The sequence below is a fragment of the Variovorax sp. MHTC-1 genome (assembly GCF_003984645.1).
In the GTDB taxonomy this organism is placed as follows: domain Bacteria; phylum Pseudomonadota; class Gammaproteobacteria; order Burkholderiales; family Burkholderiaceae_C; genus Variovorax.
On sequence record NZ_RWKI01000005.1, the window covers coordinates 1 to 54,705 of the forward strand.

Annotated in this window: 54 protein-coding genes and 1 pseudogene (1 of these 55 only partly in view); 21 read left to right on the forward strand and 34 right to left on the reverse strand. The window is 68.7% G+C overall.

What is annotated here, in order from left to right; all coding sequences use genetic code 11:
- From EJI01_RS09910 to EJI01_RS09920, 3 genes are all read right to left on the reverse strand, one after another.
- A partial coding sequence (locus EJI01_RS09910) for a CHASE2 domain-containing protein (RefSeq protein WP_185878883.1) occupies positions 1-2,334 on the reverse strand: 2,334 nt, incomplete at its 3' end.
- 4 nt (positions 2,335-2,338) lie between these two features.
- Positions 2,339-4,078, reverse strand: a complete 1,740-nt coding sequence (locus EJI01_RS09915; protein WP_126836952.1) for a FecR domain-containing protein — start codon at positions 4,076-4,078, stop codon at positions 2,339-2,341.
- Positions 4,059-4,775: a response regulator transcription factor gene (locus tag EJI01_RS09920; protein WP_126836953.1), complete on the reverse strand. Its 717-nt coding sequence runs from the start codon at positions 4,773-4,775 to the stop codon at positions 4,059-4,061. The genes EJI01_RS09915 and EJI01_RS09920 overlap by 20 nt, the downstream gene beginning before the upstream one ends.
- A 314-nt stretch (positions 4,776-5,089) precedes the next feature.
- Here EJI01_RS09920 and EJI01_RS09925 point away from each other — a divergent pair, with 314 nt between their 5' ends.
- From EJI01_RS09925 to EJI01_RS09940, 5 genes are all read left to right on the forward strand, one after another.
- Complete coding sequence (locus tag EJI01_RS09925; protein ID WP_185878884.1) at positions 5,090-5,398, forward strand: hypothetical protein; 309 nt, start codon at positions 5,090-5,092, stop codon at positions 5,396-5,398.
- A 29-nt stretch (positions 5,399-5,427) separates the two neighbouring features.
- Positions 5,428-5,766, forward strand: a complete 339-nt coding sequence (locus EJI01_RS09930) for a hypothetical protein (RefSeq protein ID WP_260602396.1) — start codon at positions 5,428-5,430, stop codon at positions 5,764-5,766.
- 160 nt (positions 5,767-5,926) lie between these two features.
- The gene (locus tag EJI01_RS09935) at positions 5,927-6,298 is read left to right on the forward strand and encodes a DUF4148 domain-containing protein (RefSeq protein WP_185878885.1); all 372 of its coding nucleotides are present in this window, start codon (positions 5,927-5,929) and stop codon (positions 6,296-6,298) included.
- 66 nt (positions 6,299-6,364) lie between these two features.
- Positions 6,365-6,526, forward strand: a complete 162-nt coding sequence (locus EJI01_RS28740; RefSeq protein ID WP_185878886.1) for a hypothetical protein — start codon at positions 6,365-6,367, stop codon at positions 6,524-6,526.
- Between the two features lie 14 nt (positions 6,527-6,540).
- Entirely contained in the window at positions 6,541-6,840 is a 300-nt protein-coding gene (locus EJI01_RS09940) for an SDR family NAD(P)-dependent oxidoreductase (RefSeq protein ID WP_126836955.1), read from the forward strand.
- Positions 6,841-6,919: 79 nt separating this feature from the next.
- Here the strand turns inward: EJI01_RS09940 and aqpZ are convergent, their stop codons facing one another.
- The 7 genes from aqpZ to EJI01_RS09975 form a co-directional block, all read right to left on the reverse strand.
- Entirely contained in the window at positions 6,920-7,618 is a 699-nt protein-coding gene (aqpZ, locus tag EJI01_RS09945; RefSeq protein ID WP_126836956.1) for an aquaporin Z, read from the reverse strand.
- A 113-nt stretch (positions 7,619-7,731) separates the two neighbouring features.
- On the reverse strand, positions 7,732-8,019 hold the full coding sequence (locus tag EJI01_RS09950; RefSeq protein WP_126836957.1) for a hypothetical protein: 288 nt from the start codon (positions 8,017-8,019) through the stop codon (positions 7,732-7,734).
- Positions 8,020-8,258: 239 nt separating this feature from the next.
- Positions 8,259-10,376: an SdrD B-like domain-containing protein gene (locus tag EJI01_RS09955; RefSeq protein ID WP_126836958.1), complete on the reverse strand. Its 2,118-nt coding sequence runs from the start codon at positions 10,374-10,376 to the stop codon at positions 8,259-8,261.
- A complete protein-coding gene (locus EJI01_RS09960) occupies positions 10,373-11,200 on the reverse strand; it encodes a hypothetical protein (RefSeq protein ID WP_126836959.1) in 828 nt (275 codons plus the stop codon). The genes EJI01_RS09955 and EJI01_RS09960 overlap by 4 nt, the downstream gene beginning before the upstream one ends.
- The gene (locus EJI01_RS09965; protein ID WP_126836960.1) at positions 11,197-11,667 is read right to left on the reverse strand and encodes a hypothetical protein; all 471 of its coding nucleotides are present in this window, start codon (positions 11,665-11,667) and stop codon (positions 11,197-11,199) included. Before EJI01_RS09965 ends, EJI01_RS09960 begins: the two co-directional genes overlap by 4 nt.
- On the reverse strand, positions 11,664-12,323 hold the full coding sequence (locus tag EJI01_RS09970; protein WP_126836961.1) for a hypothetical protein: 660 nt from the start codon (positions 12,321-12,323) through the stop codon (positions 11,664-11,666). Before EJI01_RS09970 ends, EJI01_RS09965 begins: the two co-directional genes overlap by 4 nt.
- 92 nt (positions 12,324-12,415) lie before the next feature.
- Positions 12,416-13,057 carry a hypothetical protein gene (locus EJI01_RS09975; RefSeq protein ID WP_126836962.1) on the reverse strand — a complete coding sequence of 214 codons (642 nt, stop codon included), beginning with the start codon at positions 13,055-13,057 and terminating at the stop codon, positions 12,416-12,418.
- A 272-nt stretch (positions 13,058-13,329) separates the two neighbouring features.
- On the opposite strand from EJI01_RS09975, the gene htpG reads away from it, so the two are divergent.
- From htpG to EJI01_RS09990, 3 genes are all read left to right on the forward strand, one after another.
- On the forward strand, positions 13,330-15,396 hold the full coding sequence (gene htpG / locus EJI01_RS09980) for a molecular chaperone HtpG (RefSeq protein WP_126836963.1): 2,067 nt from the start codon (positions 13,330-13,332) through the stop codon (positions 15,394-15,396).
- An 81-nt stretch (positions 15,397-15,477) separates the two neighbouring features.
- Positions 15,478-16,740: a cytochrome P450 gene (locus EJI01_RS09985; protein WP_126836964.1), complete on the forward strand. Its 1,263-nt coding sequence runs from the start codon at positions 15,478-15,480 to the stop codon at positions 16,738-16,740.
- 31 nt (positions 16,741-16,771) lie between these two features.
- The gene (locus EJI01_RS09990; protein ID WP_126836965.1) at positions 16,772-17,746 is read left to right on the forward strand and encodes a Bug family tripartite tricarboxylate transporter substrate binding protein; all 975 of its coding nucleotides are present in this window, start codon (positions 16,772-16,774) and stop codon (positions 17,744-17,746) included.
- Between the two features lie 18 nt (positions 17,747-17,764).
- Here the strand turns inward: EJI01_RS09990 and EJI01_RS09995 are convergent, their stop codons facing one another.
- The 6 genes from EJI01_RS09995 to EJI01_RS10020 form a co-directional block, all read right to left on the reverse strand.
- A complete protein-coding gene (locus tag EJI01_RS09995; protein WP_126836966.1) occupies positions 17,765-18,787 on the reverse strand; it encodes a serine/threonine protein kinase in 1,023 nt (340 codons plus the stop codon).
- Positions 18,788-18,800: 13 nt separating this feature from the next.
- The gene (locus EJI01_RS10000; protein ID WP_126836967.1) at positions 18,801-19,916 is read right to left on the reverse strand and encodes a DUF2855 family protein; all 1,116 of its coding nucleotides are present in this window, start codon (positions 19,914-19,916) and stop codon (positions 18,801-18,803) included.
- 157 nt (positions 19,917-20,073) lie between these two features.
- Positions 20,074-20,502 (reverse strand): organic hydroperoxide resistance protein, encoded by a 429-nt coding sequence (locus EJI01_RS10005; protein WP_126836968.1) that lies wholly within the window; start codon positions 20,500-20,502, stop codon positions 20,074-20,076.
- Positions 20,503-20,566: 64 nt separating this feature from the next.
- A complete protein-coding gene (locus EJI01_RS10010; RefSeq protein ID WP_126836969.1) occupies positions 20,567-21,019 on the reverse strand; it encodes a MarR family winged helix-turn-helix transcriptional regulator in 453 nt (150 codons plus the stop codon).
- 87 nt (positions 21,020-21,106) lie between these two features.
- Positions 21,107-21,922: a crotonase/enoyl-CoA hydratase family protein gene (locus EJI01_RS10015; RefSeq protein ID WP_126836970.1), complete on the reverse strand. Its 816-nt coding sequence runs from the start codon at positions 21,920-21,922 to the stop codon at positions 21,107-21,109.
- A gap of 7 nt (positions 21,923-21,929) precedes the next feature.
- Positions 21,930-22,778, reverse strand: coding sequence for a 3-hydroxybutyryl-CoA dehydrogenase (locus EJI01_RS10020; protein WP_126836971.1), 849 nt, complete (start codon positions 22,776-22,778; stop codon positions 21,930-21,932).
- 59 nt (positions 22,779-22,837) lie between these two features.
- On the opposite strand from EJI01_RS10020, the gene purT reads away from it, so the two are divergent.
- From purT to EJI01_RS10065, 9 genes are all read left to right on the forward strand, one after another.
- Positions 22,838-24,052, forward strand: a complete 1,215-nt coding sequence (purT, locus tag EJI01_RS10025; protein WP_126836972.1) for a formate-dependent phosphoribosylglycinamide formyltransferase — start codon at positions 22,838-22,840, stop codon at positions 24,050-24,052.
- A 25-nt stretch (positions 24,053-24,077) separates the two neighbouring features.
- Positions 24,078-25,025: an alpha/beta hydrolase gene (locus tag EJI01_RS10030; protein WP_126836973.1), complete on the forward strand. Its 948-nt coding sequence runs from the start codon at positions 24,078-24,080 to the stop codon at positions 25,023-25,025.
- Between the two features lie 141 nt (positions 25,026-25,166).
- Positions 25,167-25,910, forward strand: a complete 744-nt coding sequence (locus EJI01_RS10035; RefSeq protein WP_126837284.1) for a helix-turn-helix transcriptional regulator — start codon at positions 25,167-25,169, stop codon at positions 25,908-25,910.
- Between the two features lie 11 nt (positions 25,911-25,921).
- On the forward strand, positions 25,922-26,797 hold the full coding sequence (locus tag EJI01_RS10040) for a branched-chain amino acid ABC transporter permease (RefSeq protein ID WP_126836974.1): 876 nt from the start codon (positions 25,922-25,924) through the stop codon (positions 26,795-26,797).
- 150 nt (positions 26,798-26,947) lie between these two features.
- Positions 26,948-28,024, forward strand: a complete 1,077-nt coding sequence (locus EJI01_RS10045; RefSeq protein WP_126836975.1) for a branched-chain amino acid ABC transporter permease — start codon at positions 26,948-26,950, stop codon at positions 28,022-28,024.
- Positions 28,021-28,836, forward strand: a complete 816-nt coding sequence (locus tag EJI01_RS10050) for an ABC transporter ATP-binding protein (protein ID WP_126836976.1) — start codon at positions 28,021-28,023, stop codon at positions 28,834-28,836. The genes EJI01_RS10045 and EJI01_RS10050 overlap by 4 nt, the downstream gene beginning before the upstream one ends.
- Before the next feature lie 868 nt (positions 28,837-29,704).
- Positions 29,705-30,478 carry an ABC transporter ATP-binding protein gene (locus EJI01_RS10055; RefSeq protein ID WP_126836977.1) on the forward strand — a complete coding sequence of 258 codons (774 nt, stop codon included), beginning with the start codon at positions 29,705-29,707 and terminating at the stop codon, positions 30,476-30,478.
- Between the two features lie 4 nt (positions 30,479-30,482).
- Positions 30,483-32,360 carry an AMP-dependent synthetase/ligase gene (locus EJI01_RS10060; RefSeq protein WP_126836978.1) on the forward strand — a complete coding sequence of 626 codons (1,878 nt, stop codon included), beginning with the start codon at positions 30,483-30,485 and terminating at the stop codon, positions 32,358-32,360.
- Between the two features lie 136 nt (positions 32,361-32,496).
- Positions 32,497-33,657: an ABC transporter substrate-binding protein gene (locus tag EJI01_RS10065; protein ID WP_126836979.1), complete on the forward strand. Its 1,161-nt coding sequence runs from the start codon at positions 32,497-32,499 to the stop codon at positions 33,655-33,657.
- A 12-nt stretch (positions 33,658-33,669) separates the two neighbouring features.
- Here EJI01_RS10065 and EJI01_RS10070 read toward each other — a convergent pair whose 3' ends face one another.
- From EJI01_RS10070 to EJI01_RS10080, 3 genes are read right to left on the reverse strand one after another with little or no spacing between them, the layout of a single operon-like run.
- Entirely contained in the window at positions 33,670-34,203 is a 534-nt protein-coding gene (locus EJI01_RS10070; RefSeq protein ID WP_185878887.1) for a DUF4124 domain-containing protein, read from the reverse strand.
- A gap of 7 nt (positions 34,204-34,210) precedes the next feature.
- Entirely contained in the window at positions 34,211-35,161 is a 951-nt protein-coding gene (locus tag EJI01_RS10075; protein ID WP_126837285.1) for a pseudouridine-5'-phosphate glycosidase, read from the reverse strand.
- A 35-nt stretch (positions 35,162-35,196) separates the two neighbouring features.
- On the reverse strand, positions 35,197-36,117 hold the full coding sequence (locus tag EJI01_RS10080; protein ID WP_126836981.1) for a LysR substrate-binding domain-containing protein: 921 nt from the start codon (positions 36,115-36,117) through the stop codon (positions 35,197-35,199).
- Positions 36,118-36,220: 103 nt separating this feature from the next.
- Here EJI01_RS10080 and EJI01_RS10085 point away from each other — a divergent pair, with 103 nt between their 5' ends.
- Positions 36,221-37,360 carry a pyridoxal-phosphate dependent enzyme gene (locus EJI01_RS10085; RefSeq protein ID WP_126836982.1) on the forward strand — a complete coding sequence of 380 codons (1,140 nt, stop codon included), beginning with the start codon at positions 36,221-36,223 and terminating at the stop codon, positions 37,358-37,360.
- A 22-nt stretch (positions 37,361-37,382) separates the two neighbouring features.
- Positions 37,383-38,357, forward strand: a complete 975-nt coding sequence (locus EJI01_RS10090; protein WP_126836983.1) for a Bug family tripartite tricarboxylate transporter substrate binding protein — start codon at positions 37,383-37,385, stop codon at positions 38,355-38,357.
- A 14-nt stretch (positions 38,358-38,371) separates the two neighbouring features.
- Here the strand turns inward: EJI01_RS10090 and EJI01_RS10095 are convergent, their stop codons facing one another.
- Positions 38,372-38,899 carry a hemerythrin domain-containing protein gene (locus EJI01_RS10095; protein ID WP_126836984.1) on the reverse strand — a complete coding sequence of 176 codons (528 nt, stop codon included), beginning with the start codon at positions 38,897-38,899 and terminating at the stop codon, positions 38,372-38,374.
- Positions 38,900-39,036: 137 nt separating this feature from the next.
- On the opposite strand from EJI01_RS10095, the gene EJI01_RS10100 reads away from it, so the two are divergent.
- Positions 39,037-39,285, forward strand: coding sequence for a DUF3297 family protein (locus EJI01_RS10100; protein WP_126837286.1), 249 nt, complete (start codon positions 39,037-39,039; stop codon positions 39,283-39,285).
- A 137-nt stretch (positions 39,286-39,422) separates the two neighbouring features.
- Complete coding sequence (locus tag EJI01_RS10105) at positions 39,423-39,677, forward strand: hypothetical protein (RefSeq protein WP_126836985.1); 255 nt, start codon at positions 39,423-39,425, stop codon at positions 39,675-39,677.
- 11 nt (positions 39,678-39,688) lie between these two features.
- On the opposite strand, the gene EJI01_RS10110 is transcribed toward EJI01_RS10105, so the two are convergent.
- The 14 genes and pseudogenes from EJI01_RS10110 to EJI01_RS10170 all read right to left on the reverse strand — a co-directional run.
- Positions 39,689-40,066: a VOC family protein gene (locus EJI01_RS10110; protein WP_126836986.1), complete on the reverse strand. Its 378-nt coding sequence runs from the start codon at positions 40,064-40,066 to the stop codon at positions 39,689-39,691.
- Between the two features lie 16 nt (positions 40,067-40,082).
- The gene (locus EJI01_RS10115) at positions 40,083-41,549 is read right to left on the reverse strand and encodes an SRPBCC family protein (protein WP_126836987.1); all 1,467 of its coding nucleotides are present in this window, start codon (positions 41,547-41,549) and stop codon (positions 40,083-40,085) included.
- A gap of 166 nt (positions 41,550-41,715) precedes the next feature.
- A complete protein-coding gene (locus tag EJI01_RS10120) occupies positions 41,716-42,156 on the reverse strand; it encodes an SRPBCC family protein (protein ID WP_126836988.1) in 441 nt (146 codons plus the stop codon).
- A 3-nt stretch (positions 42,157-42,159) separates the two neighbouring features.
- Positions 42,160-43,854 (reverse strand): flotillin family protein, encoded by a 1,695-nt coding sequence (locus EJI01_RS10125; protein ID WP_126836989.1) that lies wholly within the window; start codon positions 43,852-43,854, stop codon positions 42,160-42,162.
- Positions 43,855-43,859: 5 nt separating this feature from the next.
- Positions 43,860-44,693 carry a phosphoenolpyruvate hydrolase family protein gene (locus EJI01_RS10130; RefSeq protein ID WP_126836990.1) on the reverse strand — a complete coding sequence of 278 codons (834 nt, stop codon included), beginning with the start codon at positions 44,691-44,693 and terminating at the stop codon, positions 43,860-43,862.
- A gap of 20 nt (positions 44,694-44,713) precedes the next feature.
- The gene (locus EJI01_RS29265) at positions 44,714-45,952 is read right to left on the reverse strand and encodes a Tm-1-like ATP-binding domain-containing protein (RefSeq protein ID WP_260602419.1); all 1,239 of its coding nucleotides are present in this window, start codon (positions 45,950-45,952) and stop codon (positions 44,714-44,716) included.
- Positions 45,953-46,465: 513 nt separating this feature from the next.
- Positions 46,466-46,960 (reverse strand): annotated as a pseudogene (locus tag EJI01_RS29270) (ABC transporter ATP-binding protein); the annotation flags it as partial.
- A complete protein-coding gene (locus EJI01_RS10140) occupies positions 46,960-47,781 on the reverse strand; it encodes an ABC transporter ATP-binding protein (protein WP_221885659.1) in 822 nt (273 codons plus the stop codon). The gene EJI01_RS10140 and the pseudogene EJI01_RS29270, both read right to left, overlap by 1 nt.
- A 13-nt stretch (positions 47,782-47,794) precedes the next feature.
- Complete coding sequence (locus EJI01_RS10145; protein WP_221885660.1) at positions 47,795-49,051, reverse strand: ABC transporter substrate-binding protein; 1,257 nt, start codon at positions 49,049-49,051, stop codon at positions 47,795-47,797.
- On the reverse strand, positions 49,048-50,181 hold the full coding sequence (locus EJI01_RS10150; protein ID WP_221885661.1) for a branched-chain amino acid ABC transporter permease: 1,134 nt from the start codon (positions 50,179-50,181) through the stop codon (positions 49,048-49,050). The genes EJI01_RS10145 and EJI01_RS10150 overlap by 4 nt, the downstream gene beginning before the upstream one ends.
- Positions 50,178-51,125: a branched-chain amino acid ABC transporter permease gene (locus EJI01_RS10155; protein ID WP_126836992.1), complete on the reverse strand. Its 948-nt coding sequence runs from the start codon at positions 51,123-51,125 to the stop codon at positions 50,178-50,180. The genes EJI01_RS10150 and EJI01_RS10155 overlap by 4 nt, the downstream gene beginning before the upstream one ends.
- Positions 51,122-52,405 (reverse strand): metal-dependent hydrolase family protein, encoded by a 1,284-nt coding sequence (locus tag EJI01_RS10160; protein ID WP_126836993.1) that lies wholly within the window; start codon positions 52,403-52,405, stop codon positions 51,122-51,124. The genes EJI01_RS10155 and EJI01_RS10160 overlap by 4 nt, the downstream gene beginning before the upstream one ends.
- Positions 52,406-52,558: 153 nt before the next feature.
- Positions 52,559-53,848, reverse strand: coding sequence for a metal-dependent hydrolase family protein (locus EJI01_RS10165; protein WP_126836994.1), 1,290 nt, complete (start codon positions 53,846-53,848; stop codon positions 52,559-52,561).
- Between the two features lie 81 nt (positions 53,849-53,929).
- Positions 53,930-54,705 carry the 3' portion of an alpha/beta fold hydrolase gene (locus tag EJI01_RS10170; protein WP_126836995.1) on the reverse strand. Its footprint extends 22 nt past the window's final position, so only the last 776 of its 798 coding nucleotides appear in the window; its start codon lies beyond the right edge, outside the window; it ends in the stop codon at positions 53,930-53,932.

The window sequence follows — 54,705 nt, forward strand, 5'->3', positions numbered from 1 at the left end:
GCGCGGCAAGACCAGCCGAAACGCACTGCCTCGCCCCGGCGGCGTCTCGAGCAGCACCTTGCCCCCGTGCCGTTGAGCCACGGTCTTGACGAAGGCGAGCCCGAGCCCCGCTCCATCGATGTTCGCCGTGGCAGGGCCCCGGATGAACGGCTCGAACAACTGGGTCCGGAGTTCGTCGGCGATGCCGGGTCCTTCATCCTTCACCAGCACGGCCCATGCGCGCGGCAGCGATTCGACCGCGCAGGTGATCGACGAGCCCGCCGGCGAGAACTTGAGCGCGTTGCCCAGGAGGTTGTTGATCGCGCGGGCAACGAGCTCGCGGTTGATCAGGCTGTAGGCCTCCTCCGGCGACGGCGCCATCGTCACGCGTATCCGGTGCCGGCGGGTCGCTTCCCACGCGTCGTCCACGCATTCGAGCAGCACATCCACCAGGTTGTAGCGTTCGAAGTGGTAGCTGTACGACTGGGCACGCACCAGCTGCGTGAAGTCGTCGGCCAGGCCCAAGGCCTTCTTCGCATGGCGCTCGATGCGCTCGTGGAACTGCTCCTGCGGCATCGCGGAGGGGTTCTGCCGCTGCAGGCTCAGCAGCGTGAGAACGGAGGCCAGCGGCGCGCGCATGTCATGGCTGAGGAAGCGCATGGCATGGTCGCGCTGGCGCTGCGCCTGGCGGATCTCGGTCACGTCGACGAGCGAAAGTATCCAGCCCAGGTGCTCGCCGGTGCCGCTGAACGAGGGCGCCCGCTTGACCAGCAGGTCGCGCTCGCGGCCATCGTGCGCCGCAGTGCTGCCCACCGTGGGCGGGCCGGCAAAGATCGCCGGAAGCACGATGGGCTGGCGATCCGCCTGCGACAGCACGTCGTTCATCAGGGTCGCGGCCTGCGCGCCTTGCAGCAGTTCGCCCGAGGCGACCTCGAAGTGCCGCGCCGCAGCGGCGTTGGCCAGCAGCACGGTTCCATTCCTGTCGCATACGAGCGTCGCGTCGGGCAGGGCTTCCAGGCTGTCGCTCACGAAGCGGTGCAGGTTGCTCAGTTGCTCGGCGACCTGCCGCAGCGCATGGATGCGGCGACCCAGGAAGTCGCCCGAAGCGGCCGTGCTGCCGGACGCGGCCACCGCGCGGCCGCTGCCGTGCAGGCGGCTGAACTCGTCCATGAGGTAGCGCGTGGCGGCATCGAGCTTCCTCCAGCTCCACAAGGCATAGCTCGCGCCCAGGGCGAGCATCCCCGATGCCGGACCGAACTGCAGGCCGAAGCCCGCAGCAGCGGCCGCCGCCGCAGGCAGCGCCACCATCAGCCCGAGGGTCAACAGCAGCGCGGGCAGCGGGCCGATGAAGGCCATGCCCAGCAGGGCCAGCAGCGCGGGGATGGCATTGAGGGCTGCGTCGAGCCATCCAGGCAGCCGGGTGATGCTGCGTTGGCTCTCCAGGCTGTCGAGCACGTTGGCGGAGAATTCGACCCCCGACATCAGCTTCGAGCGCCGCGCCGAGACGGGCGTGGCGTAGACCTCGCCGATTCCGGCGGCGGTGGCGCCGATCAGCACATACTTGCCCTTGAACGTTCCCGGGGCGACGCTGCCGTCCAGCACGTCGACGTAGGACACCTGCGGGAAATGACCGGGCGGTCCGGCGAAGGGCACGATCATCTTGCGCGAACGCTGCCAGGTGGAGACGGCGTCCGGGCCGCCTGTTTTTGCATCGGGCTCGCGTTCTGCGGGAACATCTGCGTGTTCGGGCCCGGCCGCGCCGGCCGTGTGCATGGCGACGCTGAGATGGTCCCAGGCGCGCCCGCCGAAGCCCTCGCGCAAGTACACGCCTCGCGCCACGCCGTCGTCGTCGACCGCGATGTGCACGTGCGCGAGGCGTCTTGCATGGCGCTTCAGCGAGGGGATCGGCTCGACGACGAAGGGCGCCCCGTTCAGGCTTTGCATCATCAGCGGCAGCACCACCTTGCCGCTGCGCGACATGGCGGCGGCGAGCGCTGCGTCGTCCCCGGGAAAGCGCTCGTCCACCTCGGTCAGGAGCACGTCCATTCCGATCGCCAGCGGCGCGTCCTTGTCGATGCGGTCGATCAGCTCGGCGTGGAAGGAGCGCCGCCACGGCCATCGTCCCAGGGCGGCAATGCTCTTGTCGTCGATGCCGACGATGATCACGTCGCCGCGATCGACAGCGCGCTCCTGCATGAACATCAGCGTGTCCTGGAGCAGCCGGTTCGGTCCCCGCAGCCACCCGGATCGCTCCAATGCGAACACCAGGCCGATGGCGATGATCGAGAGCGCGAGCCATTCGACCCCGCGCGAGGGCAGGCGAAGACGTGCAGCGGCGATGGGCTTGCTCGGCACGACGCTACTGCCGGCGGACCGGACTGCCGCCCGTATCGCGAACGGCGGCGCCGCTGGCGTCGCGCAGCACCGCCTCGATCCGCACGACCTGCGGCGGGGAAAAACTGCCGGCCTCGCCGTCGGGGGCGATCGCCTGAATCCGCACGTGGTAGCTTCCCGGCGGCAGGTCCGCCAGACGCAGGGAGGCCTCGGTCCGCGTGTCGGCATGCACGAGATCGGCGAAGCCGGCGTCGCGCGCGACCTGCACGAGATAGCGGTAGCCCGGCTGGGCGGACCAGTACAGCTGCAGCGCTGCGTCGTCGCTGCTCACCTTGGGCGGCGGTGCGGCCGGAGGCGGCTCGACCATCTCGAAGGCTCGGCTGCCGCTGAAGGGACCCTGGTCCGGCGTGCCATCGGGCGCGGCGCCCACGGATGCCACGCGCCAGAAGTAGCGACCCGGCGGCAGCGTGGCCGAACGCCGGCATTCGGTGAGTGCCGCGTCGTCCACCAGAAGCGCCTGGAAGCCCTCGTCGCTCGCGATCTGCAGCCTGAAGCGCTGGACGCCGGCCGGCTGCGCGCAGGCGAACTCGACCGCGCTGCCGACGATTCTTTCTCCGGGCGCGGGGCGCTGGGCGAGCGGGGCCACCGGACGCGCCTTGACCCGCAGCGTGCGCGTGCTCTCGCGGCTCGACAGCCCCCAATCGTCCATCGCGCGCGCGCCGACCGTGTAGCTGCCGTCTTCGAGGCCGGCGAACTGCAGCTCACCGGCCGCCGACACGCCGTTGCGCACGACCTGCTCCAGCGACGGGTCGGTGGAAATCCGGACGCGGTAGGCGGCAATGCCCGCGACGGCGGGCAGCGGCAGGCGGACGAAATCGATGTCGGTCACCGTGTCCGGCAGCCCCGTCAGGTCGGGCGCTTGCGGCAAGGGGCGCACCGGCCCCATCACGCCGGCGCTGCTCACGCGGGCGCCCTGTCCCTCGCGAAGCCGATGCTGCCGGATGCCGCGCCCGCCAGGAGGGCGCCGGCGGCCTCTCAGCTCGATGCTGCCCTGCGTCACCTCGCCGGTGACAGCGGCATCGGCCTGGATGGCGACGCCGAATTCGGTGCCGCGCACGCTGGCCACCGCCAGCGGTGTCCGGATCTCGAAGCGGCTCGCCTTGTTGCGCTGCGGTTGCGCCGAGGCATCCACGCGGCCGGTCTCCAGCTGGATGAGCGTGTCGCTGGCCTGCGAGGCGTCCTGCCGTCGCACGCTGACCAGGCGGACCTGGGAATTGGCGGGGATGCGGACCGTCGAGCCGTCGCTCATCCGAAGCCGCACATATCCATCGGCGCCCACCTCGATGCGCGTGCCTTCCGCCAGCAGTGCGCCCGGCTGCAAGGGCTGCGGCTGGACATCCTGCGCAGCAAACTGGCGAACGCTGCCCGTGACATGGCTCACCGTCGCAAAGCTCGGGGCGAAGCTCAGCAGCGCGGCGGGGATGCGCACCCGGGTACCCGGTGCGATCCGATGCGGATCCGCAATCCCGTTGTAGTCGCGCAATTGAAGCCAGCGATCGGAGCGGCCCGTGTATCGCGTGGCAAGACCGAAGAGCGTTTCACCGGGCTGCACCGCATGCACGAGATCCTGCGGCGAAGTCGGAGCCTGCGCGAGCGCCAGCGCAGCATGCAGCGCCAGGTGCACGCCGAGCGACCATCGCGCGAAGCGCACGCCCGCCCGGCGGCTTGCGGCACCCGCCGCAAGCTCAGACAGCGCTGCTCTCATCGCTCGCGATCGTCTCGAATCGATATCCCTGCCCGTAGATCGAGGCCAGGCGGTAGCCGCTTTCCGGTCGCAGGCCGAGCACCTTGCGCACACGCGAGATGTGGGTGTCAAGGGAGCGCGACATCAGTTCGGTTCCCGGCGGATTGCTCGCGCCCCAGATCGTCTCCAGCAGGTGCTGCCGGGAAATCAGACGCCCCGAGTTGCGAAACAGGAACAAGGCGAGGTCGAATTCCTTCTGCGTCAGCGCAACAGGCCTGCCGTCGATCTCCAGTTGGCGGCTGGCAAGCACGAAGCGGTAGCGTCCCCAGACCTGCTCTTCGGGCAGCGCGTCCAGGTAGGCGCGCCGCAGCAGCGCACGCACGCGAGCGGCCAGCTCGCCGACACGCATGGGCTTGACCATGAAGTCGTCCGCTCCTGCCGCCAGTCCCTCGACGATGTCGCGCTCTTCATGGCGGTTGGTCACGAAAAGAATGGGAATGCGGTCCTGCAGATTGGCGCGAACCCAGCGAACGATCTCCGGCCCGGTGATGTCGGGCAGGTGCCAATCCAGGACGAGAAGATCGAAGGTCTCGCGCTGCAGCTCGCGGCGTAGCGCAGCGCCTTCGGCGAACACATGGCAGTCATGCCCGATCGCCTGCAACGTGCACTTGACGAGGTCCAACTGATCGACGTCGTCGTCCAGCGCCGCAACTCGCATTTTCTTCTTCGACCTTCCAGTGGGTGCCCGGCGCCGACAGCCGGCTTCGTGAAGCGACGAAGTGTACGGGCGCCCCTGGGCCGGCCAGCGCAGGGAATGTCAAGCAATGTCAATTCGCTCGCGATTTCGCCAAGAAAGACGCATGCACAGCGGAGAGCTCGCGTTGAAAGGCCCATCTGGCGCGCGGCAATTCTCATGCATTGTCAAGTCGATTGCCGAGCGCGGACCGCGTCACTACATTCGCGCTCCATACGCAGCCCGGGTCCAGTGCGGTCAGCACCGAAACCCGGCTGCCCGCAATCTCGACACAACGAATGAACAACTCATACAGAACGCCAGGCGGGTCGTATCCGCAACCTATCGAACTGCTGCGCCGGCTGGCGAACGCGCGACTGCCTGTTCATGTCGTGGACCACGCCGAGATCGAAACCTTGAGGATCCTGAAGCTGGGCGGCTCGATCAAGGCAGCCATTCCCGATGCTGCGCGAGTGCCGGGCGGACTTGACTCCTCGCATCGGCAGTTGCCCGCGACGGTCGACGAAATCACAAGGGTGGGACGCAGCCTGCTCGATCTTTTCGCAAGCCGCCGGACGCTGGCGCACTCAGGCGCGCATTGCCTCTGAGCGCCAACCCAATGTCTACAAAGCCCTCCATGATGAGCATCTTCAATCAGCCGGTTGTCTCTCCTCGGGCAACCACGACGATGGACCTCTTGAAAATGGCGCTCGAAAAAGACAACCTGCGTGTCTGGGCGCGAAAGCTCGGCCTGTCGGAAGAGGCGCTGCGCACCGCCCGCAGCAGGGGCCGGCTCTCGCCTGTGATCGCGGGTGCGCTGGCCGAGGATCTTCAGCAGGATCCGGCGAAATGGATCGTCATCGCGGCGCTCGAAACCGAGCGCGAAAGCGCATGCAAGACACGGATGGTCCAGCGCTTCTCGGCCACGGAATCCTGGCCGTTCCTTCGTGAACCGCACGCGGCGATGAAGCCTTGATCGGCTGAATGCCTGCAGAGAAGGGCCGCCGGCCTCGCCTAACCCTCGCCTAATTCTTCGCTAACGATCGGCTCAATCTGCCTGCCTAGAGTGAACCCCGGGTCAGCCGTGATGCATGTCGCATGCGGCGCGAGACCCCCCTGTTTTGGAGTTCACCACCATGCCAGCAGCCTCCCTGAAGTTCCTCGCCGTCACCGCCTTCAGCGCCCTCGCCGCGCTGGGCTCGGTCGCCGCCCAGGCCGAAAGCTACGACGGTGTGCACGCCCACGTGTCCGCCCTGAGCCGCGCCGACGTGGATGCGGAAGCGATTCGCACCGCCGCCGCACCCAACCAGAACGTGGTGCGCGGTTCGCGCGGCGCGGAACCCTTCAAGGCGGTTGCCGACCGTGGCGCCGTGGCGCAGGAAGCGATGCGCGCAGCCTCTGCGCCGGACCAGAACGTGTCCTCCGGCTCGCGCGTCAACAGCAAGGTGATCTCGACGATGCGCAACCCGATGGATCAGCGCACCGCGGCCGGCGCCAGCAGGCTCTGATTGACAGCGCCCGTTCACCGAGCGCGGTCGTTTCCGGCCGCGCTGTCTTTCATCCTGATCGCCTTCATGACCACCCTCGGATTGAGCGCCTGCGGCACGGCCCGCCATCCCGAATCGCCGCAGTTCCGCGATGGCCGCGGCGTGCAGCTGATGACGCCTCAGATCGGGCAGGCGATCGACATGAAGGCGCCGTTGGCGACCACCGCCTGGCGGGCACGGGCCGACTGAGGAGACGAGAAGCCATGTCGCAAGCGAACTGGGATCGCAGCACGATCGGCCGAACGGGCCGTTTCGAAGGCAAGTTGATCGTCGTCGCCGACGGCGGCGCCTCGGGCATCGGCCACGCCGTGGGCGCTGCGTTCGCGGTCGAAGGCGGCCGCGTGCTCTTCTGCGGCCGTGGCGCAGCGCCGGGGCCGGAGATCGAGGCTGCCCTTCGCGCGGCCGGCGGCGAGGCGCTCTGCGTGCGCGCCGACGTGCTGCGGGAAGACGCCCTCAAGGCCTTCGTCGAGCGAGGTCAGCTTGTTCTAAGCGCGGCTTCTTAGCGTTCTCGAGGATCGATCCGCTGCAGCGCATGTCGCACCGCGGCGCGATCGCCCATTCTTGTCGAGGCTGAACCAGGCCTCAGTCGTCCGACAGCACCAGCCGGTAGAGCAGCGCGCCAATGATCGCGCCGGCGATCGGCGCGACCCAGAACAGCCACAGCTCAGGGAGCGCATAGTCCGGTCCGAACACGGCCGGACCGGTGCTGCGTGCCGGGTTGACAGAGGTGTTGGTGACCGGGATCGAGATCAGGTGGATGAGCGTCAGGCACAGCCCGATCGCCAGGCCGCCGAATCCGGCCGCCGCATGCCTGGCGGTGGCGCCGAGGATGACGATCAGGAACAGCGCCGTCATCGCCACTTCGCAAAGCAGCGCCGCCATGAGGCCGTAGCGGCCCGGCGAGTGCTCGCCATAGCCGTTGGTGGCGAAGCCGCCGATCTCGGCGCCGGGCTTGCCGGTGGCGATCAGGTAGAGCACGCCGGCCGCGGCGATCGCGCCGATCACCTGGGCGACGATGTAGCCCGGCAGCTGCCTGGCCTTGAAACGGCCCGCCAGCGCCAGGCCGATCGAGACCGCCGGATTGAAGTGCCCACCCGAGATCGGGCCGAGCGCATAGGCGCCCGTGAGCACGGTGAGCCCGAACGCGAGCGACACGCCCGCAAAGCCAATGCCCAGGCTTGGAAAGGCTGCGGCCAGGACGGCGCTGCCGCAGCCGCCGAGCACGAGCCAGAAGGTGCCGATGAACTCGGCCGCCAATTTCTTCGAAACGCTGTGTTCCATGGTTGTTCTTTCTTGGTATCCGAAACGACCTTCGCCGCCGGTGTGCGGCGGTGGATTGTCGGCCGTCCCCGCGCCGCATACATGTCGTGCGGAGGATGTCGGCTCGATGTCGCTCAGAGACCGTGCACCAGCAACAGGCCCTGCGGCGGCGTCGGAACCTTCAGCGTCGTCTCGCCGACGCGGTGGAAGCGGTATTCGCGGCCGTTGAGCATCACGCTGGGCTTGTTGGTCCAGACGCGGTACTCGTACCCGTCCGTCACCGGCGTCACCTGCAGCACGCGGAACACGGGCGGAATGATCACCGTGAAGTTCAGGCCCCCGGTCGCGCTGTTCACGCCGAGCGTGGTCTCGGCTGTGCAGGCCAGCGGCAGCAGCAGCAGGGCGGAGAGGGCGCTTTTCATGCAAACCCCCGTGGAGAACGCGCTTCCGTACATATGGCGGCACCCAAGAAAAAACAGGACGAGCAGGCGTCGCATCGACGACCGGTCTCTTGGATATCGGCGGAGTCACGGAAAAATGAAGGGTCGGCGGGATCCGTGGCTCCGTTGCCGCACAGTAAACACCCTGCCGTGGTGCAGCGCAATCGACAGAGGTCGTAGAACCCGTCGAAAACGCGCTGCCGCGCGGCAAAGATTGCGCTTCAGCGCTCTTTCTGGATCGGGAAATCGGCCGCGGCGGTGTCGCGCACGTACACGTCGACGCGCCGCGAAGCCGAGCCTGCGCTGCTCCAGGGCAGCGGCAGGTTGTCCTGGATCAGTTCGATCTCGTGGCTGCCGGCGGCCACGGACGGGAAGCTGTAGAAGCCCTGGGCGTTCGTGCGCGCCACGTAGCGGCGGTCGAGCACCACCGTCACGCTGGCGACGCCGCCCTCGTTCGCTTCGCGCCGGCCGTTGTTGTCCTGGTCGAAGAACACATGGCCTTCGAGCCGGCCGGCGCCGGTGCCGGGCATGCCGCCGATGGGCGCGCTGGCCAGGCCGGCCCGGTTCTCGTAGCGCAGCGCCACCATGAAGGCGCGGCTGTAGGGCGTGACGAGCACCGGCTGCAAGGTCGCTGCTGTCAGAGCGGAGACCACCGCCGGATTGAGCGACTCCTGCCCTCGCGCCGCGCTGTACTGGGCGATGAAGGACCAGCCCAGGCCGAGCGGCCAGGATAGGCGTGCATTGGCGCTCAGGAAGCGCGAATCGTTGCCGCCGATGCCGTTGCTGCCGCGCAGGCTCAGGTCGAGGCGCGCGCCCGCGACCAGGGGCGTGGTGCCGAGCACGCCCCAGTGCACCGCGCGCGCGCTGCTGCCGGCCTCGCGCGACTGCTCGAGCGCCAGCGAGGTCGAGAAGGTCTGCGTCTCGCTCACGCTCCAGGCGTGGTCGACGCCGCTGCGCAGCACGCGCAGGCCGGTGCCATGGGCGATGTCGGTGCGCCATTGCGTGTAGCCCCAGTCGGACTTGTGCTCCCAGGTCAGCTGGGCCGACTGCGCGGCGAACGTGCCGGTGCGCGCGGCGAGCGTGGCCGAGAGCGCGTCGCGCGAGTCGAAGCGATAGCGGCCGAACAGGTTGCCGAACACGGAGCCACGCTGCTGGCCGCTCACGCTGTCGCTCACCTCGATCTGGGTGCCGAGCTGCCATTGGCGCGTCGAGATGTCGCCGCGCCAGGAGGCGCCGCGCAGGTCGCTCGGCAGCGCATCGCCGCCCCAGCGCAGCGAGGGTTCGAAATAGAACACCGATGCGGCCTGCTGCATCAGCTCCGTGCGCCAGGCGGCATCGACCCAGCCGCCGGTGGCCGAATCGCGCGCGGCGAGGGACGACGCGTCCGAAGGCCGGCCGGCGCTCTGCGCCAGGTTGGCCTGGACGCGCAGGCCGCCCACCTTGTCGGCGACGCCTCCGAAGCCCTTGCCCAGCGAATCGGCCCAGGGCGCCAGGCCCTGCCAGGACACGGCGGTCCAGAGCGAGCGCGTGTTCTGGGCGAAGCCGGGCACGCCGTTGGCATTGAAGTCGCGCGTCTCGATCAACTGGACCGCCGCGTCGGTGCGGCCCGGCGCGAGCGGGCCGTCGCCGCCCGTCAGCTGGGTCTGGGCGCCGACGCTCGCGGCCGTGCCGCGGCCGGCCGAGAAGCCTTGGAAAGAAAGGCCGTCGAAGTAGCCGAGCCGGCCGGCCGAGGCATTGAAGGTGGTCCTGCCCGGCTGCTCCAGGCTGGCGGCAACGCCTTCGATCGGCAGGCTGGGCAGGTAGACGCGACCGACGCCGCGCGCCAGCGGCGTCGCCGCCATGTTGATGTTGCCGACGCTGTTGTTGCCGAACCAGCCGCTGTCGAAGGGCATGCCGCGCTGGTCGATGCGCCAGGTGCTGCCGGTGCGGTAGCTGTAGGGCACCACGCTGTAGGGCGTGCCGGCGCTGCCCACCAGGCCGAAGCCGTTCACCGGCGCAGCGTCGCGGTTGAGGTTGGCGTTGGCCGAGAAGGTGCCGTAGTTCGGCGTGTCCAGGTAGCCGGAGAACAGCAGCGACTGGCTGCGCTGGCGCACGACGCCGCTCTGCTGTGTCGCTTGGCCCTCGATGCTCCAGCCGCGCGGCCAGCCCGTGTCGCGGACCTCCGGTTCGCCGTCCGGCTCGGCCTGCGGGCTGTCGTCGAGCACGCGGTCGGCATAGCCGGCCGCCTCGGGCTGCGCCACCGCGGCGGCGGGCGCGGCCTGTGCCCATGCCGGCGCGCCGGCCAGCACATGGCCCGCGCCGCACAGTCCGAGGGCGCTGCATCGGAGCCAGCGTTTCATCGGGTGAAGCGCTGATCGATCGGCAGCGAGCCGTCTTTGCCCCACTCCAGCTTGCCGGTGACCGTGATCGGGAAGCGCACGGCGACAGCCGTCTCGGTGTCGCCGGGCTTGTTCGCCACGAGCGCGATGTCACGCGTCTCGCCGGCCATGATGGGGGTGGTGCTGGCCTGCAGCTCCAGGGCCGTGCCGCTCGCGTCGGTACCGGCGAGGAAGCCGGCCAGCCGGCCGTGCGCGGTGCCGGTGTTGCGGATCTTCAGCATCGGCGTGGCCTGGCCATCGACCATCTGGACCGAGCTGCCTGCGAGTTCCAGCACCGGTGCCACATCGCCCACGGCCACATAGACGATGACGCCGATGCGCGCGCCCAGTGCAACCGGAACGCCCGGTGCCGCCGCGGGCTGCTGGCCTTCGATCATCACCGCGAAGCGGCATTCCATCGGCGGCGTGTCGGCCGGCGGCGTCACCTCGAAGCGGAAGCGGTAGGGGCGTCCGGGCGTGATGCTGAGGTCGCGGCGCTCGATCGCGACCCAGGGCCGGCAGCTGCCGGGCAGCAGCTCGTCGCTGAAGTCGACCGAGGCGTCGGGCCTGAAGGTCCAGTCGGCGGTCTTGAGCTTGTACGCGCCGGCCTGCGTGTCGCGGTGCGTGAGCTCGATCACCTCGCGCACCCGTTCGCCGGGCTTCGACGACAGCTCGAAGCGCGGCGGCGACACGGCAAGGGAAAACTGCGCCTGCGCTGTAGCGCCGATGGTCGACGCGGCGATGCCGGTCGCAAGAAGAATGGCCGCGGAGTGCCCGCGGCGGGAAAGTGCGGCACGGCGCGTCACGGCGATACCTCGATCTCGAAAAAGAATTGCAGGGATTGCGCGCGCTCCACCCTACGGCCATCGGCCGTGAGATCGAGCACGATGCTCTCCTGCAGGAATGCATCGCGCACCACGCCTTCGAACACCAGCGTGCGGCTGCCGCCGCGGACCGTGCCCGGCAGCAGCCGGCCCTGGGTGCGCCAAGCGGCGACCAGTTGCTCGCCTTCGGTCGGCGCCAGGGACATGTAGATGCGCGCCGGCCGGTGGAGCCAGGGCGTCAGGTTGAGCCGCAGTGCCACGGCCACGCGGCCTTCGATCGTGTGGTCGCCCGCGCGGCCGGGTGCCAGCTGGCGCCAGCGCATCGGCGTGACCGGCTGGCTCACGTAGGTGCCCGTGTCGTCGACCCTGAAGGTCGCGGCGCCGGCCGACGGCCACGCGGCCAGGGCCAGCAAGCCGGCCAGGATGACAAGCGAAACGCGGCTCTTCATGGCGCAGTGAGCGTGTAGGTCGCTCTGCCGGTGAAGGTGCCGGCGGGCACCAACTGGGTGTTGAGGTAGCGAAAGGCCAGGCAGCTCTCGAACCAGGTGTTGCGGGTGACCGACAGCAAGGTCTGGGCACCGCCAGTGAAGGCGGCACTGGGGATCGTTGTTCCCGTGTCGCCGTTGCCCGAAGAGGTCCACGCGATGCTGTTGAAAGGAATGGTGTTGCCGCCGCCGGTCAGGCTTGCCGGCGTGGTGACGGACAGCGTCGCCGCACCGGCGTTGCTCGTACCCGGCACGCGATAGAACCCGCCCACATACACCTGCCCCGTGGTGGCCGGCGAGGTGCAGAACGCGAAGCCGTCCCACGGACTGCTCGTGACGGTGCTGTCGGTCGTCATGGCCTGGGCCGTGCCCGAGCCCAGCTGACCTGCGGGAACGGTGACCGAAACGGTGTTGACGGTCGTATTGTTGCCGGGCGTGCCGCGATTGTTGAAGGTCCCGCCCGTCATCGTGCCGACGCCCACCTGCAGAAACAGCGCGCGGGTGCCCGGTGTGATGCCGACCGTGAAGCCGTGTGCCGCGGGCAGCCAGACGCCGCCCAGCACGGCGAGCGCCAGTGCGGCGCGCCGGGTGCGGGAAGGTGGTGACGACGCAAGTTCCATACGGCTGTTTCCTGGACGGCGAAGGCAGGGCAGGCCCTGGCCTCGGTCATCGCGTCTCGAAAGTCGCGCGTCCCGGACAGTCGGGCTGGCGATCAGGGAGCGGTCGCGGTGTAGGTCACGCGGCCGTTGTTGCCCACGGTGTCGCCGTAGGTGCCGGCCGGCAGCGTGGCCGTGTTGGCATAGGCGAAGGTCCAGCTGCCTTCGCGGCGCACGAGGCCGGCCGAGGCTGCCAGGGTGGTGGCCGCTGCGGAAGCGCCGCCGGCGGCTGCGCTGTTGAAGGGCGGGTGGGCGATGGCCGCGTTGGTGTAGCCGCTGGTGGTGGTTGCCAGCGCACCTGCGGTCACGACGATGTCGGTCCACGGCACGGTCGGGTTGCCGGCAACGCCGCTGCTCAGCTGACCCGTGGTCGCATTGGTCAGGCTGACGGTGCCGCTGTTGCCGAGCACGCGCACCGTGACACCGCCGCTGGCCAGGTCGCCGCCGGTGCCGGCGACGGCAGTGCCGTTGCCGATAGCGCCGGCCGGCACGTCGAAGCTGACCTTGTCCACGGTCGCGTTGTTGGCGAGGTTGGTCCCGGTGCCGACTTGCAGGAACAGCACCTTCGGAACGACGACCCTGAAGTCGAGCTTGGCGGCGGCGCTCTGGGCGCCGGCGGCGGTGGTGAAGTTCGATTCGGCGTGAGCGGCCAGAGGAGCGATGGCGGCAAGCGCGGTGACCAGAAGCAGTTTTTTCATGAGCGGTGTAAGTGGTTGGTTTTGGTGCCGGGTGAAATGTAGGCGAAGGCCTACACGTTGAGGCGGCAGTTAGTTCTCTTTCATAACGAGAAGAGAACTTTCGTTAAATAGTTACGAAGTAGTACTTTGGAATCTGTCGCGCCGTTGCCACGCACCGTGCAGCATGCGATCGGCGAAGCCGGGCATTTCTTTCGGATGGCTCGCCGCGGCGGGGTCTTGTAAAGTTGTCGGCTCGCCTCTGGCGATGTCTTTTTCTCCGTTCTTCTCGTGCTATGACCCTTTCCAAGACCAAACTCCCGTTCCAGGCCGAAGTCGCGCAGCTGCTTCACCTGGTCACGCATTCGCTCTACTCCAACAAGGAAATCTTCCTGAGAGAGCTGATCTCGAACGCGTCGGATGCCTGCGACAAGCTGCGTTTCGAGGCCATCGACCAGCCGGGCCTCTATGAAGACCAGCCCACGCTGGAGGTGCGCGTCTCCTTCGACCAGCAAGCCAAGACGATCACGATTGCCGACAACGGCATCGGACTCTCGCAGCAGGAGGCCATCGATCACCTGGGCACCATCGCCAAGAGCGGCACCCGGGAGTTCATGAGCAAGCTCTCGGGCGACCAGAAGGCCGATGCGCAGCTCATCGGCCAGTTCGGCGTGGGCTTCTACTCGGGCTTCATCGTGGCCGACAAGATCACGGTCGAGTCGCGTCGCGCGGGCCTGCCTGCCGAAGAGGGCGTGCGCTGGGTCAGCGCCGGCGCCGGCGATTTCGAAGTCGACACCATCGCGCGTCCGCAGCGCGGCACCAGCGTGACCCTGCACCTGCGCGAGGATGCCGAGGAATACCTGAACCTGTGGAAGCTCAAGTCCATCATCTCCAAGTACTCCGACCACATCTCCCTGCCCATCCTGATGGAGCGGGAAGAGTGGAAGGAAGGCGAAGCCATTGAAGGAGGCCCCTCCGGTGCCAGCAAGGGCGGCCAGATGGTCAAGACCGGCGAGTGGGAGCCGGTCAACCAGGCCAATGCGCTGTGGAGCCGGCCGAAGAAGGACATCGGCGAAGAGCAGTACGTCGAGTTCTACAAGAACATCAGCCACGACTTCGAGCCGCCGCTGGCCTGGAGCCACAACCGCGTCGAGGGCACGACCGAGTACACGCAGCTGCTCTACATCCCGTCCAAGGCGCCGATGGACCTGTGGAACCGCGAGAAGAGCGCGGGCGTCAAGCTCTACGTCAAGCGCGTCTTCATCATGGACGACGCCGAAGCGCTGCTGCCGACCTACCTGCGCTTCGTCAGGGGCGTGATCGATTCGGCCGACCTGCCGCTCAACGTGAGCCGCGAGCTGCTGCAGGAAAGCCGCGACGTGAAGGCGATCCGCGACGGCAGCACCAAGCGGGTGCTCGGCATGCTGGAAGAGCTGGCGAAGAAGCAGAAGGCGGCCGGCCAGAGCAACGAGGGCAAGCTCGATGTCGGCTCCGGCGAATCGGTGCCGGCGCCCGAGCCCGGCGAAGGCGTGACGGATGCGGTGGACAAGAAGGCTGCCGACACCACGCTGGCCGCCGAAGCCGCGGCCGAGTACAGCGACGAGTCGCACAAGTACGCGAAGTTCTATGCCGAGTTCGGCGCCGTGCTCAAGGAAGGCCTGGGCGAGGACTTCGCCAACCGCGAGCGCATCGCCAAGCTGCTGCGCTTCGCCTCCAGCACCAGCGACACCGTGAGCGTGAGCTTCGCCGACTACAAGTCGCGCATGAAGGAAGGCCAGGAAGCGATCTACTACATCACGGCCGACACCCTGCCCGCTGCCAAGAACAGCCCGCAGCTCGAGATCTTCAGGAAGAAGGGCATCGAGGTGCTCTTGATGACCGACCGCGTCGACGAGTGGGCGCTCAACTACCTGACCGAGTTCGACGGCACGCCGCTGCAGAGCGTGGCCAAGGGCGCGGTGGATCTCGGCAAGCTGCAGGACGAGGCCGAGAAGAAGGCCGCGGAAGAGGCGGCCGAATCCTTCAAGCCGATGTTGGAGCGGCTCAAGGAGGCCCTCAAGGACAAGGCCGAGGACGTGCGCGTGACCACGCGCCTGGTCGATTCGCCTGCCTGCCTGGTGGTGCAGGACGGCGGCATGAGCACCCAGCTCGCCCGCATGCTCAAGCAGGCCGGCCAGCCGGCGCCGGAACTCAAGCCGGTGCTGGAAGTGAATGCCGAGCACCCGCTGGTCAAGAAGCTCGACGGCTCCGAGCACTTCGAGGATCTGGCGAACATCCTGTTCGATCAGGCGCTGCTGGCCGAGGGCGGGCTGCCGGCCGACCCCGCCGCCTACGTGCGGCGCGTCAACGCTCTGCTGGTGTAGTCTCATGAGCCCCCACGCTCACTTCGTTCGCTGCCCCCCGAGGGGGCGCTCAGCGCCCTTCGGGCGGCCGGGCGGTCGCTGATGGACCCGGCCGAGTCTTCGCAAGCACCCGACCTGTCGGGCTTCGACTTGCGCAGCCTCGGCCCGGACTTCTACGAGAACCCCTATCCCTGGTACGCCGCGCTGCGCGAGGCGACACCGGTGCGGCGCATGCCCGACGGTTCGCTGCTGCTCACGCGGCATGCCGACTGCGTGGCCGTCTACAAGGACACGCACACCTTCAGCTCCGACAAGCATGCCGAATACGCGCCGAAGTACGGCATCGGCAGCCCGCTCTACGCGCATCACACGACCAGCCTGGTCTTCAACGATCCGCCGCTGCACACGCGCGTGCGGCGGCTGATCGCCGGTGCCTTGACGCCCAAGGCCATCGAGTCGCTGGAGGACGGGCTCGTGCACCTGGTCAACGGCCTGCTCGACCGCATGGAAGAGCGCCAGCGCGCCGGGGGCGAGGTCGACCTGATCGAGGACTTCGCCGCCGCGATTCCCGTCGAGATCATCGGCAACCTGCTGGGCGTGCCGCGCGATGAGCGCGAGCCGCTGCGCAACTGGTCGCTCGCGATCCTCGGCGCGCTGGAACCGCGGCTGACCGAGGCGCAGATGGAAGCCGGCAACCGCGCCGTGACGGAAATGGTGGCCTACCTGCGCACGCTGGTGGCCGAGCGGCGGCGCCATCCCGGCGATCCCGCGCACGACGTGCTCACGCGGCTGATCCAGGGCGAAGAGGACGGCGGGGACAAGCTGAGCGAGAACGAGCTCTACCAGAACTGCATCTTCATCCTCAACGCGGGCCACGAGACCACCACCAACCTGATCGGCAACGGCCTGGTCGCGCTGCTCGAATGGCCCGAAGAGAAGCAGCGCCTGCTGGACGACCCGTCGCTCATCAAGACCGCGATCGAGGAGTTCCTGCGCTTCGAGAGCTCCAACCAGCTGGGCAACCGCATCACCACCGCCGCTGCCAACGTCGGCGGCGTCGAGGTGCCGCCCGGCACGCTGATCACGCTGTGCATCGGCGCGGCGAACCGCGATCCGGCGGTGTTCGACGCGCCGGACCGGCTCGACATCACGCGTTCGCCCAACCGGCACCTGGCTTTCGGCTCGGGCACGCACCAGTGCGTGGGCATGAACCTCGCGCGGCTCGAGGGGCGCATCGCGATCGCCGCCTTCCTCGCGCGCTTTCCCGACTATCGGCTCTCTGGGCCGGTGGTTCGTGGCGGCCGGGCGCGCTTTCGCGGCTACCTGCACGTGCCCTTGAGCCTGGGGCTGCCGATCGAGTCTTGAATCCCCTCGACACCACGACAAGGAGACGACGATGAAGAAACTGCTGGCCATGCTGATCGCGGGCCTGGCGGCGCTGGCCGGCGCGTCCGCCGTGCAGGCGCAGGCCGCCTACCCCGCCAAGCCGATCCGCTGGATCGTGCCCTACCCGGCCGGCGGCGGCTCCGACTTCCTGGCGCGCACCATCGGCAACCAGCTCGCGATCGACGTCGCGCAGCCGGTGCTGATCGACAACAAGGCAGGCGGCAACACGGCCATCGCTGCCGCGGAAACCGCGCGCGCGGCGCCCGACGGCTACACCGTGCTCTCGGCCGACAACGGCACGCTGGTCTTCAACCCGGTGCTGTATCGCAACCTCAGCTACAACCCGACGCGCGACCTGGCGCCGGTCACGCTGATGGGCCGCTTCCCGATGGTGCTGATCGTGGGGCCCGCGAGCAACGCGAAGGACGCCAAGGATTTCATCGCGCAGGCCAAGGCGCAGCCCGGCAAGATCAGCTTCGCCTCGGCCGGCGCGGGCAGTCCGCACCACCTGGCGATGGAACTGCTCAAGCAGCAGGCCGGCCTGCACATGGTGCACATCCCGTACCGCGGCGCCGCCCCGGCCCTGGCCGACGTGGCCGGCGGCCAGCTCGCGGCGATGATGACCGACGTCGCCGCCGGCAACGCCTTCATCAAGGGCGGCAAGGTGCGCGCGCTGGCGGTGGCGAATGCGAAGCGCCTGCCGCAACTGCCCGACGTGCCGACCTTTGCCGAGCTCGGCATCCCCAACGTCGAGGCCGCCGCGCTGGTCGGCCTGGTGGCGCCGGCGGCCACGCCGGCGGAGGTGATCGCGAGCCTTCAGAAATCGGTGGCCGCGGCGATCCGCAATCCGGCGGTCAACAAGAAGCTCATGGATTTCGGCGTCGAGCCCGTGGGAAGCAGCTCGGCGGAGTTCGCTGCGCTGATCGCGAGCGAGTCGACGCGCTGGCACAAGCTGATCCGCGACCTGAAGATCTTTCTGGACTGAGCGGCGTCGGCGGAAGCCTCAGGCGTACAGCGGCTCCTCCGCCATCGCTTCGCACTGGTCGTGCAACATGTTGATCTGCTCCTTCCAGTAGTCGCTGGAGCCGAACCAGGGAAAGTTGATCGGGAAGATCGGGTCGCGCCAGCGCCGTGCGAGCCAGGCGCTGTAGTGGATCTGGCGCAGCGTGCGCAGCGGTTCGATCAGCGCCAGCTCGCGGCGGTCGAATTCGCGAAACTGCTCGTAGCCCTCGAGCAGGCCGCTCAGCTGCGCGGTGCGCTGCGGGCGATCGCCGGACAGCAGCATCCACAGGTCCTGCACCGCGAAGCCGGTGCGCGCGTCGTCGAGGTCGACGAAATGCGGGCCGCCGTCCGGGCGATCGGTGGGAGTCCAGAGGATGTTGCCGGGGTGCACGTCGCCGTGCAGCCGCAGCTTCTTCGGGTCCGCATCGGCGGCCGTGCCGAGCGCCGTGCCCTCGATCATCTCGAAGGCGGCGTTGCAGGCCTTCTCCCAGTCGCGCTGCACGTCGAGCGGGATCATGTCGTGGCCGAGCAGCCAGTCGCGCGAGGCGATGCCGAAGCTCTGCAAATCCAGCGACGGCCGCACTTCGAAGGTTCGCGCCGCGCCCACGGTGTGGATGCGCGCGAGGAAGCGGCCCACCCATTCGAGCACTTCGAAGTCGTCGAGCTCGGGCCCGCGCCCGCCGCGGTAGGGGCTCACGCTGAAGGCGAAGCCGCCGTGGTGGTGCAGCGTGGCGCCCGAAAGCGCCAGCGGCGCGACGGCCGGCACTTCGGCGGCCGTGAGCTCGGTGGAGAAGGCGTGCTCCTCCGCGATCTGCGCATCGCTCCAGCGGCCGGGCCGGTAGAACTTGACCACTACGGCGCTGCGGTCCTCCAGGTACACCTGGTAGACGCGGTTCTCGTAGGAGTTGAGCGCCATGAGCCGGCCATCGCCGTGCAGGTCGAGCCCGGCCAGCGCGTCCAGCACCACGTCGGGCGTGAGGCTTTCGTAGGGATGGGCGCTGGTTTTCTCGGCGGATGAGCTCATCCGGCCATTGTCGCTACCTCGAAGCCCTGGAAAGCGACAAGATGTGCCCGCTGCGCGGATCGCCGCGTCCCGACAGCACCTGCGCATAGGCGGCCTGCACCGCCGCAGGGCCGTCGTGGCGCTCGACCACGAGCCACGGCGCAGCGGACTGCGCCACCTTCGCGATGAAGCCCTGCCAGGCCTGCACCATGCGCCGGCCGAATTCGTCGCCGCCCCATTCCTCGGTGCGCTTCTTGATCTGGGCCGGCGCGAAGAAGAAGGCGGCACGCGGCCCCGGAAGCTCCTTGGCGGTGCCGCTCGGCGCGAGCTGTTCGACGTGCGTGCCGCCGATGACGCAGTCGTGCCGCAGCTGCGAAAAGCGCGTGTGGACCGCGCGCCGCAGCTCGCCATTGCCCGCGAAGTCGATGTAGACGCAGGGCGCGTCGGCCGCCACCTGGTCGAGTTCCTCGTAGGCCAGCACGCGGTGGTAGCAGCCCAGGTTTTCGCAGAAGGCCTTGTTGGCAGAGGAGGTGAGGCCGACCACCTCGATGCCGGGCCGCTGGTGCATCTGGAAGGCGGTGCCGTAGGCCGTCTTGCTCGATGCGCTCGACAGCAGCGCGATGCCGGGCCTGGCGCCGAAGAAATCGTTGTCGTCGAAGAAGTCGTCGATCAGCCAGGAGGTGATGAAGAGCGGCCGCAGCAGGGCCTGCAGGTCTTCGGTGTCGGCGCTGTAGAGCGGATCGCTCGCGGTGCGGAAGTACTGGTTGTAGACGGCGGGCAGCGCCGCGCGGTGCGGCGCGCCGTCGGTGAAGCGCGCGGCCGACAGCCGCTCGGGCGCCAGCACCACGCTCGAGGCCATCGGCACGTAGCCGTAGAGGCGCTCGCCCGCCGCGACGCCCGGATGCAGCGACTGCACCACCGAGCCGAAGCCCCAGACCGGGATCGAACCCCAGCCTTCCTCGCCGGTCGGGAAGAACTGCCAGTAGCTCATCGACTCGCCGAAGGCGGCGTAGGTGATGTTGTTGGACGTGAGGGCGAAGCTGTCGATGCGCAAACGGACCTGCCCGTCGGCCAGGGGCGCATCGTCGGCGGCGCGCACGCGGGTGGTGGAGAGATCGTCCTTGCGGATCAGGAAGTCTGTGGTGCTCATTAAAAAACCTCCGCGCTACGCGCTACGGTATTCGCCTTGGGAACGGCCCGGCGGCTCATCAAATCACCTTAGCGCAGACCCATCTCCGCTGCATGAAAAAAGCCCGGCGCCGCGTCACCCATGTGACGCGGCGCCGGGCTTGCGCCGGCTTTGGCGATCAGGCGATCGAGAGCTCGACCTCGATGTTGCCGCGCGTGGCGTTCGAGTACGGGCAGACCTGGTGGGCGGTGTCGACCAGCAGCTTCTTCTGCGCGTCGTCGAGGCCCGGCAGCGTGATCGCGAGCTTGACCGCGATGCCGTAGGCCTTGCCCTCGTTGATCGGGCCGAGCGACACGCTGGCGTCCACCGCCACGTCTTCCGGCACCTTGACGTTGATCTTGGGCGCCACGGCCTTCATCGCGCCGATGAAGCAGGCCGAGTAGCCGACCGCGAACAGCTGTTCGGGGTTGGTGCCGGGCTTGCCGGAGCCGGGCGGGTTCAGCTTGACGTCGAGCGCGTCGTCGCTGGACTTGCCGGCGCCGCCGTCGCGGCCGCCGGTGGTGTGGGACTGGGCGGTGTACAGGACTTTGTCGAGCTTGGTGGCCATGGTGATTCCTTCAGGTTGGTTGGGGGAGAAAAATGCTTCGGCGGGCCGAAGCGAGGGGAGAAAACTAGGCTGCGGCCTTGACGCGATCCCTCAGTCGCTGGATCTGCTGCGTGAGCGCCACCAGCTCTTCGACCGAGCACTGGGAGGCCGCCATCAGGCAGGCCGGAACGCTCGCCGCGCGCGCCTTGAGACGGCGGCCCGCAGCCGAAAGACTGACGTGCACGCGCCGCTCGTCGGCCACGTCGCGGATGCGCGCCACCAGGCCGTTGGCTTCGAGGCGCTTCAGGAGCGGCGTCAGCGTGCCCGAGTCGAGCGAGAGCCGCTCACCGAGCTCCGAGACCATGAGACCGTCACGCTCCCATAACACCAGCATCACAAGATACTGGGGATAGGTGAGCTTCAGCTTGTCGAGCAGCGGCTTGTACAGCTTGGTCATCGCCAGCGATGCGGAGTACACCGCAAAGCAGAGCTGGTTGTCGAGCCGCAGCATGTCGTCGGCGGATGGCGTGGCAGGCATGGGCTGGATTGTAGCTGGCAATTAAATTGTGTGCAATTTAAATGGTAAGTGCGTGTTTCGAAAGGCGGCGCATCGCGCCGCCGGCCTTCACCGCCCGCTGAAACGCGCCGGCCGCCGTTCGACGAAGGCGCGCACGCCCTCGGCCGCGTCCTCGCTGTTGGCGAGGCGCTGCTGCACCGGGATGAAATCCGCCACTGCCGCCAGCGGCCCCTGCTCGATGGCCTTCATCACGTTGAGGCGGGTCGCGACCACCGCCAGCGGCGCCTGGGCCGCGATGCGCTGAGCGATGCGCAGCGCTTCATCCAGCTCCTGCCCGGCCGGCACCACCTTCTGCACGAAGTGCAGGCGGAAGGCCTCGGCGCTGTCGAACTCGTCGGCCGTGAGCAGGTGCAGCATCGCGTTGCCGAGGCCGGCGCGCTCGGCCATGCGCAGCGTGGCGCCGCCGGTGGCCATGATGCCGCGCTGCACTTCCATCTGAGAGAAGCGGCAGTTGTCGGCCGCTACCACGATGTCGGCAGCCAGCATCAGCTCGATGCCGACGGTGAAGCAGATGCCCTTGACCGCGACCACCATCGGCTTCTCGCGCCGCCGGTAGCCGGGCAGTCCGTAGTCGTGCGGCTCGACCAGTCCTTCGGGGGTCGCCTTCTCGCCGCGCTTCATGTACTCGGCCACGGCGGGCAGGTCGAGCCCGGCCGTGAAGTGATCGCCGAACGCATGCAGCACGCCCACGCGCAGGGCGGGGTCGTCGTCGAGCCGCGTGTAGGCCTCGGCCAGTTCGCGGAACATGCGCGGCGTCCAGCCGTTGCGCTTGGCAGGGCGGTTGATGCCGATCAGGAGCACATGGCCGAGCACCTGGGTGTCGATGCAGCCTTCGGGCGGGGGCGTGGTGGGGATGGCGGTCATGGCGGCCTCAGTAGGTGTAGACGCCGCGGCCGGTCTTGCGGCCCAGCTGCCCGGCCGCGACCATCTCCTTCAGGAGCGGGCACGGCCGGTACTTCGAGTCGCCGAACTGCTCGAGGTAGACCTCCATCACCGCCAGGCAGACATCGAGCCCGATCATGTCGGCCAGCGCCAGCGGGCCGATGGGCTGGTTGCAGCCGAGCTTCATGCCGGCGTCGATGTCCTCCGCGGTCGCGAGCCCTTCGGCCAGCACGAAGAAGGCCTCGTTGATCATCGGCACCAGGATGCGGTTGACCACGAAACCGGGCGCATTCTTCACCGTGATCGGCGACTTGCCCAGCGCCACGGCCAACGCCTTCACCGCATCGTGCGTCGCGTCGCTGGTGAGATAGCCGCGGATGATCTCGACCAGCGCCATCATAGGCACCGGGTTGAAGAAGTGCATGCCAATGAAGCGGTCGGGCCGCGAGGTGGCGGCCGCCAGCTGGGTGATCGAGATCGACGAGGTGTTGGACGCGATGATCGCCTCCGGCGCGAGCAGGGCGTCGACCTGCTTCAGGATCTTGAGCTTGAGCGCGTGGTTCTCGGTCGCGGCCTCGATCACGAGCTCCGCAGCCTTCAGGTCCTCGTAGTTCGTCGAGCCCTTGATCAGCGCCAGCGCCGCATCCTTCTGGGCGGCAGTGAGCTTGTCTTTCTTGATCAGGCGGTCGAGGCTGCCGGCCACGGTGGCCATGCCTTTGTCGACCGCGGCCTGCGCGACGTCGACCATCACCACCTTCACGCCCGCGACCGCGCAGGCCTGCGCGATGCCGTTGCCCATCGTGCCCGCGCCGATGATCCCGACCGTCTGAATCGCCATTTGAAAACTCCTTGGAAAATTGGCCATTGTGGTTCAGCCCCTGATTTAAAGTCGTCGCTATGACGACTCTCGGAACCCCTCTCTCTCCCTCCGCAACCCGCGTGATGCTGCTCGGCTCCGGCGAACTCGGCAAGGAGGTCCTGATCGCGCTGCAGCGCCTGGGCGTGGAGACCATCGCGGTCGACCGCTACGAGAACGCGCCCGGCCAGCAGGTGGCGCACCACGCGCGCACCATCGCGATGAGCGACCCCGATCAGCTGAAGGCGCTGATCGAGGCCGAGAAGCCGCAGCTCGTGGTGCCCGAGATCGAGGCCATCGCCACGCCCATGCTGCAGCAGCTGGAAGACGCGGGCGTGGTGCGCGTGATCCCGACCGCGCGCGCCGCGCGCCTCACGATGGACCGCGAGGGCATCCGCCGCCTGGCCGCCGAAACGCTGGGCGTGCCGACCAGCCCTTACAAGTTCTGCGATTCGCTGGCCGAGCTGCAGGCCGCGATCGACGGCGCGAGCGGAAAGGCAATCGGCTACCCCTGCATCGTCAAGCCGGTGATGAGCAGCTCGGGCAAGGGCCAGAGCAGGATCGACGGCCCGGCCGACATGCAGAAGGCCTGGGACTACGCGATGGCGGGCGGCCGGGTGAGCCACGGCCGCGTGATCGTCGAGGGCTTCATCGACTTCGACTACGAGATCACGCTGCTGACCGTGCGCGCGCTCGATGCCGCGGGTGCGGTGCAGACGCAGTTCTGCGAGCCGATCGGCCATGTGCAGGTGAGCGGCGACTATGTCGAGAGCTGGCAGCCGCATCCGATGGCACCGGCCGCGCTGCAAAAGGCGCAGCAGATCGCGCAGGCGGTGACGGCCGATCTCGGCGGGCAGGGGCTTTTCGGCGTCGAGCTGTTCGTCAAGGGCGAGGAGGTCTGGTTCAGCGAAGTCAGCCCGCGCCCGCACGACACCGGCATGGTGACCATGGCCACCCAATGGCAGAACGAGTTCGAGCTGCATGCGCGCGCCATCCTCGGCCTGCCGGTGGATACCGCGCTCAAGAGCCCGGGCGCCAGCGCCGTGATCTACGGCAGCGTGGACGCGACCGGCATCGCCTTCGACGGCGTTGCCCACGCCCTGCAAGTACCGGGCAGCGAGGTGCGCCTATTCGGCAAGCCCGAGAGTTTCGTCAAGCGGCGCATGGGCGTGGCGCTGGCGCATGCGGCCGACGTCGAGACCGCGCGCCGCAACGCGAAGGAAGCCGCCTCGCGCGTCAGGCCGCGCCAGGCCTGAGTTCCGGTCGATCGAGGAGCCCGTCATGCTGCACCCCCAAGCCCAAGCCTTCATCGATCTCCTGCTGCAGCGCGGCGTGCCGCCCACCCATACGCTGTCTCCGGTGGACGCGCGCGCCTTCTACCGCGAGCGGCGCAGCGTCACACAGCCTTCGCCCGGCGAAGTGGCCGAAGTGCGCGAGCTCAGCGCGCCGGGCCCGCATGGCGCGATCCCGCTGCGGCTCTACCGCCCGCTGGGCACGGCCCGCGCCGACGTGCTGCCGGTGCTGGTCTACTACCACGGCGGCGGCTGGACCATCGGCGACCTCGACACCCACGACACGCTGTGCCGCGAACTCGCCAACCTCTCGGGCTGCGCGGTGGTGGCGGTCGACTACCGCATGGGTCCGGAACACCGGTTCCCGGCCGCGGTCGACGACGTGCTCGCCGCCACGCGCTGGGTGCGCAAGGAAGCGGGCGCGCTCGGCCTCGATGCCGGCCGCCTCGCGGTCGGCGGCGACAGCGCCGGCGGCAACCTCGCGGCGGTGGCGGCGATCGCGGCGCGCGATGCCGGCGATCTGCCCATCGCCTTCCAACTGCTGATCTATCCGGCGACCGACATGCGCTGCGTGCACCCTTCGCATACGAGCAACGGGCAGGGCTATGTGCTCACCAGCGACACCATCAAGTACTTCCACGACCACTACATCACCGATCCGAAGCACGACCTCGACTGGCGCGCCTCGCCGCTCCTGCACCCCGACCTGTCGCGTCTGCCGCCGGCGCTGGTGCTCACCGCAGGCTACGACCCGCTGCGCGACGAAGGGCTGGACTATGCGCGCGCGCTGACCGCGGCCGGCAACCGCGCGGTCTACGTCTGCTTCGAGCGCCAGATCCATGGCTTCATCACCATGGGCCGGCTGATCGACGAGGCGAACGCGGCGGTGGCGATGTGCGCCGGCGAGCTGCGCCGGGCGCTGATGCCGGGCTCCTAGGGAAAGTCCCCGCACCCCGTATCGCCGCGTCGCTCCGGGCGCCGCTACGATCCTGCGAGCGCGACGCGAGCGCAGGAGGCTTTCATCTTGGGTACCAGGACGGACACTGACCGCAGCGGCAACAGCAGGGGCGAACGCCTCATGTGGCTCACGCGCGAGCGCGTCTTCTATGCCGGCCTGCTGGGTGCGGCGGCCGAGCGCAGCCTGGGTGGCCATGGCGTCTACGTGTCGCCGGCCGGAAGGCCGAACCGCATCCGCATCGGCGGCGGCGCCTGGCAAAGCGGCGAGCTGCTGGTGGTGCCGCCGCAGGTGCCGCACCGGGTCGAGAGCGAAGAGCCGCTGATCCTCAACCTGCTGATCGAATCGGAGTCGGTCGATCCGGCGCAGCTGCCGGACTTCCTGCAGCGCTGCGGCGCCGTCGAGGCGCCGGACTTCGTCCGGCACGTCCGCGCCGCCCATGCGCGACTGCTTGCCGCCGCCGGCCGCGAGCGCTTCGGCGATCTCGACTTCGACACGCTGTTCTTCGGCCGGCCGCTCGTCGCGCGCCCGATCGACGCACGCATCCGCCAGGTGGTGGAGCGCATCGTCGACGACCCGGCGCTGCCGGTCTCGGCCGAGGAATGCGCGGCCTCGGTGCGGCTCTCGTTCTCGCGCTTCCTGCATCTGTTCAAGCAGGAGATCGGCGTCCCGTTCCGCGCCTTCCGCGCCTGGAAGCGGGCGCGCAGCCTGCTGCGCCATGTGCGGCAATCCGCCACGCTGACCGACATCGCGCTCGACACCGGTTATCCCGACTCGACCCATTTCAGCCACTCGATCCGACAGGTCTACGGCCTGCGGCCCAGCGACATCCTCGCCGGCTCGCGGCGGCTCGCCGTCTTTCAATGAAAGAGGCCTGATTGCAAGTCCTCCAGCTCCTGCTTTCAGGCATCGCGCAAGGCTGCATCTACGGCCTGATCGCGCTGGGGTTCGTGCTGATCTACAAGGCCACCGAAACCGTGAGCTTCGCCCAGGGCGATCTCATGATGCTGGGCGCCTTCGGTGCCTTCGCCGGCATGGCCTTGTTCGGGCTGCCTTTCTGGCTCGCAGCGCTGCTGGCCCTGGTGGCGATGGCGGCCTTCGGCGTGCTGCTCGAGCTGGTCGTGATCCGGCCGATCCTCGGGCAGCCGCAGTTCTCGATCGTGATGCTGACCATCGGCATCGGCTACGTGGCACGCGGGCTGATCACCATGATTCCCGCCATCGGCACCGAGACGCACACGCTGCCGGTGCCCTACAAGGACCAGATCTGGAAGCTGGGCGAGCTGGTGGTCAATGTCGAGCAGATGGCGATCATCCTCTCCACCGCGGTGCTGTGCGGCCTGCTCTACGCGATGTTCCGCTACAGCAAGCTCGGCATCGCGATGCAGGCCGCGTCGCAGAACCAGCTGGCGGCCTACTACATGGGCATTCCGGTCAAGCGGCTCAACGGGCTGGTGTGGGGGCTGGCGGCTGCGGTGGCGGCGATTGCCGGCATGCTGCTCGCGCCCATCACCTTCGTGCACGCCAACATGGGCTTCATCGGGCTCAAGGCCTTTCCGGCAGCGGTGGTGGGCGGCTTCGGCAGCCTGCCGGGCGCCATCGTCGGCGGGCTGGTGATCGGCATCGTCGAATCCTTCGCCGGCTTCTATCTGCCCGATGGCTTCAAGGACACGGCGCCCTACATCGTGGTGCTTGTGATGTTGATGGTGAAGCCGAATGGGCTGTTCGGCGAGAAGCTGCGCAAAAAGGTATGACCACCCCCGTTGCTTGCTCACTTCGTGTAGCCGCCTCCCCCCTCGAGGGGGCTACACCAGCGGCCCGGCGAAGCCGGTTCCGCGGTGTTCCCCGGACGGGCCTCGCTGCGCTTGCCGAGACCGCGCGAGCTTGAAGGAATCAAGCAAGCCATGCGTTTCATCTTCAAGACCACTTACGCGCAGGACATCGCACTTGCGAAGCACGGCGGCCACATGTTCTGGTACAGCCTCCTCGGCGCGGCGCTGATCGCTGCGCCGTGGATGCTGCCGGAGTACTGGCTCGCGCAGCTGACCTTCGTGCTGATCTACGGCATCGTCGGCCTCGGCCTGATGCTCCTGGCCGGCTTCACCGGGCAGTTCTCGATCGGTCATGCGGCCTTTCTCGGTACCGGCGCCTACACGCAGGCCGTGCTCGCGAACATGGGGGTGCCCTTCCCGATCGCGATGGCGGCGGCCGCTGCGCTCTCGGCCGCGGTCGGCGTGGTGGTGGCGCTGCCGGCCTTGCGCGTCAAGGGCATCTACCTCGGCATCGCGACCCTGGCCTTCGGCTTCATCGTCGAGGAAGTGTTCGCGCGCTGGGAGAGCGTCACCGGCGGCAATTCGGGGCTGCATGTGAAGTCGCCCAAGCTCTTCGGGCTGGACATCAGCTCGAGCGAAGGCTTCTACATGGTGTGCCTGGTGGTCGCCGTGATCTGCACGCTGGCCATCCTGAACCTGCTGCGCTCGCCGACCGGCCGCGCCTTCGTCGCGATCCGCGATTCGGAGATCTCGGCGCAGAGCATGGGCATCCATCTCGCGCGCTACAAGACCATGTCCTTCGCGATCTCGGCTGCGCTGGCCGGGCTCGGCGGCGCGCTCTACGCGCACAAGCTCAGCTTCATCTCGCCCGACCAGTTCAACATCCTGCAGTCGATCGACCTGCTGCTGATGGTGGTGATCGGCGGGCTGGGTTCGGTGCACGGCGCCTTCCTCGGCGCGATCTTCCTGATCGCGATGCCGCAGCTGATCGCGCTCGGCAAGGACTGGCTGCCGCCGGTGATCGGCCAGGCGCCCGGCTTGCAGGGGCTGGTCTACGGGCTGGTGCTGATCGGCTTCGTGCTGTTCGAGCCGCTGGGGCTCTACGGGCGCTGGCTCAAGATCCGCACCTATCTGCAGCTCTTTCCGTTCTATCGCCGCGGGCTGTTCCGGCGGCAGAAGTCCTTCACCAAGTCGGATCGCCTGAGATGAGCTCGGATGTCCTGCTTGCAGCCCGGGACCTGAGCGTGCGCTTCGGCGGCGTGCTGGCCGTGAACAAGGTCAGCTTCGACGTGCGGCGCGGCGAGGTGTTCACGCTGATCGGGCCCAACGGCGCCGGCAAGACCACGGTCTTCAATCTGATCAGCCGCATCTACACGCCGACCGCGGGCGAGATCGTCTGGCACGGCGAGGGCGCGCCGCTTTCGCTCACGCAGCAGGCGCCGCATGCCATCGCCGCGCTCGGCATCGCGCGCACCTTCCAGAACATCGAGCTGTTCGAGCACGCGACCGTGCTGCACAACCTTCTGATCGGCCGCCACACGCACCGCCAGACCGGCTTCTGGAGCGAAGTTTTCTTCACGCCCGCCACGCGCCGCGCCGAGGTCGAGGCGCGCGAAAGGGCCGAGCGCGTGATCGACCTGCTGGACTTGCAGCATCACCGCGATTCGATGGTGGCGGGGCTGCCTTACGGCGTGCGCAAGGTGGTCGAGCTGGCGCGTGCGCTGTGCACCGAGCCCAAGCTGCTACTGCTCGACGAGCCGTCGTCCGGGCTCAACGTCGAGGAGACCGCCGACATGGCCTTCTGGATCCAGGACATCCAGCAGGAGCTCGGCATCTCGGTGCTGATGGTGGAGCACGACATGTCGCTGGTGTCGAAGGTGTCGGACCGCGTGCTGGCGATGAACATGGGCGAGGCGCTGGCTTCTGGGACGCCGCGCGAGGTGCAGTCGGATGCGCGGGTGGTGGAGGCGTATCTGGGGACGGTGGATGACCTGAGCGGGTTGAGGAGGCGCGCTGCATGACTTCGGTATTGCTCCCTCCCCCTCCGGGGGAGGGGTGGGGTGGGGGCACTGGGCCTTTGAATCGTTGCTGTTCCTTGCTGAGGCTGGAGCCGGGTCTCGCCCCGGCGGGCGAGTCACTTTCTTTTGCGTCGCCAAAAGAAAGTAACCAAAGAAAAGGCGACCCCACTGTCTGCGACCCCCTTCGGGGGCAACCTGCGGTGCTCGGGTCGCCGGCCTGCCGCAGAACTCGCTGCGTTCACTTCGTTCACTGCGCTCAGACAGCTGCGGCAAGTCAGATCACGAAGCACGCCTGTCCTTCGGCAGGCGTGCGGCCGACGCCCCTGCGCTCCTCGGCGCAGCCAGAGGGGAGTGGGTCGAGCCATCGCTTCGCTCGGCCGCCAACGGCCACGCTGCGCGGGCCTGGACTGGTTCCCTGGCCTTTGAGCCGGCGCTTGCGCGCAGGCCCAGTGCCATCGCTCACCCTTCCACCCCACAAATACGCGCCATGGCGCGTTGGAGTTCGATCCCCTCTGCGCGTGCCGAGGAGCGCAGTGGCGCCGGCCGCACGCCTGCCGAAGGACAGGCGTGCTTCGTGGTCTGACTTGCCGCAGCTGTTTGAGTGCAGTGAGCGAAGTGAACGCAGCGAGTTCTGCGGCGGGCCGGTGACGCGAGCACCGCAGGTTGCCCGGAGCGCAGCGGAGGGACACGCGCAGTGGGGTCGCCTTTTCTTTGCTTACTTTCTTTTGGCGAAGCAAAAGAAAGTGAGTCGCCCGCCGGGGCGAGACCCGGCTCCGGACTCACCAAAGAACAGTAACGATTCAAAGGCCCAAGAGCCCCCACCCCAACCCTCCCCCAGAGGGGGAGGGAGCAAGAGAGGGAGCAAGACGCCATGACCGACACCGTTCTCCAGCTCCTCAACGTCGAGAGTGCCTACGGCCCCATCAAGGCCATCCGAGGTGTCAGCCTGAGAGTGCGCCAAGGCGAAATAGCCACCGTCCTCGGCTCCAACGGCGCCGGCAAGACCACCATCCTGAAAACCATCTCCGGCATCATCGACCCGCGCAAGGGCAGCATCGAATTCCAGGGCCGGAACATCACCGCCAAGGACCCGGCCCACATCGTCCAGCAAGGCCTCTCGCACGTCCCCGAAGGCCGCGAGGTGTTTCCGCTGCTGTCGGTCAAGGACAACCTGCTGATGGGCGCCTACACCCGCACCGACCGCGACGGCGTGGCGCGCGACATCGAGACCGTCTACGGCTATTTCCCGATCCTGCGCGAGCGCGCCACGCAGGAGGCCGGTCTGCTCTCGGGCGGCCAGCAGCAGATGCTCGCGATCTCGCGCGCCATCATGGCGGCGCCCAAGCTCATCCTCCTCGACGAGCCCAGCCTGGGGCTCTCGCCCAAGCTCACGCGCGAGATCTTCGAGATCGTGGTGCGCATCAACCGCGAGCGCGGCACCACCATCCTGCTGGTGGAACAGAACGCCAACATGGCGCTCAACGCAGCTGACTACGGCTACGTGCTCGAGAACGGCCGCATCGTGATGGAGGACACCTGCGAACGCCTGCGCGAGAAGGAGGACATCAAGGAGTTCTATCTCGGCCTCAAGGACGAAGGCGTGCGCGGCGAGCGGCGCTGGAAAAAGAAGAAGACCTGGAGGTAAGGCCATGGCCAAGCAGCATCGGCAGCAGCAGCAAGGACTCTGGGACCTCTCTCACATCCAGCCGCGGCACGAGATCGTGGTGCAGGGCGACACCGTTCCCGCGATTTTCTGGAACGCCGAGCGCGCGCGCGGCGATCAGGTCTGGATGCGGCAGAAGGAATTCGGCATCTGGCGCAGCTGGAGCTGGCGCCAGACCGCCGAGGCGGTGCGCGAGATCGCCGGCGGGCTGATGGCGCTCGGCTTCGCGCCCGGTGAGTGCGCGTCGATCCTGGCCAACACCGTCGTCGAATGGGTGCTCTGCGACATCGCCGTGCTCAGCTGCGGCGGCGTCGCCAACGGCATCTACCCCACCGACGCGGCCTCGCAGGTGCACTACCTGTGCGAGGATTCGCGCACCACCGTGCTCTTCGTCGAGGACGACGAGCAGCTCGACAAGGCGCTCGAAGTGCGCGCCGGGCTGCCGCTCCTGCGCAGGGTCATCGTGTTCGACATGGAAGGCCTGCGCGATCTTCATCACCCGGACGTGATGAGCCTCGACGCACTGCGCGCGCTGGGCCGCGACTACCTCCAGGGTCACCCGCAGGAACTCGAGCAGCGCATCGCCGCCTGCCGCCCCCAAGACCTGGCGATCCTGGTCTACACCTCGGGCACCACGGGCAAGCCCAAGGGCGCGATGCACAGCCACCGCGGGCTGGTCCACACCATGCGGGGCTACAACATGCTGGTCGCGCAGGACGAGCGCGACGAGCGCATGTGCTTCCTGCCGCTGTGCCACATCGCCGAGCGCATGGGCGGCGAGTACTTCGCGATGTACACCGGCGCTGTCCTCAACTTCGTCGAGAACCCCGAGACCGTGCCCGAGAACGTGCGCGAGATCGCGCCCACCGTGTTCACCGCCGTGCCGCGCGTGTGGGAGAAGTTCTATTCGGGCGTGATGATCGCGCTGAAGGAAGCGAGCAGCCTGCAGCAGGCGGCCTACCGCTGGAGCATCGGCGTCGGCGGCGCCATCGCCGAGCGCGTGCTCGCGGGGCAGCCGGTGGGCGGCCTGCTGCGCTTCAAGTTCCGCCTCGCGCGCTGGCTCGCGCTGGACAACGCGCGCAAGCTGATCGGCATCCACCGCGCGCGTTTCCTGGTCACCGGCGCGGCGCCGATCTCGCCCGAGCTGGTCAAGTGGTATCTCGCGCTGGGCGTGCCGATGCTCGAGGTCTGGGGCATGACCGAGTCCTGCGGCGCTTCCACCGGCGTGCCGGCCGCGCGCATCAAGCCGGGTTCCATCGGGCCTGCCGCGGGCTACAACGAGGTGCGCCTCGATCCGGCCACCGGTGAGATCCTGGTGCGCGGCACCAACGTCTTCATGGGCTACCTCAACCTGCCCGAGAAGACGGCGGAGACCATCGACGCCGACGGCTGGCTGCACACCGGCGACGTCGGCACCGTCGACGAGGACGGGTATTTCCGCATTACCGACCGCATGAAGGACATCATCATCACGGCAGGCGGCAAGAACATCACGCCGAGCGAGCTGGAGAACGAACTCAAGTTCAGCCCGTACATCACCGATGCCGTGGTGATCGGCGATGCCAGGCCTTACCTGACGGTGATCGTCATGATCGACCAGGAGAACGTCGAGAAATTCGCGCAGGACCACGATGTGCCTTTCAGCAACTACGAAAGCCTCACGCGTGCACAGGAGGTGCAGGACCTGATCCAGGGCGAGATCGACCGCGTCAACGCCAAGTTCGCGCGGGTCGAGCAGATCAAGAAGTTCTTCCTGCTGGAGACGCAGCTCAGCGCCGAGGACGAAGAGCTCACGCCGACGATGAAGCTCAAGCGCAAGCTGGTGCAGGTCAAGTACGCCGAGCGCATCGATCGGATGTACTGAAATGAGCTCTCCCCCAGGCTTCGCGCACTTCGTGTCGCTCTCGCCAACCCCCTTCCGGGGGCAACACCAGCGGCCCGGCAAAGCCGGTTCCGCGGTGTTTCCCGAAAGGCTCTGTTCACAACCAAGGAGTAGGTCGATGAAATCAGCCATTCGATTGACATTTGCGGCGGTCGCGCTGACCGGCTCGGCAGCGTTCGCGCAGCAGGGCGTCACCAAGGACGAGATCCGCATCGGCACCATCCAGGATCTTTCGGGCCCGATCGCGGGCTTCGGAAAGCAGTCGCGCAACGGCATGCAGCTGCGCGTGGACGAGCTCAACGAGCAGGGCAGCGTGCATGGCCGCAAGCTCAGGCTCTTCGTCGAGGACTCGGCCTACGACCCCAAGAAGGCGGTGCTGGCGGCGCAGAAGCTGGTCAACCAGGACAAGATCTTCATCATGGCCGGCCACATCGGCACCGCGCAGAACATGGCGGCGATGCCGGTGCAGTTCGACAAGAACGTGATCAACTTCATGCCGATCACGGCGGCGCGCGAAATGTACGAGCCCTTCCACAGGCTGAAGTACTCCTTCGCCGCCACCTACTACGACCAGATTCGCCTCGCGCTGCCCAAGATGATCAAGGAAAAGGGCGCCAAGAAGGTCTGCACCATCTACCAGGACGACGAGTTCGGGCTCGAAGTGCAGCGCGGCGCCGAGGCGGGCCTCAAGACCGCCGGCATGGAGCTGGCCGAGAAGACTTCGTTCAAGCGCGGGGCGACCGACTTCTCCTCGCAGGTCGCGAAGATGAAGGCAGCCAACTGCGATCTCGTGGTGATGGGCACCATCATCCGGGAGACCATCGGCACCATCGGAGAGGCGCGCAAGACCGGCTTCAACCCGACCTTCCTGGGCTCGAGCGCGGCCTACACCGACCTGATCCACAAGCTCGGCGGCAAGGCGATGGACGGCCTCTACGCCACCATGACCGCGCAGAACCCCTACACCGACGAGCAGTCGCAGCCGATCCGGTTCTGGGCCAACAAGTACAAGACCAAGTTCAACGAGGACCCGACCGTGTTCTCGGTCTACGGCTACACCATCATCGACCAGTTCATCAAGGCGGCGCAGAAGGCCGGGCCCAACCTCACGACCGACAGCTTCATCAAGGCGATGGACAGCATGACCTTCGAGCCCGACATGTTCGGCGGCCCCAGGAGCAGCTACACCGCCACCAAGCGCCTGGGCAACGACCAGTCGCGCCTGTCGCAGATCGTCGACGGCAAGTGGAAGGTGGTGTCGGACTACGTGTCGCCCTGAGGCGTCGCCGGCTCAGCGGCAAATGGTGGTGGTGCCCACCGGCCGGCAGGTCTTTCCGTCCGGGGTCTGGTAGCGGTCCAGCCGGCCGGAGCGGTCGTAGTGGTTGCCCTGCGTGTCCTGGCAGCCCGCCGCATCGCAGTTGCGGATGCGCGGCTGCAGGTTGCGACGCGGCATGGGCTCGCGATAGGCGCCGGGGTAGGGGTATCCATCGTCGATCGCCACTGGCTCGCTGTTGCGATCGCTCGAGCGCGCATCGCCGGGCCGCTCGTTGCCGCTGGCGCCGCGGGAGTCGATGATGGCCGGGCCGGCCGGCGCCTGAGCCGGCATCGGGGCCGCTGCCGCCGGGCCGCGCTCCTCGCGCGGCCGTTCGGCGGCGCCTCGCACCGGAGGCGGGGGTTCCGACACGCGTCCCACCGGGCTGGCGCCCGGCGGGCACGCGCCGTCGGTATAGCTCACGTTGCCGGCCGCGTCTGCGCAGCGGATCACCGCCGCGCTGGCGAGAGGGGCGAGCGTGCTCAGGATGGCGAGAAAGAGGAGTTGGCGCATAAGGCGTTCATTGTGCCTCCGCGCCCCGTCCCGCATGGGCCAACGCCAGCGCCAGCCTTGCCCCCACCTCGGCGTTGTGCTTGACGAGCGCGATGTTGGTCGCCAGGCTGCGTCCGCCCGTCAGCGCCTTGATGCGCGCCAGCAGAAAGGGCGTCACGGCCTTGCCGGCGATGCCCTGCGCCTTGGCCTCGGCGAGCGCCTGCCGGGTCAGCGCGTCGATCTCCTCGCGCGGCATCGCCGCCGCCTCCGGCACCGGCGTGCTCAGCACCACGCCTCCCGCCAGGCCCAGGTCCCACTTGGTGCGAATGAAGCGTGCCTGCGCCGCGGCCTCGTCCAGCCTGAAGTCGGCGCGAAAGCCGCTGTCGCGCGTGTAGAAGGCGGCGAGGTTGTCCTGCTCGCAGCTGAGCACCGGCACGCCGTGCGTTTCCAGGTATTCCAGCGTGAGCCCGATGTCCAGGATCGACTTGGCGCCGGCGCACACCACGGCGACCGAGGTTTTCGCCAGTTCCTGCAGGTCGGCCGAGATGTCGAAGCTCTCCGGCGCGCCGCGGTGCACGCCGCCGATGCCGCCGGTGACGAAGACCTCGATACCGGCCAGCGCGGCGCAGATCATCGTGCCGGCCACGGTGGTGGCGCCGAGTCCGCCGCCGGCCAGCACGGCCGGCAGGTCGCGTCGGCTGACCTTGTGCGCCTGGCCGCCCGAGCGGGCCAGCAGCTCGAGCTCCTCGTCCGAGAGGCCGATGCGGATTCGCCCGCCGATCAGCGCGATGGTCGCGGGCTCGGCGCCCAGGCTGCGGATCAGGGCCTCCACCTCGCGCGCGGTGCGAACGTTCTCGGGGTAAGGCATGCCGTGCGCGATGATGGTCGACTCCAGCGCCACGAGCGGGCGGCCGGCGGCCTGCGCGGCGGCCACGGGCGCGCTGCGAGTCAACCAGGAGTGGGCGAGGTCGGCAACCATGTCGATGCTTCCGCGAGTGTGGTTCACGCGGCGGTTCAACGCAAATGGCGCTGCAGCCGCCGACTGTCCTCCTCCAGTTGCTGGCGCATGACGGACAGGAACTCCCTGGCCGTGGCCGACAGCACCTTGCCCGCCGGCAGGGCCAGCAGGCAGGCGAAGGACACGTCGATCGACAGCTTGCGCACGACCAGCCCACGCTCGGCGTAGTCGAGCGCGGTGATCGGATTGACCAGGCCGACGCCCAGCCCGCGCAGCGCCATCTCGCAGACGCTGGCCGCATAGGGCGTCTGCGCGGCCACGCGCAGCGCGATGCCCAGCGGCGCCATGGCCGCTTCGAGCCGGCGATGCGCCGGGTCTTCGGGGTTCAGAGCCAGGAACGGAAGCTCCGCCAACTGCTGGGGCTTGACGGTCTTGAAGCGCGCCAGCGCGTGCCCCTCTCGCATCACGATCACGCCGGGCATGCGCGCGAAGGTCGAATGCTCGATGCCTTCCAGCGACAGTTCGTCGGCCATGAGCCCGAAATCCGAGATGCCCATGGCCACGCGGTCGCGCACATCCTTCGAGCTCAGCACCTGCAGCGACACCTGCGGCCAGGCGCCGTCGCCGCGCTGCGCCTTCAGCCGCGCCAATGCGCGCGGCATGAAGCCGAGCCCGAAGGCTGGATAGCAGCTGAGCTCCAGCTGGTTGACCCCGAAGTCGCGCAGGCTGCGCAGCCGGTGCTCGATGGCGTCCATGCCGATGAACACGCGCTCCACCTCGGTCCAGAGCGCGCGCGCCTCGGGCGTCGGCACCAGCCGCCCGCCGGTGCGCTGGAACAGCACCATGCCCGCCTGCGCCTCGAGCCGCTTGAGCGATTGGCTGACGGCCGGCTGCGTCACATGCAGCTGCGCCGCCGCCTTGCGCGTGGTGCTGCTGCGCATCAGGGCCCGGAAGGTCTCGATCTCGGTAAATCGCATTGATAAGTTGTGTTATCGAGTGAGTAGATAGATCGACTTTATTTTATTTATCTGCGCCTAGCATTGGGGCATCGATGCACGAACGAGAAAGAGACCCAGTGTGATGAGCTCCCTGCTTTGTGCCCTGGTCCGGCCGATCCGGCCGATCAGGAACCCGCGCCTGCGCAGCCTGCAATGCCTGCGCTGCAACGCCGAGTACCCCATCCGCCTCGCGCACGAGGGCTGCCCGGCTTGTCGCGCAGAGGGCGTGCATGTGGGCTTGTGCGCGAGCTATCAGGCCGACGCGTCGGCACCTCTCATGCCGTACACGCAAAGCTTCACCCTGGGCGAGGGCGGCACGCCGCTGTATGCGATGCCCGATCTGGCACGCCGCTTCGGCGTCGCGCGCCTCGGCCTCAAGGACGAGTCCTGCAATCCGACCGGCTCGCACAAGGACCGGATGAGCGCCGTGGGCGTGACGCAGGCGCTGGACTTCGGCGCCCACACGCTGGTGCTCGCCTCCTCGGGCAACGCCGCGGTGTCGGCCGCGCACTACGCGCAGGCCGCGGGCCTGGCCTGCGAGGTCGCGAGCTACGAAGACATGCCAGTCGCCTACGCGCGCGCGCTCGACGCCGCGGGCGCCAGGCGCTTCGCCTTCGCCGACAACGCCGGCCGCTGGGCCTTCGTGCGCGAGCGCGCATCGCGCGAGGGCTACTTCGCGCTCACCAACTACAGCTTGCCGGCGCTCGGCAGCGCGCCGCTGGCCATCGAAGGCTACAAGCCGATCGCCGACGAATGCGTTGAGCAGGGCGGCCTGCCCGACCATGTGCTGGTGCCCACCGCACGCGGCGACCTGGCGTGGGGCCTCTTTGCCGGCTTTCGCGATCTGCTCGCCGCCGGCCGCATCGCGAAGCTGCCGCGCATCTGGGCGGTCGAGCCCTTCGCGCGGCTCTCGCGGGTGCTCGAAGGCGGCGCGCTGGATGCCGACTATCCCGGCCGCACCGCGCAGTTCTCCACCGCCGGCACAACCGTCACCTATCTTCAATGGCAGGCGGTCACCGCCACCGGCGGCGGCGCCGTGGTCGTGGGCGACGATGACGCCCGCGCGGCCCGGCGCCTGCTGGCGCAGGCCGGCCTCGGTGCGGAGCTCTGCGCGGCCGGTGGCCTGGCTGCGCTTTCGCAACTGCGCGAGCGCGGTGTGATCGCCGCGGACGAGCACGTGCTGGCGATGCTCACCGCCGATGACTCGCGCGATCCGAGCTGATCCTGGTTTCAAGGAGTTCCCCATGTCGCCGATGCATCGCCGTACCTTCCTGAGCGCCGCCGCGCTGATGGCCGCCGGGCCGAAGGCCTGGGCCGCGTTCCCCGACAAGCCGATCAAGCTGATCGTGCCCTGGGCCCCCGGCGGCAGCACCGACGCCATTGCGCGCGCCATGGCGCAGGGCATGAGCAGCGCGATGGGCATCTCGGTCGTCGTGGACAACCGGCCCGGCGCGGCCGGCCAGATCGGCACCGAGGCCGCCGCCCGGGCCGCGCCGGACGGCTACACGATCGTCATCGTGGAACTCCCGCACGCCATCGCACCGGCGGTGATGACCCGCCTGCCCTACGACCTGCTGCGCGACTTCACGCCGATGACGATGATCGGCACCTCGCCGCTGGTCTTCTTCGGCGGAACCGGCGCCGACGGCAAGGATTTCAGGAGCTTCATGAAGGCCGCTGCGGCCGCTGCCTCGCCGCCCGCCATCGCGCACAGCGGCGCCGGCACCGTCAGCCATCTGGCCGCGGAGCTCTTGGCCACCCGCAGCCGGATCAGGTTCAACATGGTGCCGTACCGGGGTTCGGCTCCCGCGCTCAACGACGTGGCGGCGGGCATGGTGGCGGGCCATTTCGCCACGCTGGCCAGCGGCTCCAGCCTGCTGGGCGCCGGCAAGCTCCGCGCGCTGGCGGTGGCCAGCCCGCAGCGCGTGGACCTGCCGCCGCTGAAGGGCGTGCCCACGCTGGCGGAGGCCGGCATCCAGGGGGTCGAGATCGACCAGTGGTGGGCCATGGTGGCGCCGGCCACCACGCCGCTCGATGTGACCGAACTCCTGCGCCGGGAGGCCGCTGCGGCACTCGCCCAGCCGGTCGTCAAGGAGCGCTTGTCCGCGCTGGCCGTGGAGCTGAAGGCGTCCAGCAGCGGCGAGCTGCGCGCCTTCATGCGTGCGGAGGCCGAGCGCTGGCAGAAGGTGGCGAAGGAAATCGGCCTGCAGCCGCAGTAGCGGCGGCGCGAGCCTCAGGAGAATGGGCGCCCGCGGTCGCGCTCCTTGAGGGTCTCCATCGCCGCGGACATCGACGACACCACGGCGGCCCACTCGTCGCCCGTCAGCAGCAGCGCCGTTTGCGAATGGAGCAGGGTTTCTTCTCGCTCCATCTGCGCGTGCATCAACCGGTGGTGCTCTTCCAGCAGGGCTTCAAGGGTCTCGGTGTCGAGCGCTGCCCCCGATTCGGCAAGCCTCAACATGACCTTCGCCTGTGTGAGCAGCCTGTCGCAGTGCGTGCGTTCCAGCTCGAGCTCGTCGAGGAGCTGGTCCGCTTCTGCCGCCCTGCCGCGCAGTATGTCGAGCAGGACGACGCCCTTCGGGCGATGCGTCGCTTCGTCGAAGGCCTGGAGGCGTTCGATGAGCTCGACCAGCGACGCTGCCTGCGGCCCCGGGCGCGCCCAGGCTCCCGATTTCAGCATGCCGTCGACCAGCGCCAGCAACTCGCGAATGCGAGTGTGCTCGGCACGCAAGATGATCCACGCGCATTCGGCCGCCAGCATGTCTCGTCCCCTTTGGCGCCAGCTTACTCCTCTGCATTTGCCATGGCGGTCCGGCCCCGTGGCCAATGGGGTCTCGCGCCGATGAGCCAATGACTCGGGACGGCACAATGCAGATCATTCCCGCCGATCCCTCATCCATGACCGAAGCCACCCCCATCCCTCCTCTTCCCGATCATCTGTCTATTGACCCGCGCAGCCCCCATCACGTCGCTGCCGTCTTCAAGCGCGACATCGGCATCCGGTTCAACGGCAAGGAGCGGCTCGACGTAGAGGAGTACTGCATCAGCGAAGGCTGGATCAAGGTGCCCGCGGGCAAGACGCTGGATCGCAAGGGCAAACCGCTGCTCATCAAGCTGAAGGGCAAGGTCGAGGCGTTCTACCGATAGGTCGATCCGTCAAGCCAAGTCGGAGCGCTCCTACGCGCCGCTGCGTCTTGTCCGATCCCGCTCGGCGCCGTCGGCCGCTCGCCCGCCTTCCGTGCGGCTCTATGGTGCTATCTCCGACCATCGCAAAGGAGAGCGCCATGAGCGATCCGAAAGGCAGCGGCAAGGCCAAGGACCCCGAGATGCAGGGCGAAGGCAACTACACGGCAGCGCGCCGCTACGATGAGGCCACGACCGAGTTCGTGAAAGCGGGCAAGGTGGACGAAGCGGCGAGCAAGGCACGCCCCAAGACGGAGGCGGAGGCCGACGAGATGAAGAAGGCCGAACAAGCGGGCAAGTCGCACGCCAAGGGCGAAGACCCGGCACTGCACAAGAAGCAGAAGAGCCAGGGTTGAACGCCGGGCTGCTACGGCTTCTCGGAGGCGTCGAAGTCCAGCTCGACCTTCGCCCCGTTGGGGTCGTGGCAGAACAGCTGCCAGGTGCCGGCACCCGTCTGCTGCCGCAGCTCGTACTTCGTGCCGCTCTGGTCGAAGCGGGCCTTGACGGCGCGCAGGTCGCGCGCGCTGAAAGCCATGTGGTCGATGACGCCCGTGCGCTGCGCCGGTACCGGCCGCCCGAAGTAGAGGTGCAGCACCGCCTGCGGCCCCTCGCCGTAGAGCCACGCGCCCGGAAAGCCGAGGTCCGGGCGATGGCCGACGGTGAGCCCGAGCAGGCCCGTGTAGAAGTCCAGCGTCTTCTTCTCGTCCTCGGCCGTGACGGTGAAGTGGTTCATCCCGACGATCATTTCGCTTGCTCCTTGTTCATGGCACCAGCACCAGTGCGCCGATGGTGGCGCGCGATTCGAGCCGCGCGTGCGCCTCCGCCGCGGCGTTCAGCGAACAGCGCTCGATCGGCGGCGCATTGATGGAGCCGTCCGCGAGCGCGTTCCAGACCCGCTGCGCGCGTTCCGCGAGCTGCTCGTTGGTCGCCACGTAGTCGAATACCACGGGCCGCGAGAAACTCAGCGACTTGGCGACGAGCGCGTCGGCCGGCAGCGGCGCCAGCGGTCCGCTGGCCTGGCCGAGGCTGATCCAGTGGCCGCGGCGCGCGAGCGCGGCCAGATTCTCGTCGCGGGCTGCGCCGCCCAGGCCATCGATCACCACGTCGGCACCACCGCAGGCGCGCTGCACGGCATCGGCGAAACGGTAGTCGCGCGTCACGATCACGTGCTCGCAGCCGTGTGCGCGCGCGACGCGCGCCTTCTCTTCGCTCGACACGGTGCCCAGCACGACCGCGCCGAGACGGCGCGCCCAGGAGCAGACCAGCAGACCCACGCCGCCGGCCGCCGCATGCACCAGCAGCCGCGTGCCGCGCTGCACGCGTCCGAGGTCGCGCAGCAGGTAGTCGGCGGTGATGCCCTTGAGCAGCAGCGCGGCGGCGACATCGTCCTCGACCGAAGCCGGCAGTCGCAGCACCCAATCGGCCGGCACGCAGCGCAGGTCGCAGTAGGCGCCCGGCTGCGGTCCGAGATAGGTCACGCGGTCTCCGGGAAGCAGCCCGCTGACCTGCGGCCCGACATCGAGCACGGTGCCGGCCGCCTCCATGCCCGGCACGCCGGGCAAGGGAAGCATGGACGGCATCCAGCCGCGCCGCAGGTACACGTCGATGAAGTTGACGCCGATGGCGCGCTGGCGGATGCGCACCTCGCCCTCGCGCGGTGCCGGGACTTCGGCCTCTTGCGGGCGCAGCTCTTCGGGCCCGCCGTAGCGTTCGATGGCGACGCGGCGTGCGCGCATGGCCACGGCTTGCGGCATCGCGGCGGCCCGGCCGGTCGCCCGCAGGTCGCCGCCTTGCTGCAAGTGCCGGCACAGGTTCTCGAATCCTGCTTCGTACACACCCTGCGCCACCATGTCGCGCAGCTCGCGCTCCATGCCCGGCGGCGTCGCGAAGGTCGACTCCCAGTGCCAGAAGGTGCGGTTGCCGTCGGTCACCGGCTTGAGGGTGACGGTGGCCACATAGCGCTGCAGCGGCACCGTCGCCTCGACGATGCAGTAGGTGCTTTTGTGCTCCACGTCCGACAGCGTCAGCAGCTGCTCGCGGATGCGGTTGCCGTCGCGCAGCGTGAAGCTGCGCACGCAGCCGACCTGGTCGCTGCGCTCGTTGCCTTCGATGCGGCTGGCCTCGACCACCTCGTGCCACGCCTCATGGCTGTTGAAGTCGCGCAGCACGGCCCAGACACGCTCGATCGGCGCGTCGATGACGGTCGAGCGGACGACGCGCTGGAGCATCAGGCCGCCCGCCGGGCCGCCCCAAGGGCGGACTGCGCCCCCTCGGGGGGCAGCGAGTACACGAAGTGATGAGCGTGGGGGTCATCCCTCCGCCGGGCCGCCCCAAGGGCGGCCTGCGCCCCCTCGGGGGGCAGCGAATACACGAAGTGATGAGCGTGGGGGTCCATCAGCCTTTTCCGAAGTGGCGTTTCAGTGCGTCGAAGCCGCCCTGGAACACGCCGCCGCCGATCGCCTCCGTCAGCTCGCGCTCGCGGCCCTCCTCGCAGTCGAACTCCGCGCTCCATTCGGCGAAGCAGCGTGCGCCGTCGGTCACCGGCGTGAGCTTGAGCGTGGCGGTGTAGTTCGTCACGCCCATCGGGCTTTCGAGCATCTCGTAGGTGCAGCTGTATTCGTAGTCCGACAGCGCCAAGAGCTTCTCGCGGATCATGCCGCCGTCGCGCTGGTGGAAGTGGCGGATGCAGCCGACACGATCGCCCGGCTGGTTGTTCTCGATCCGGCTGTCCGCGATCAGCGGATGCCACTGCGGCAGGCCGTTGAAATCGCGGATGCGCGACCACACGCTGTCGGCGCTGGCGTCGATCACGCTGGAGACGTACACCTGCACCATGCGCTATCCCTTCGCCTTGGGGCCGCTCGACGGCAACGCGGCCTGGGCGCCGCTGACGTCGCCCACCAGCCGCTGGATGTCACCGCCCTCGATGCCGATCTCGCGCAGCAGCTGGTCCACCAGCGGCGCCTGCGCGCGAAAACGCAGCGCCGAGTTGACCAGCCCGTCGGCAAAGCCGCCGCCGTCGCCGTTCTGGGTGCCCGCACCCGACGAGCCGCCCAGGCCGTCGACGTGCAGGATCTTGATGCCCTCGATGCGCTCCATCGGCCGCACCGATTCGCGGATGATCGCCTCGGCCTTCTCGACCAGCTTCATGCGCAGCGCCGACATGCGCGCCTCGGGCGAGAGCATGTTGTGCGCCTCGTTCATCATGCGCGCCGCCTCGGCCTCGATCTCGGCACGTACGCGCAGCGCCATCGACTTGATCTTCTCGGCGTCGGCATCGGCCTCCGCCTGGGCGCGCACCGCCGCGCCGCGGTTGGCGCTGGCGTCCTTCTCGGCCTGCGCCGCGGAAGTGAGGCGCAGCGCGTCGCGTTCGGCGACCTGCGCCGCACCGATCAGGTCGATGGCCTTCTTGCGCTCGGCCATCTCGACCTCGCGCGCCGTGAACACCTTCTCCTCGGCGGACACCGCCAGCGCACGGGCGCTCTCGGCCTCGGCCTGGGCCTCGCTCTGCGCCTTGCTCTCGCGCGCGACCGCGATGGCGCGCTGCTGCTCGGCGAGCTCGAGCGACATGCGGCGTTCGATCTCGGCGCTCTGGATCGCGCGCTCCTTGCCGATGCGCTCTTCCTCGATGGTCTGCTCGGCGCGGATGCGAGCCGCATCGATGCTCTGCTTGGCCGTGATCTGCGCGCCCTCGGCGGCCTGTTCGCGCTGCGCGCGCTCGGTGGCCACCTCGGCACGCTGGCGGGCACGCGCGATCTCGACCTCGCGCTGCTGCGTCAGCCGGGCGTACTCGCCTTCGCGATCGATCTCCAGCGAGAGCTTCTCCGCCTCGAGGTTCTTGTTGCGGATCGCGATCAGCGTGTCCTGCTCGACGTCGTTGCGCTGCTTCTTGCGGTGCTCGATCTGCTCGGTCAGGCGCGTCAGGCCCTCGGCGTCGAAGGCATTGCTCGGGTTGAAGAACTCCATGCCGGTCTGGTCGAGCTGGGTCAGCGAGGCGGCCTCGAGCTCCAAGCCGTTCTTGGTCAGGTCCTCGGCCACCGCCTCGCGCACCCGCCTCACGTAGGCGCCGCGCTTCTCGTGCAGCTCCTCCATCGTCATCTCGGCCGCGGCGGTGCGCAGGGCATCGACGAACTTGCCTTCGACCAGCTCCTTCAGCTGGTCCGGCTCCATGGTCCGCAGGCCCAGCGTCTGCGCCGCCGCGGCCACCGCCTCGGGCTTGGTGGCCACGCGCACGTAGAACTCGGCGATCACGTCGACGCGCATGCGGTCCTTGGTAATCAGCGCCTTGTCGCGGCCGCGGCTCACTTCGAGTCGCAGCGTGTTCATGTTGACCGGGATCACGTCGTGCACGATCGGCAGCACGAAGGCGCCGCCGTCGAGCACCACCTTCTGGCCGCCGAGGCCGGTGCGCACGAAGGCGCGCTCCTTGGAACTGCGCAGGTACAACCAGTGGAGCAGCCAGACCGCGACTGCGACCACGATCGCGACGACGATCAGCGCGAGGATGAAATTGCCGAATTGAGCGCCTGACATGGATGTCATCTCCTTGTGATCTGAACGAAGCGGCGCGTGGTTTCGGTGAGCGCCGCCTCGACCGGCAGGCGCTCCATCGAACTCGCGCCGTAGAAGCCGTGGCATGCGGGGCAGTGCGCCAGCATGTGCCGCGCGTCCTCCGGCGTGGCGATCGGGCCGCCGTGGCACAGCACGATGGCCTCCGGATTCACCGCGTGGGCTGCCGCTGCCCACAGGTTGACGCGTTGCACGCAATCGGAGAGCGTGAGCGCGGTCTCGGCGCCGATCGATCCGCCGGTGGTGAGACCCAGATGGCAGACGATGATGTCCGCGCCGGCCGCGGCCATCGCGCGCGCGTCGTCCTCGCTGAACACGTAGGGCGTAGTCAGCAGATCGAGCGCGCGGGCGCGTTCGATCATCCGGACCTCGAGCGCATAGCCCATGCCGGTTTCCTCGAGGTTCGCGCGGAAGGTGCCGTCGATCAGCCCGACGGTCGGAAAGTTCTGCACGCCCGAGAAGCCCAGGCCGATCAGCCGTTGCAGGAATTCTTCGGGGATCATGAAAGGGTCGGTGCCGTTGACGCCTGCCAGCACCGGCGTGTTCTTCACCACCGGCAGCACCTCGCGGGCCATCTCGCAGACGATCTCGTTGGCGTTGCCGTAGGCCAGGAGGCCTGCGAGCGAGCCGCGGCCGGCCATGCGGTAGCGGCCCGAGTTGTAGATCACGATCAGGTCGATGCCGCCGGCCTCCTCGCACTTGGCCGACAGGCCGGTGCCGGCACCGCCGCCGATGATCGGCCGGCCGGCGGCGATCTTGGCGCGGAAGCGTTCGAGCAGCGTGGTTCTGGCGATGCGGGGCATGGTTGGGTCGTGTGTTGAGATCAGGCGCGCCGTGCGCTGGTTGTCGGCCTGGACAGCTCGTGCCAGGCGCCGACCAGCGCCTCGGCAAAGGCTTCGTCGTTGATGTGCAGGGGCAGCCGCTGCAGCTTGCGCTCGGCGCCGCTTCGGAATCCCTTCTCGATGGCATCGAACAGCGCCCGATCGGCTTCGGGGTCGTGGAAGGGTTGGCCGGGCCGGTCGATCGCGGAGACGCCGCCTTCGGGGATCAGGAAGCGCAGCGGCCCGCGCATCGCGTTGAGCTTGGCGGCTATGAATTCGCCGATCGCGCGGCACTCGTCGGCGGTGGTGCGCATCAGCGTCACCGTCGGGTTGTGGCGGTACAGCTTGCGTGCGCGCAAGCGCTCGGGGACCGTATCCCAGGCGCCGAAGTTCACCATGTCCAGCGCGCCGCACGAGCCGACGTAGGGCAGGGCGTGGCGCGCGAACACGTCCATGCGCGCCGGTCCGGCCGAGAGCACGCCGCCCGCGATCTCGTCGGCGATCTCGGTCGTCGAGACGTCGATCACGCCGGCCAGCAGGCCCGAGTCGGCGAGCTTTTCCATCGACTGGCCGCCGACGCCCGTGGCATGGAACACGAGGCAGTCGTAGCTGTCCTGGAGGCGCTTGGTGATTGCCTGCACGCAGGGCGTCGTCACGCCGAACATCGTGAGGCCGATCGCCGGCTTGTCGACGGCCGACCGGACCGGCGGGTGGGCGATCATCCCGGCCAGCGCATTCGCGGCGTTGGCGAGCACGCATTCGCTGATGCGGTTGATGCCCTGCACGTCGGTGACCGAGTACATCATGCAGATGTCGCTCGGACCCACGTAGGGCCGCGTGTCTCCGCTCGCCATGGTCGAGACCATCATCTTGGGCACGCCGATCGGCAGCGCGCGCATGCCCTGCGCGGCCATCGAGGTGCCACCGGAGCCGCCGGCGGAGATGATGCCGCCGAGGTCGCGCCGCGTCTGCACGAAGGCTTCGAAGGCGAGCGCCATCGCGGCGGTCGCGCTGCCGCGGTCGCCGCTGAAGACGGCTGATTCGCCTTGCGGGTGATGGCGCGCGACCTCGCGCGGGTGCACGTTGGCCAGCGAGGTCTTGCCGGAGGTCGACAGGTCGACCGTGACCACGCGCAGCCCTGAACGCTCCAGGCACTGGCGCAGGAAGAGCAGTTCGCGGCCCTTGGTGTCGAAGGTGCCGGCCACGTAGGCGGCGCGCGCGCTGCTGGCGGCGACGGGCAGGTCGAAGACGCGGGGCGACGCGGCCGCCGGCGCGGCCGGCGCGACGGCCGGCGCTTGCGCTGCGGGCGCCACGCGCGCGATGTCGACCACCGGCGCAGCCGTGCCGCCGGCGTTCCAGCGCGTGAAGCCGCGCACCCTGCTCGGCGCGAGCTCGTCGAGCGAAGGCGCGCCCTCGCCATGCGCGCGGCGCACGGTGAACACCTGCGTGGGCGCGGGCTGTTCGACGCGGACGGCCTCGGCCTCGGCGCCGGGCCCGGCCTTTTCGTCATGGCCGTTCGAGCGCAAGCCGAGCAGGCGCTCCTGCAGAGCGCGGTCGCCGGCGAGCTGCGCGCTCGGCATCTGCTGCGCGATGCGGCCGTTGACCATCACGCCGATGCGGTCGGCCACCGAGATCGCGACGCCGAGGTTCTGCTCGATAAGGAGCACCGCGATCTTGCCTTCGGCCGCGAGATCGCGCAGCGCCTGCGCCACCTGCTCGACGATCACCGGCGCCAGGCCCTCGGTGGGCTCGTCCATCACCAGCAGCTTCGGGTCCAGCAGCAGCGCGCGTCCGATCGCGAGCATCTGCTGCTCGCCGCCGGAGAGCTGCGCGCCGCCATGGCCGCGGCGTTCGGCCAGGCGCGGGAACATCGCGTAGATGCGATCGACACCGCGCCGGCGGCCGGCGGCCAGGCGCAGCGTCTCGTCGACCGAGAGCGAGGGCCACACGCGCCGGCCCTGCGGCACGTAGGCGATGCCGCGCTTCGTAATCTCGTTCGGCGCCAGGCCGAGGATCTCCTCGCCCGCGAACCGGATGCTGCCGCGCGCCGGCACCAGGCCTGTGACCGCGTTGCACAGCGTGGTCTTGCCCATGCCGTTGCGCCCGACGATGCCGAGCACGCCGCGCTCCAGCGTCAGGCTCACGCCCTGCAGCGCATGGGCGCGGCCGTAGAAGACGTCGAGGCCCTCGATCGCGAGCACCGGCGCCCCGCTCGTCGTGTTGTCGCGGTGCTTGCCGAACCAGGCCATCAGTGCCGGCTCCCCATGTAGATCGCCTGCACCTGCGCGTCGTTCTCTATCTCCTGCGGGCTGCCGGTGCGAAGCTCGCGCCCGTTGTGCATCACGGTGACGCGGTCGACCACGCGCAAGGCGATGTCGAGGTCGTGCTCGATCAGGACGAAGCTCATGTGCGCGGGCAGCGAGCGCAGCAGCGCGACCAGCTCGCGGCGCTCGGCCGGCGACAGGCCCGCGGCCGGTTCGTCGAACAGCACGAGGCGCGGCGCGCCGGCCAGCGCCATGCCGATCTCCAGCTGGCGCTGCTGGCCATGCGCCAGGTTGGCGACGCGCTCGTTCGCGAGATGGGCGAGCCGCGTGCGCTCGAGCAGGTTCCTGGTCGCGCTCATGGACGCGTCGCCTGCGCGCGGGCGCCAGCAGCTGAAGCGGCCGCTCGCCACGCCGCGCACCGCGAGGAAGAGGTTGTCGCGCACGGTGAGTTCGCGAAACAGCAGCGAGGACTGGTAGGTGCGCCGCAAGCCCTTGCGGATGCGTTCGTAGGGCGGCAGCTCGGTGATGTCCTCGCCGAAGAAATGGATCCGCCCGGCAGTGGGCGGGAAGTCGCCGGTGATGGCATTGAAGAGCGTGGTCTTGCCGGCGCCGTTGGAGCCGAGCACCGCGTACTTCTGCCCGGCGGCGACCGAGAAGGACACGTCGTCGACCGCCCGCAGCGCACCGAAGGTCCGCGTGACGCCGGTGAGCACCAGCGCGTCGCTGGACGCGAGCGGCGGCTGCGCGGGCCGGCCGTCCGCCGCGCGGGCGGCCGGCGGCCTGGCGATGGAGGCGACGGAAGCCACCGGCGCCTTTCGCTTACGGGCAACTCGGCACGTCGCGCGAGCCGATCTTGAACTCGTCGGGCTTCATGCCCAGCAGCTGCTCGACGTTGTCGACCTTGCTGTGCACCTTGTTGAACAGGTTTCCCTTCGAGTCCTTCACGACTTCGGTGACGAAAGTGGTACCGATCGCCTGGCGGTTGGCGTCCAGCTTGACGTCGCCGTTCGGCGTCTTCAGCGTCATCTTCGACAGCGTTTCGCGGAACTTGGCCTGATTGTTGGACAGGTCGCCCTTGACCGCGTCCAGCCCGTCCAGTGCCGCCTTCATGTTGACGTAGTAAACGTAGGCGAACAGGCTCGGGCTCGGGAAGCCGCCGGCCGAGACCGGATAGTTCTTCTGGTAATCGGCGACGAAGGCCTTCCATTCCGCGCCGTCGTAGGCGTCGGCCAGCGGCCCGGCCGACAGCGTGCCGACCAGCGAGTCGCGGCGCTTGCCCTTGTAGTTGAGCACGTCCTGGCTGACGGTGATCGAGCCGCCGAGTATCGGCTTGTCGCCGCCCGCGTTCTCGTACTGGGTCAGGAAGTTGACCGCGTCGGCGCCGCCGAGCACGACCAGGAGCGCGTCGACGTCCTTCGGGATCTTCGCGATCACCGACGAGTAGTCCTTGCCGCCCAGCGGTACCCAGGCCTTCTCGGGCACCTTGCCGCCGGCCTTGCAGTACTCGGCCATGAAGCCCTGCACCTGCGAGTAGGGGAAGGCGTAGTCCTCGGCGATCACCATGGTGCGCTTGTAGCCCTTGGCCAGCGCCGCCTTGCCGAGGCCCATCATCCACTGCGCGCCTTCGGTGTTGAAGCGGAAGAAGTTCGGGCTCGGGTTGACCAGCGTGGTCGCCTGCGCGCCGGAGGCGCCGTTGATGAAGGTCACCTGCGGCTGGGTCTTGGAATAGTCCTTGACCGCGATGCCTTCGCCGCCGGACAGCGGGCCCACCATGATGTCGACCTTGTCCTGCTCCACCAGCTTGCGCGTCGCGTTGACCGCGACGTCGGGCTTGGCGTCGGAGCTGGCCTTGATGAGCTCGATCTTGCGGCCAGCCACCGTGCCGCCGCGCTGCTTGACCGCCAGCTCGGCGCCGCGCATGCCGTCCGCGCCACCGGCCGCGAACGGCCCCTCGAGCGTGGCCAGGAGGCCGATCTTCACCGGCTGGCCCTGCTGCGCCCAGGCGCCGCCTGCCAGCGCCGCGGCAGCGGCCGCGCCCAATATCGAACGAACCCAGAGTCGCTTAGTCACGTTCACGGTTGTCTCCTTTGGTTGGAAATCAAGCCTGGTCTCGGGCCGAAACGCGAGCGCAACATCGCCCACAGTCCGAGCAGGCCGTCGGGGGAAAAAAGCACCACGGCGAGGAACACGCCGCCGATCACGAGATTGAAGCGCTCGCGGTCGATCAGGTCGATGGCGAAGGTCTGCAGCAGCACGAAGACCAGCGCGCCGAGGAAGGCGCCGATCGGGTGCCGGATGCCGCCGAGCACCGCGATCACGAGGATGTTGATCAGCCAGGAAGTGCCGACCGAGCCCGGCGACATCAGCGCGTTGTACCAGGCGAGCAGGATGCCGCCGACGGCCGCGATCGCGCCGGCCAGCGCATAGGCCGCCACGCGATGCGCGACCACATGGAAACCGAGCGCGCGCATGCGCCGCGGGTTGTCGCGGATGCCCTGCAGCGCGATGCCGAAGGGCGCGCGCACGATCCAGCGCACCAGCAGGTATGCGGCGAGCGACAAGGCCAGCGCGAGGAAATAGAAGGGCAGCGGGTCGCGCCAGTTGACGCCGAAGACGGTGGGCGGCTTCAGCTCGCGCAGGCCCTGGAAGCCGTTGAAGAGGCTGTAGTTCTGCAGCACCAGGTAGTAGAACGCGACCCCGATGGCCAGCGTGATCATGATCGTGTAGATGCCTTCGGTACGCACCGACAGCCACCCGATCAAGGTCGCGGCGATGGTCGCTATGAGCAGTGCGAAGGGCACCGCCGCCCACCATGGCCAGCCGAGGCTGATCTCGGCGCTGCTGCTGGTGCCGAGTATCGCGAGCGCATAGCCGGCGATGCCGGCCACCGTCATCTGCGCCAGCGAGATCATGCCGCCGTAGCCGGCCAGGAAGGTCAGCGAGAGTGCGATCAGCCCGAGCACCAGCGCCTGCGCCGCGACCTGGAAGGTGAAGAAGGGCGAGGCGATGAAAGGGAGCAGCAGCAGGGCGGCGAGCACGACGATGTGGTGCGGGCCGACGTATGCGCGCAGCGCATCGAACCAGCGCGCACCGCGCTCGGCGGGCTGCGCCGGGATGCCCGGGAACGGCACCGCCGCGGCCGGGCGAATCGACGAGGTCATGGCGGCGCGCCCGTTCATCGCGCGGCGCCATTTTGCGGCGCTCACGATGCCCTCCCCATGATTCCCCGCGGCCGGAAGGCGAGCACGAGGATCAGGATGCCGAAGGTGAAGACCACGCTGTAGGTCGGCGCATAGGCGAGGCCGTAGGTCTCGGCGAGGCCGAGAATCACCGCGCCGATCGCGGCGCCCACGACACTGCCCATGCCGCCGACGATCACGACGATCAAGGAGGCGAGCAGCAGCCGGATGTCCTCGCCCGGCACCATCGACAGCTCGACCGCGCCGATCACGCCGCCGAAGCCCGCCAGCCCGGCGCCGAGCATGAAGGTGATCGCGAACACGCGGTTCACGTTCACGCCGGCGGCCGCGAGCATCGCGCGATCGTCGACGCCGGCGCGGATCATCATGCCGACCCGCGTGCGGTTCAGCAGCCACCACAGCCCGACGCCGATCAGGATGCCGAAGCCCAGCAGGCTGAGCCGGTAGGCGGAGTACGCGCGGATGAGCGGGATGTCGCGAATCGGCCCCTGCAGCCAGCTCGGGGCTTCCATCTGGTGCACCTGGCCGGTGAAGATCCACAGCAGCACGTCGGCGATCACGATCGACAGGCCGATCGTCACCAGTGTCTGGCGCAGCTCCTCGCCCTGCATGTGGCGCAGGATCAGCCACTGGATCAGGAGCCCGGCGATCGCCGACGCGGCGAAGCCGGCCGCCACCGCGAGAATCCACCAGCCGGTGTGGTTCGCGACCACGTAGCCCACGTAGCCGCCGAGCAGGTACAGCGAGCCGTGCGCGAGGTTGACGTTGCGCATCAGCCCGAAGACCAGCGTGAAGCCGCTGGCGACGATGAAGTACAGCGAAGCCAGCGTGAGGCTGTTGAGCAGCGTGACGAGGTAGAGGCGCGCGTTGTCGAAGAGCGCCCAGAGCGAGAACGCGAGGACCGGGCCGCCCACCAGCAGCCACAACAGCCAACGACCCGTTGATGTCATGCAGCCCGCTCCCACACCCGCTGCGACGCGATCTCCGGCGCCTTGGCGAACTCGCCGTCCTTCATCACCGCGAGGATGCGCTTCGGGTCGCGCAGGATGGCGAGGTTGGCGAGCGGATCGCCGTCGACCAGCAGCAGGTCGGCCAGGTAGCCGTCCTGAATGGTGCCGAGCTCGTGGCCGCGCATCATGATCTGGCCGCCGTAGACCGTGGCCGAGCGGATCGCCTCGGCCGGCGTGAAGCCGAGGTGCTTGACGAAGAACTCCAGGTCGCGCGCGTTCTGGCAATGCGGCGTGAAGGCGAAGCCGTAGTCGCCGCCGGGCAGGACGCGCACGCCGCGCCGGTGCATGGCCTTCAGCGACTCGAGCGCCGCGTCCCATTCGATCTGGTAGCCCATCGCGACCGCCTTCTCGTGCGTGATGCCGTAGGGCTCGGCCTCGTGCAGCATCGCGTAGATGATCGCGATGCCCGGCGCGACGAAGACGCGCTCCTTCGCGGCCTCCAGCATGTCGAGCGTCTCCTCGTCGGTGAAGCTCGCGTGGTAGATCACGTCGATGCCGTGGCGCAGCGCCTGCTTGACCGAGGCCGCCGAGCGCGCATGCGCGGTGCCGCGCTTGCCGCGCACACGCACTTCCTGCATCGCCGCGTCGACCTCGGCATCGCTCATCCAGGTGGTCTCGGCCGGCGAGTCGGGCGTGAAGTTGTCGCCCGAGAGATTGAGCTTGATCGAGTCGACGCCGTACTTGAGGAACATGCGCACCACCTTGCGCATCTCGTCGGCCGAGTTCACGTTCACGCCGAAGCTGAACTCGGGGAAGGGCAGGTGCGGCAAGGTCTCGTCGCCCAGGCCGCCGGGCACGGTGATCTCCTGGCTCGCGGCCAGGTAGCGCGGCCCGGGGATCTGGCCCGCGTTGATGGCGTTGCGGATCACCACGTCGAGCCGCGGCTTGGCGCAGGCCGCGCCCACGCAGGAGGTGAAGCCGGCTTCGAGATAGCGCTTGGCGACCTTGGCGCACCACAGCACGTGCTCCTCCAGCGGCATGCGCTGGATCGCCGAGAGCGTGGCCGCGTCGTTCCACGAGAAGTGCGTGTGGGCCTCGCAGAGGCCGGGCATCAGCGTGGCGCCGGCGCCGTCGACCACCATCGCGCCGCCGGGCGCGATCGGCGCCGTGCTGCGGCCGACCTGGCGGATGCGGTTGCCGCGCACCAGCACGCTGCCGGTGTACGGGTTCTGCCCCGTGCCGTCGAGGATGCGAACGTTGGTGAAGACAACATCGCTCATGAGCTTCTCCTGTCTTGCTCCCTCTCCCTCCGGGAGAGGGTGGGGGTGAGGGCGCTGGGCCTTCGAACATGTGGAGCGATGGATGCGTCCGGTGCCCTCACCGTGGCCCTCTCCCGGAGGGAGAGGGGACAAGAGGAAAACGCCGGTCTCATGTCAAGCCGCCCAGCGTGTCATGTGCGCCTGCCGCACCGGCGGCGCGCGGTGGAACTCGCCGTCCTTCATCACCGCCAGGATGCGGCTCTTGTCCTGCAGCACAGTGATGTCGGCCAGCGGATCGCCGTCGATCAGCAGGAGATCGGCGAGATAGCCTTCGCGGATGTAGCCGAGCACCTTGCCCATGCGCATCATCGGGCCGCCCCAGGCGGTGGCCGAGAGCAGCGCTTCCATCGTGCTCATGCCCACGTGCTTGACGAAGTACTCCAGATCCTTCGCGTTGGTGCCGTGCGGCGTCCACGCAAAGCCGTAGTCGCCGCCGGGCAGGATGCGGATGCCGCGCTTGCGCATCGCGCGCATGCTCTCGACCGCGGCCTCGAGCTCGCGGTGGTAGCCCATCTTGCGCGTCACCTCGGGCGTCAGGCCCCATTCGCTCGCGTGATGGCAGGTGTTGATGAGCCAGGCCAGCCCCGGCGCGATGAAGTGCTCGAGCTTGTGCTCTTCCAGCATGTCGAGCGCTTCCTCGTCGGTGAAGCTGGCGTGGTAGATCACCTCGATGCCCTGCTTCACGCACTGCTTGATCGACCAGGTGGAGCGCGCATGCGCCGCCACGCGCTTGCCCCAGGCCTTGGCCTCCTGCACGCAGACCGCGATCTCCTCTTCGGTGAACTGGCTCATCTCGCTGGACATGCCGGTGATCGACTCGCCCGAGAGATTGATCTTCAGCGAGTCGACGCCGTACTTGGCGAACATGCGCACGCAGCGCCGCATTTCCTCGGCGCCGCTGACGACCGCGCCGAAGGCGAACTCGGGCTGCGGCAGGTGCGGCTGCGTGGTGTCGCCGAGGCCGCCGGGCACGGTGATCTCCTGGCTGGCCGCCAGGTAGCGCGGGCCGACGATGGTGCCGTCGGCGATCGCGTTGCGAATCACCACGTCGAGCCGCGGCTTCGCCGCCGCGGCGCCGACGCAGCTGGTCCAGCCCATATCGAGGTAGCGCTTCGCGACTTCGGCGCACCACAGGATGTGCTCTTCGGGCGGCATGCGCTGGATGGCGTCGAGGCTGGGCTGGTCGTTCCACGAGAAATGCGTGTGCGCCTCCACCATGCCCGGCATCAGGAAGGCGCCGGCGCCGTCGATCAGCTGCGCGCCCATCACCGGCGCCGAGCGCGCGCCGTAGCCAGTGGGCACGACGCGCGCGATGCGGTTGCCCTGCACCAGCACGTCGCCGGTGAAGGGCGCTTCGCCGCCGCCGTCGAAGATGCGGACGTTGGTGAACATCACATCGGCCATCAGTACCCCCTTCGGCGCTGCGCGCCGTTCCCCCCGAGGGGAAGCGAGCCCACCTTCGGGCGGCCGGGCAGTGAGCTCATCTCAGGTCCTCGCGTTGGTTGCCAGGAACTCGCGCAGCTCGCGCTGGCATTCGTCGGGACGCTCGACCGGCGTCCAGTGCCCGCAGCGCGGCAGCACCACCACGCGCTTGCTGGCCGCGTTGTGCAGCTTGTCGGCCATGGCGCGCACCGCCTGCGGCGGCGCGACGCCGTCCTCGTCGCCGGTGACCAGCAGCACGGGCGCTTCGATGCGCTCCAGCGCCGCTCCTCGGGCGCCGGCGAGCGCTTCGCAGCTGCGCGCATAGCCGTCGCCGTCCTGCCGCATCAGGCTCTCGCGCACGAAGGCCACGGCCAGCGGCAGGCGCTGGCGCGTGTCGGCGGAGACCGCGGCCTGCAGCAGCGACTGGGTGATCTCGTGCATGCCGGCCGCGCCTTCGCGCGCCTTGGCCGCGCGCGCCTGCATGGCGGCTCGCGCGGCGTCGGGCGGGGCGATCAGTGGCCCGAAGAGCGCGACGCTGGCCGCAAGCTTGGGATGGTCGGCCGCGATGTGCTGGCAAACGATGGTGCCCATCGAATGCCCGATCCAGTGAGCCCGCGTGAGCTTCAGGCGCTCGCAGACGGCGAGCAACGTGTCGACGTAGCGCTCGATCGAGAGCGCGCCCTCGGCCCGCTGGGAGCGTCCACTGCCCGGCAGGTCGACGCGGATCACGCGATGCCGCGCCAGCGCCGGCATCAGCGGCGTGAAGCTGTTCGAGCTGCCGCCCAGGCCGTGCACGCAGACGACGGCAGGGCCTTCGCCTTCTTCTTCCACCGCGATGC

Bases quoted from the DNA above. Each gene is read 5' to 3' on its own strand.
- EJI01_RS09915 (WP_126836952.1), bottom strand. From the start codon at position 4,078: ATGAGAGCAGCGCTGTCTGAGCTTGCGGCGGGTGCCGCAAGCCGCCGG.
- EJI01_RS09920 (WP_126836953.1), bottom strand. From the start codon at position 4,775: ATGCGAGTTGCGGCGCTGGACGACGACGTCGATCAGTTGGACCTCGTC.
- EJI01_RS09925 (WP_185878884.1), top strand. From the start codon at position 5,090: ATGAACAACTCATACAGAACGCCAGGCGGGTCGTATCCGCAACCTATC.
- EJI01_RS09930 (WP_260602396.1), top strand. From the start codon at position 5,428: ATGATGAGCATCTTCAATCAGCCGGTTGTCTCTCCTCGGGCAACCACG.
- EJI01_RS09935 (WP_185878885.1), top strand. From the start codon at position 5,927: ATGCCAGCAGCCTCCCTGAAGTTCCTCGCCGTCACCGCCTTCAGCGCC.
- EJI01_RS28740 (WP_185878886.1), top strand. From the start codon at position 6,365: ATGACCACCCTCGGATTGAGCGCCTGCGGCACGGCCCGCCATCCCGAA.
- EJI01_RS09940 (WP_126836955.1), top strand. From the start codon at position 6,541: ATGTCGCAAGCGAACTGGGATCGCAGCACGATCGGCCGAACGGGCCGT.
- aqpZ (WP_126836956.1), bottom strand. From the start codon at position 7,618: ATGGAACACAGCGTTTCGAAGAAATTGGCGGCCGAGTTCATCGGCACC.
- EJI01_RS09950 (WP_126836957.1), bottom strand. From the start codon at position 8,019: ATGAAAAGCGCCCTCTCCGCCCTGCTGCTGCTGCCGCTGGCCTGCACA.
- EJI01_RS09955 (WP_126836958.1), bottom strand. From the start codon at position 10,376: ATGAAACGCTGGCTCCGATGCAGCGCCCTCGGACTGTGCGGCGCGGGC.
- EJI01_RS09965 (WP_126836960.1), bottom strand. From the start codon at position 11,667: ATGAAGAGCCGCGTTTCGCTTGTCATCCTGGCCGGCTTGCTGGCCCTG.
- EJI01_RS09970 (WP_126836961.1), bottom strand. From the start codon at position 12,323: ATGGAACTTGCGTCGTCACCACCTTCCCGCACCCGGCGCGCCGCACTG.
- EJI01_RS09975 (WP_126836962.1), bottom strand. From the start codon at position 13,057: ATGAAAAAACTGCTTCTGGTCACCGCGCTTGCCGCCATCGCTCCTCTG.
- htpG (WP_126836963.1), top strand. From the start codon at position 13,330: ATGACCCTTTCCAAGACCAAACTCCCGTTCCAGGCCGAAGTCGCGCAG.
- EJI01_RS09985 (WP_126836964.1), top strand. From the start codon at position 15,478: ATGGACCCGGCCGAGTCTTCGCAAGCACCCGACCTGTCGGGCTTCGAC.
- EJI01_RS09990 (WP_126836965.1), top strand. From the start codon at position 16,772: ATGAAGAAACTGCTGGCCATGCTGATCGCGGGCCTGGCGGCGCTGGCC.
- EJI01_RS09995 (WP_126836966.1), bottom strand. From the start codon at position 18,787: ATGAGCTCATCCGCCGAGAAAACCAGCGCCCATCCCTACGAAAGCCTC.
- EJI01_RS10000 (WP_126836967.1), bottom strand. From the start codon at position 19,916: ATGAGCACCACAGACTTCCTGATCCGCAAGGACGATCTCTCCACCACC.
- EJI01_RS10005 (WP_126836968.1), bottom strand. From the start codon at position 20,502: ATGGCCACCAAGCTCGACAAAGTCCTGTACACCGCCCAGTCCCACACC.
- EJI01_RS10010 (WP_126836969.1), bottom strand. From the start codon at position 21,019: ATGCCTGCCACGCCATCCGCCGACGACATGCTGCGGCTCGACAACCAG.
- EJI01_RS10015 (WP_126836970.1), bottom strand. From the start codon at position 21,922: ATGACCGCCATCCCCACCACGCCCCCGCCCGAAGGCTGCATCGACACC.
- EJI01_RS10020 (WP_126836971.1), bottom strand. From the start codon at position 22,778: ATGGCGATTCAGACGGTCGGGATCATCGGCGCGGGCACGATGGGCAAC.
- purT (WP_126836972.1), top strand. From the start codon at position 22,838: ATGACGACTCTCGGAACCCCTCTCTCTCCCTCCGCAACCCGCGTGATG.
- EJI01_RS10030 (WP_126836973.1), top strand. From the start codon at position 24,078: ATGCTGCACCCCCAAGCCCAAGCCTTCATCGATCTCCTGCTGCAGCGC.
- EJI01_RS10035 (WP_126837284.1), top strand. From the start codon at position 25,167: ATGTGGCTCACGCGCGAGCGCGTCTTCTATGCCGGCCTGCTGGGTGCG.
- EJI01_RS10045 (WP_126836975.1), top strand. From the start codon at position 26,948: ATGCGTTTCATCTTCAAGACCACTTACGCGCAGGACATCGCACTTGCG.
- EJI01_RS10050 (WP_126836976.1), top strand. From the start codon at position 28,021: ATGAGCTCGGATGTCCTGCTTGCAGCCCGGGACCTGAGCGTGCGCTTC.
- EJI01_RS10055 (WP_126836977.1), top strand. From the start codon at position 29,705: ATGACCGACACCGTTCTCCAGCTCCTCAACGTCGAGAGTGCCTACGGC.
- EJI01_RS10060 (WP_126836978.1), top strand. From the start codon at position 30,483: ATGGCCAAGCAGCATCGGCAGCAGCAGCAAGGACTCTGGGACCTCTCT.
- EJI01_RS10065 (WP_126836979.1), top strand. From the start codon at position 32,497: ATGAAATCAGCCATTCGATTGACATTTGCGGCGGTCGCGCTGACCGGC.
- EJI01_RS10070 (WP_185878887.1), bottom strand. From the start codon at position 34,203: ATGCGCCAACTCCTCTTTCTCGCCATCCTGAGCACGCTCGCCCCTCTC.
- EJI01_RS10075 (WP_126837285.1), bottom strand. From the start codon at position 35,161: ATGGTTGCCGACCTCGCCCACTCCTGGTTGACTCGCAGCGCGCCCGTG.
- EJI01_RS10080 (WP_126836981.1), bottom strand. From the start codon at position 36,117: ATGCGATTTACCGAGATCGAGACCTTCCGGGCCCTGATGCGCAGCAGC.
- EJI01_RS10085 (WP_126836982.1), top strand. From the start codon at position 36,221: ATGAGCTCCCTGCTTTGTGCCCTGGTCCGGCCGATCCGGCCGATCAGG.
- EJI01_RS10090 (WP_126836983.1), top strand. From the start codon at position 37,383: ATGTCGCCGATGCATCGCCGTACCTTCCTGAGCGCCGCCGCGCTGATG.
- EJI01_RS10095 (WP_126836984.1), bottom strand. From the start codon at position 38,899: ATGCTGGCGGCCGAATGCGCGTGGATCATCTTGCGTGCCGAGCACACT.
- EJI01_RS10100 (WP_126837286.1), top strand. From the start codon at position 39,037: ATGACCGAAGCCACCCCCATCCCTCCTCTTCCCGATCATCTGTCTATT.
- EJI01_RS10105 (WP_126836985.1), top strand. From the start codon at position 39,423: ATGAGCGATCCGAAAGGCAGCGGCAAGGCCAAGGACCCCGAGATGCAG.
- EJI01_RS10110 (WP_126836986.1), bottom strand. From the start codon at position 40,066: ATGATCGTCGGGATGAACCACTTCACCGTCACGGCCGAGGACGAGAAG.
- EJI01_RS10115 (WP_126836987.1), bottom strand. From the start codon at position 41,549: ATGCTCCAGCGCGTCGTCCGCTCGACCGTCATCGACGCGCCGATCGAG.
- EJI01_RS10120 (WP_126836988.1), bottom strand. From the start codon at position 42,156: ATGGTGCAGGTGTACGTCTCCAGCGTGATCGACGCCAGCGCCGACAGC.
- EJI01_RS10125 (WP_126836989.1), bottom strand. From the start codon at position 43,854: ATGTCAGGCGCTCAATTCGGCAATTTCATCCTCGCGCTGATCGTCGTC.
- EJI01_RS10130 (WP_126836990.1), bottom strand. From the start codon at position 44,693: ATGCCCCGCATCGCCAGAACCACGCTGCTCGAACGCTTCCGCGCCAAG.
- EJI01_RS10155 (WP_126836992.1), bottom strand. From the start codon at position 51,125: ATGACATCAACGGGTCGTTGGCTGTTGTGGCTGCTGGTGGGCGGCCCG.
- EJI01_RS10160 (WP_126836993.1), bottom strand. From the start codon at position 52,405: ATGAGCGATGTTGTCTTCACCAACGTTCGCATCCTCGACGGCACGGGG.
- EJI01_RS10165 (WP_126836994.1), bottom strand. From the start codon at position 53,848: ATGGCCGATGTGATGTTCACCAACGTCCGCATCTTCGACGGCGGCGGC.